Genomic DNA, 57,671 nt, shown 5'->3' on the forward strand with positions numbered 1-57,671 from the left:
GCCGCCGGCCGTGAGGGTGGCGGCGAGGTTGGCGACGGTGCGGTGCTGGAAGACGTCGCGTACGGCGGCTTCGAAGCCTTCGGCGCGCAGGGCGCCGACGAGGGCGATGGCCTTGATCGAGTGTCCGCCGAGGTCGAAGAAGTTGTCCTCGACACCGATCCGTTCCACGCCGAGCACCTTGCTCCAGATCGCGGCGATGCGTTCCTCGGCGGGGGTGCGGGGGGCGACGTAGGTGTCCGTGGCGGTCTGGTCCGGGTCGGGCAGGGCGCGGCGGTCGAGCTTGCCGTTGGCGGTGAGCGGGATCGCGTCCACCTGCATGAAGACGGACGGGATCATGTAGTCCGGCAGGGCGTCGGCCAGGTCGGGGACCTCGCCGACGACGTAGGCGATCAGGCGCTGGTCCTGCTCGGACACGATCACGGCCGCGTCGGTGATGCCGGGTCGGGCGACGAGTGCGGCGCGCACCTCGCCGAGTTCGATGCGGTAGCCGCGGATCTTGACCTGGTCGTCGATGCGGCCCAGGAACTCGACGGCTCCGTCGTGCCGCCGGCGAGCGAGGTCGCCGGTGCGGTACATGCGGCTGCCCGCCGGACCGTATACGTCCGGGACGAACTTGTCGGCGGTGCGGGCCGGGTCACCCACGTAGCCGCGGGCCACGCCGGTGCCGCCGACGAACAGTTCGCCCACGGCGCCGACGGGGACGGGCTGGAGGTGGGTGTCCAGGACGCGCATGGTCATGTTGGGCAGGGGCCGGCCGATGGGTACGACGCCGTCGAACTCGTCCACGAGCGGGAAGACGCAGGTGCCGACGGTGGCTTCGGTGGGCCCGTACTCGTTGAGGACCTTCCCGTCGCCGAGGATCTGTCGCCAGCGTTCGACGAGGGCACCCGGGAGTGCTTCGCCGGCGACGACGACCTTGCCGGCCAGCGTGGAGATCTCGTCGTCGCTGAGCTGACCCGAGAGCACTTCGAGGTGGCCGGGGGTGAGCTTCATGAAGGAGAACGGTCCGGCGTCCGTCAACGCGGTGCCCAGTTCCGTGAGTTCGCCGTCGTACAGCCAGGTGCGCTGTCCGGCTGCCAGAGGTGCCCACACGTTGGGGACGACCAGGTCGAAGGCCACCGAGGAGAACACGGGTGCGCCGCCGGTCCCGGCCGAGGCGAGTTCCCGTACGGCCCAGTCGATGTGGTTGACGAGGCTGCGGTGGGAGACCTGCACGCCCTTCGGGCGGCCCGTCGAACCCGAGGTGAACACGGTGTAGGCCACCGCGTCGAGGTCCACCGGCACCTCGGGAGACGACTGGGGCAGATGCGAGAAGTCGTCCTCGATCCGTACCACCGGTACCTCGAAGCGGTCGGCGTACGCGGTGGAGGTGACCGCCGTCCGCACCTGGGCGTCGGTGACCATGCCCGCGATGCGTCCGGCGGGCAGTACCGGGTCCATGGGCACGAACCCGGCCCCCGCGCGCCACACCGCCAGCAGTGCCACCACCAGGTCGACCGACCGGTCGAGCAGCACCGCCACCGACGACTCGGGCCCCACACCGGCCTCACGCAGGCGGTGTGCCAGACGGTTGGCGCGGGCGTCCAGTTCCGTGAACGACAGCGCCGTACCGTCCGATTCCACCGCCACCGCGTCCGGACGCCGCGCCACCTGCTCGGCGATCAATTCCGGTACGGAGACCGCGCGCACCGGCACTGCGGTGTCGTTCCAGGAGGTCAGCACCCGCTCGCGTTCACCGGCCGGCAGGAAGGTCTCGCGGGCGTCGCCGTCCACGTCGGCGGCCATGGACTCCAGCACCGCCCGGTACATCGCCGCGAGCCGGTCCACCGCCGCCCGGTCGAAGTGGTGCCGGTGGGCGGTGATCACCATGAAACCGGCGCGGGTGGAGACGCCGAGCGGGAACTCGGTGGGGCTGTCGTCGATCGTGGCCGGGTAGTCGACGAGGTCCTGGTCGACCTGGCGGAAGTTCTGGTAGCTGAACCGGACGTTGACGAGCCGTTCGCCGTCGGCGAGTTCGCGCTGCATGGCGCCGAGGGGGTAGCGGCGGTGCGGCCAGACGTCGATCTCCTGGTCGAAGACCTGGCGCACCAGTTCGCGCCAGGTGCGGGCGCCGCGCCGGTGGGCGAACGGCAGCGGGTTGAGGTACACGCCGTAGACGCGTTCCGCGCCGGCCGCCTCCGGGCGGGCGTTGGTGACGAGCCCGGTGAAGAACGCCTCTTCGGGGGTGAGCTGGCTCATCACCTTGAGGTGCGCGGCGTGCAGCACGCTCTTGATCGGCACCTTGGCCTGGCTGGCGAGGGTGCGCAGGCCGGTCTCCAGGTCGTGGTAGGGGACCCAGGAGCGGTTGAGGCCGCGGGGGGTGGTGGCCGGATCGTCGCCGAGGCCGGAGGGGATCTCGAACGGCGTGTGCTCGTCGAGGATGCCCTTCCAGTAGGCGCGGTCGTCGTCGGCGGAGAGGGACTCCAGTTCGGCGGCGACGAAGTCCGCGTACCGGATGGCGGGGGTGTCCGGGTCCGGCAGGGGTTCGCCGGCGCGCAGCGCGTGGTAGGTGGTGACGAGTTCCATCAGGAGGGAGTGGTGGCTCCATCCTTCGAGAACGGCGTGGCATTCGGTGAGGGTCAGCCACCAGGAGCCGTCGTCGCAGGCGTGCCCGGTGAAGCGGATCAGCGGGGCGCGGGTGAGGTCGAAGAGCCGGGTGCGCTCATCGGCCATGTAGGCGCGCAGCGACGCTTCGACCGCGTCGGCGTCCAGCCCGGTCAGGTCCCGCACGGCGACGGGGGAGGTCACGTCGGCGGCGGGGTGCACGAGCTGGAGCGGGACGGAGTATCCCTCGACGGCGAAACTGGAACGGAGGATCTCGTGGCGGGCCAGGACGGTGTCGACGGTCCGCTGGAGGACTTCCGGATCGAGGGGTCGTTCGTCGAGGATCCGGAAGCAGGTGGAATTGTGGTAGTGGTTGCGGTCGTCGTCGGCGAGCATCTCCACGACCATGCCGAGCTGCACCTGAGCCAGCGGGTAGGCGTCCACCAGTCCTTCGGGGAGACGACTGCGGTCGTCCTCGTCGAGCAGGGCGAAGGGGGCGACGGGCTGCCGGGGGGTGGCGGGTGCGGGGCGGCCGGTGACGAAGGCGACGAGTTCGGCGGGCGTACGGTGCTCGAAGACGTCGCGGACGGTGACGTCGTACTCGCTGCCCCGCAGGGCTCCGACCAGGGCGACGGCGCGCAGGGAGTCGCCGCCCAGGTCGAAGAAGTTGTCCTCGACGCCGACGGTCTCCACCCCGAGGACGTCACGCCAGACGGCGACCATCTCCTCCTCGGCGGGTGTGCGCGGTGCGACGTGCACGGCATCGACGCCGAGGGCGCTGCGGTCGGGGGCCGGCAGTGCGGCCTGGTCCAGCTTGCCGTTGACGGTGAGCGGGATGCGGCCGACGACGAGGAACGTGGCCGGGATCATGTAGTCGGGCAGGGTGCGGGCGAGCAGGGCGCGCAGTTCGCTGGGCGCGGCGACGGCGTCGCCGGTGGGCACGACGTAGGCGATGAGGCGGCGGTCGCCGGGGGTGTCCTCACGGGCGACGACCACGGCGTCGCGGACCCGCGGATGCGTGGTGAGCGCGGCCTTGATCTCGCCGAGTTCGATGCGGTGACCGCGGATCTTGACCTGGTGGTCGATGCGGCCCAGGTAGTCGAGGCTGCCGTCGGGACGCCGGGAGGCGAGGTCGCCGCTGCGGTAGAGGCGGGTGCCGGGTGTGCCGTAGGGGTCGGGCACGAAGCGTTCGGCGGTGAGGGCGGGGCGGCCCAGGTACATGAGGGCGACGCCGGGACCGCCGACGTGGATCTCGCCGGGCACGCCGATGGGCACGAGTTCGCCGTGCGGGCCGAGCAGGTGGACCTGGAGGTCGCGTAGCGGCACGCCGACCGGGTTGCCGGTCTCGGCGTCCAGGTCGGCCTCGGTGACGAGGTGGAACGTGGTGTGCACGCAGGTCTCGGTGATGCCGTACAGGTTGGCGATGGCGGTGACGTCGAGGCCGCGGCGCTCCACCCAGGGCCGCAGGGCCGGGATGTCGAGCCGTTCGCCGCCGAACGAGACGACGCGCACGGCGAGCTCGCCGATCAGGGGATGGTCCTCGGCGGCCAGGGAGACCAGGCCGCGGAAGGCGGACGGGGTCTGGTTGAGGACGGTGACCTTCTGGTCGGCGAGCAGGCGCAGGAAGTCCTCCGGGGAGCGGGAGACGTCCGGCGGTACGACGACGAGCCGGCCGCCGTATGCGAGGGCGCCCCAGATCTCCCACACCGACATGTCGAAGGCGTACGAGTGGAACAGCGTCCACACGTCGTGCTCGTCGAAGCCGAAGTGCTCCTCGGTGGCGGTGAACAGGCGCAGCACGTTGGTGTGGCTGAGGGCGACACCCTTGGGCCGGCCGGTGGAGCCGGAGGTGTAGATCGTGTAGATCAGGTCGCCGGGGGTCGCGCCGGAGTCCGGGTCGTGACCGGGGGCGGCGGCCACCGCGGCGGCCTCTTCGGGGTCGTCGAGGACGACGAGCCGGCCCTCGGCGGCGCCGCGCAGGTGGGCGGCGTGCCCGGTGGAGGTGACGACGAGGTCGGCGCCCGCGTCGCCGAGGGTGTAGGCGATGCGGTCGGCGGGGTGCTCGGGGTCGAGGGGCAGGTAGCCGGCGCCCGACTTGAGGACGCCGAGCAGTGCGGGCACCAGGAGCGGGCCGCGGTCGAGTGCGACGGCGACGAGGCGGCCGGGGGCGGCGCCGAGGGAGCGCAGGTGGTGGGCGAGGCGGTTGGCGCGGGTGTTCAGCTCGGCGTAGGTGAGGCTCTCGGTGCCGCAGACGACGGCGACGGCGTCGGGTGTGGCGGCGGCGCGTTCCTCGACGAGCTGGTGGACGCAGCGGGTGGGTGCGTCGAAGGTGCGGACCTCGGGCAGCAGGACGGCGCGGTCGGAATCGTCGAGCATGTCCAGGCGGGACAGGGGCCGGTCGGGGTCGGTCGCGGCGGACGCCAGGAGTCGTTCCAGGTGCCGGGCGATGCGCTCGACGGTCGCCCGTTCGTAGAGGGCGGTGCTGTACTCCAGGGTGCCGGTGACGGAGCCGTCGTCGGCCTCGCGGAGCTGGAGGGTGAGGTCGAAGCGGGAGACACGGGAGGTGGCGGTCAGGGCCTCGGTGTCGACGCCGGGCAGGGTGAAGCCGGTGGTGCGTTCGCGGTGCATGGTGAACGCGACCTGGCACAGCGGGGTGCGGGACATGTCCCGGGCCGGGGCCAGCTCGTCGACGAGGCGGGCGAAGGGGAACTCCTGGTTGTCGAATGCGTCCAGGACGGTCTCCCGGGCACCGGTGAGGAGCTGCCGGAAGGTCGGGTCGCCCCGCCACCGGCCGCGCAGGACCAGGGTGTTGATCCCGTAGCCGATGAGCCCCTCCAGCTCGGGCCGGTCGCGGCCGGAGACCACGGTGCCCACGGCGATGTCGTCACGGCCGGTGTAGCGGGAGAGCAGGCCCTGGTAGCCGGCGAGGAGGGTGTGGAAGAGGGTGGCTCCGTGCGCGGCTCCCAGGTCGCGCAGCGTGCCGGCCAGTGGGGCCGGCAGGTGGACGGGGACCGCGTCCCCGGCGTAGGACCGGGTGGAGGGGCGCCGGCGGTCGGTCGGCACCTCCAGCGGGGTGAGGCCGGCGAGCCGTTCCCGCCAGTGGTCGAGCTGCCGGTCGAGTTCCCCGGAGTCGAGGCGGCGGCGCTGCCAGGCCGCGTAGTCGGCGTACTGCACGGGGAGCGGGGCCAGCGGCGAGGGTTCGCCGCGGCCGAACGCCTCGTAGAGCACGGCCAGTTCGCCGAGGAACAGCCCGACGGACCACTCGTCGCACGCCACGTGGTGGAAGACGACGACCAGAAGGTGGTCGTCCTCCGCGACGCGGATCAGCCGCGCCCGCAGCGGGGCGCCGTCGGCCAGGTCGAACGGACGGCCCGGTTCGGCCTCGGCGAGCCGGCGGGCCCGCTCCTCGCGCTCGGCCGGGGTGCCGGTGCCGGTCAGGTCGTCGACGGGGAGGTCGAACGGGCCGGGCGGGTCGATCAGCTGGACCGGCTCGGTGCCGTCGAGGCGGTAGCGGGTGCGCAGGATCTCGTGGCGGGCCACCAGTTCCTCGAAGCCCCGGCGCAGCGGCTCCGCGGAGAGCCGTCCGCGCAGCCGCAGCGCCACGGGGACGCTGTACTCCCAGCTGTCCGGGTCGAGCCGGCTGAGGAACCACATCTGCTGCTGCCCGTGGGAAAGGGCGAGCCGGCCGTCGCGGTCGACGCGGGTGACGGCGGTCCGCCGGCCGCCGCGGCCCCCGGCGAGCCTGGCCCGCACCAGCTCCTCACGCCTGCTGTCGACCGATCCGCCGTCGCCGGCCGTTCCAGTGCCGTCGACCTGTCCGCCCGTGCGGACTTCGCCCGTGGTCATGCTGAGCGCCCCTCCCGACCTTCGTTCCGTACGACGTGTCTCGTGTGGTGCCCGCGTGGTGCCGGGTGCTGTGCGGTGTGATCCCATCGGCACCGCGGGCCGTGCGACGCGGTCAGGCGCCGGCCTGCTCCATGCGCCGGCGCAGACTGGCCGGCCGCAGGTCCGTCCAGACCTCCTCGATCCGCTGGAGGCAGTCCTGCCGCGAGCCCTCGGTGCCCTCGGCGTGCCAGCCGTCCGGCAGTTCCCGGCTTGCGTCCCAGATCGAGTACTGCTCCTCGTCGTTCAGGACGACTCGGTAGGTGCGGTGGTCGGTCTGCTCGTCAGCCATGACGGTGTCCCTTCGGTGGTCGGATGCTCGCCCAGCGTCCGACGCCGACCTATACCGGGGCTCTTATCGGCTCTCTTTTGGCCCGGCGGGCGGGACGGCCGAAGCCCCCGAAGACGGCACACGGCCCGGTCCCGACGGGGGAATCGGGGCCGGGCCGTGTGGCTCCGGGGTGGTGCGGCGTGTACCGGGGGGTACGGAGGTGTACCGGGGTACGGAGGCGTGCCGGGGCGTACCAGGTGTCCTACTCGCGGGCTCCGATCAGCTGCACGGCTCGGGCCCGAAGCGCCGCACCGACCGGCAGGACCGTGCCGAGGACCGCCAGCAGGGTGGAGACCACCACGACGCCCGTGACGACCGCGTACGGAACGACGATCGGGGTGGTGCCGAAGAGCTGGAACAGGGCTCCCCACAGCCCGGCCAGGTTGACGGCGGTGGCGGCCAGCGCCAGCACCACACCGATCGCGGACACGAGGAGCGACTCGGCGACGAAGAAGCGCAGCACCTGCCTGGGGGTGGCGCCCGCGGTCCGCAGGACCGCCAGGTCGCGCCGGCGGTCCGCGGTGGCCATCAGCAGCGTGTTGAGGATCGCGATGAAGCAGAACAACATGATGATCACCGCGGTGGAGCGCTGCCGGACCTCGTTCAGGTGCCGGGCGTAGGCGGACTCGGAGGCGACCAGTTCGTCCCGCGTCATGAAGGTGGCACCGCTGCCCTCGACCGCCTCGCGGATGGCGGCGGTCGCGGCCTGCCGGTCGGTGCCCTCGTCCAGGGTGATGTACGCGCGGCGGGACAGGCCGTCGCGCGCGAACAGCGCGGTGTCGGCGAACCGGGGCGGCAGGTAGGCCACGTCCTCGCCGCGCAGCGCCTCGTACACGGCGGCCACCTTCAGCTTCTGGGTGCTGCCGTCGGCCATCAGCACGGTCTGTGTGGAACCGACGTCCATGTGCCACAGGTCGGCGACGGCCATGCTGTTCTCGTCGAGGTCGTCGAGGGAGCCCTCGACCACCTTCAGGTCCATGGTCCGTTTCAGGGCCTCCGGGTCGACGACCAGGCCGTCGTTCTCGTCGTAGCGGTCCTCGTCCTTCCAGTAGACCGTGGTGAGCAGCGGCGCGGCGATCTTCACGCCGGGCACCTCGGCGACCCGGTCGACCACCTCGGTGCTGATGCCGGGGGTGTCGTCGGGGGCGAGGGCGTAGTCGGAGACGATCCGGTTCTGCAGGCCGCTGTCCCGGGCCGCGCCCAGCGAATCGGTCGCCGCGAGCAGGGAGAACGCGAGGCCGACGGTGAGCAGCACCGGCGCGGCCGTCGCCGCGGTCCGGCGGCGGGCGGTCAGCGCGCTCTGCCGGACCAGCATCGCGGTGGGGCCGTTCGCGCGGCGCCACGGCCACATCAGCAGCCGGGCCAGCGGACCCACGGCCAGCGGGGCGAGGACGGCCGCCGCCAGCACCGGCACCATCAGCGAGACCACGTACACCGTGGGCGAGAGCACCGTCACCGGGGAGCCGGTGGCGATCCACGCGGTCCAGCCGACGCCGCCGAGGAGGGCCACGGCACCGAGCAGGGCACGGCCGGGGGTGACGCCGGTGTCGTCCACGGCGGCCTCCCGCAACGCTTCGACGGGCTGGATGGAGCCGGCGCGGCGGGCCGCGGCGGCCGCACCGCCGACCGACACCAGCAGCCCGACCAGGAAGGCGGCGGCGAGAGGCGCGAGCACGGTCCAGTGCAGGGACGGGGTGACGGTGAACCAGTCCGGGGACACCCCCATGGAGATCAGCATGTCGGCGAGGAGCTGCGCCCCGAACAGTCCGAGGACCGTGCCCACCGCGGCGGCCGCACCGCCCACCAGGAGGGCCTCGTTGCGGACCATCTTCCGCACCTGCTTGGGGGTGGCGCCGACGGCGCGGAGCAGGGCGACCTCCCTGCGGCGCTGGACGACCGCGAAGGCGAAGGTGGACGCCACCACGAAAATGGCGGTGGTCCCGGCGACGCTCGCCATCACCGGCACCAGCGTGATCGTGTTGTCCAGGGTCTCGCGGTCCTCGGCCTCGCTGGCGTCGGCCTTGTGCCGGTCCTGGCCGGTGAGGACTTCGGCCCGCTCGCCGACGGCGTCCCGCACCGCCTCCGCGGGCCCGAGCGCGACCAGCGAGTCCATCCGCGGGGAGAGCCGCGCGGCCTCCGCCTCGGAGAAGAAGACGGCGTCCTCGTAGCCGACGGGGGCGACGGTGCCGCTGACGGTGTACTTCCGTACGGTGGACGCCGTCAGTACGGTCACCTCGTCGCCGGTGCGGGCCTGGTCGGAGGGGACGACGATCTGCCCGTCCGATGCCGGCGCGGCGCCATCGGTGAGACGGTAGCCGCCGAAGCGGGCCACCGGCCAGGGGTGCCCGACCTGGTCCTCGGGGCCGCCGCGCAGCTGGGCGTAGAAGGCACGGTCGACGACGGTCTCGCCGGTCGCGGCGACCCGGTCGCGCAGTTCGGGGCTCAGGCCGCGGGCGGCCTCGGGGGAGCGGACGCCCAGGTCGTGGTGGGCCGGGTTCCAGCCGTCCGACTTGGGACGCACGACCGTGCCGGCGCCGGCGAAGCGCTCCACCGGCCGGTCGGGGAGGTCGAACGCGGTCGTCACGAGCAGCCCCATGGCCGCGACCTGCGCCACGCCGAGGACCAGGGCGACCACCGTGCCGAGGAAGGAGACCCAGCGCGCCCGAAGGGTCTGGAAGGCCACCCGGATCACGACGTCACCGCCAGGTGGGTCATGCGGGCGGCGACGGCCTCGGCGGTCGGCTGGAGCAACTCGCCGACGAGGCCGCCGTCCGCGAGGAACAACACGCGGTCCGCGTAGGCGGCGACGTTCGGGTCGTGGGTCACCATCACGATGGTCGTGGTCACCCGGCCATCGGTACCGGGACCGCTGGGGGTGCCGCCGTCCGGCCCGGCCAACGCGCGCAGCGTGACCAGGAGTTCGCGTCCCGTGGACAGGTCGAGGGCGCCGGTCGGCTCGTCCGCGAAGAGCACGGCGGGGCGGGCCACCAGGGCACGGGCGATGGCGACCCGCTGCTGCTGTCCGCCGGACAGCTGGCTGGGCCGGCTGCCGGCCTTCTTCTCCAGGCCGACCTGGGCGAGCGCCTGCCGGACCGCGCCGCGCGGGGGCCTGCGCCCCGCCAGCCGCATCGGCAGCGCCACGTTCTGCTCGGCCGTCAGCGAGGGCAGCAGGTTGAACGACTGGAAGATGAACCCGGTGGACGCGCGGCGGAGTTCGGTCAGCCGGGTCTCGTTCAGACCGGAGGTGTCCTGACCGTCGATGAACACCCGGCCCGAGGTGGGCCGGTCGAGCCCGGCCGCGCACTGCAGCAGGGTGGACTTGCCGGATCCCGAGGGCCCCATGATCGCGGTGAAGCTGCCCCGGGGGAAGGACAGGCTGGTCTCGCGCAAGGCGCTCACCGCGCTGTCGCCGGACCCGTAGGTCTTGGTGAGCGACTCCAGCCGCACTGCGTCATCCATCGGTTCTCCGCGCTTCGTGGGTCAGGGGATCGGCCGGCGTCCCGTCCACGACGGAGGCCGGCGCGGGCACGTCCGGACCCGGCAGCGCCGCCGGCTCCGACGGGGTGTGCGCCGCGTCGAGTGGTTCCGTGCTGTCCGCGCGGTCCTCGCGGGCCGCGCCGGCCCTGCTGAAGACGACGGCCGCCAGCAGAGCCAGCACCGCCATCACCGCCGACAGCGCCACGAGGGTGTGACGGCTGCCGACTGCCTCCAGCAGGTATCCCGTACCGAGTGCGCCGAGCGAACTCGCCCCGGACACCAGGAGCATGACGACACTGCCGACCCGCCCCTGCATGTCGTTGGGGGTGATGCGCACCTGGTAAGACATGCCGGAGACCGTAACAGTGGCTCCTATAAACGACGTTATGTAGAACAACGCCCCAAGTGCCGGGGCCTGCCGGAAGAACACCGCTGTGGGCATGACCACGGCCCACGCGGTGTGGGCGAGGATCATGATCTGCCGCATGGCCAGCCGCCGGTTCAGCCAGCCGCCCGACAGCGCCCCGCACAGTCCGCCCATGCCGCCCGCCGCCATGATCAGTCCGATGGTGCCGGCTGCTCCACCGTCCTCCCTGATCACCACGGCCACGGTCAGGATCAGCCCCTGGAACACCAGGTTGCTCACCGAGATGACCAGCAGCGCCGTCCTGAAGTAGGCCCGGCCCCACACCCAGGTGAGACCGGCCGCGACCTCGGAACGCATCCGGCGTCCGGTGCGCGGCGGGCGGGGCGGCTGCCGCTCACCCCGCAGCTTCACCAGCGTGACCAGTGACGCCAGGTAGAGCGCCACGCTGGTCAGGAACGGCACCCACGCCGACAGACCGAACATCGCGCCGCTCGCGGGGTGCCCGACGAAGTTGACGCCGCGGGAGCGGGCCTCGTTGGTGGCCATCGCGGCGCCCAGCTGCGGCGAGGGCACCACGTTGCGCACCATGGCGCGTTCCGACAGCTGGTAGAAGACGGTCATGCTGCTCTGCACGAACGCCACCAGGGCGATGTGCCACACCCACACCGTGTCCCCCAGCAGGGACACGGCGACCGTCGCCACCGCGACCATCCGCACCACGACACATGTCATCATGACGCGCCGCCGGTTCAGCCGGTCCACCAGGACACCCGCCGGCAACTGCACGAGCAGCGCCGGCAGCAGCCCCGCGAACCCGACGATGCCCGCCGCGCTCTCCGACCGGGTGTGCCAGAGCACCAGCAGCGTGAAGGCCATCCCTGAGCAGCGCTCCGCCATCACCGACATCGCCGAGCCGGTCCACAGCAGCCGGAAGTCGCGGTAGCTGCGCAGCGACGGCAGCTTGTGCCTGCCCTCTGCGTGCGGGCGGGCTCTGCGCTTTCTGATCATGAATGGACGGCCCGGCACCATTCGAGGACCGCCATCGCGCTGTGCAGCTTGTGCGTGGCCTGGGTGAACGCCAGGCTGGCCGGGCCGTCCAGCACCTCCGCGGTGACCTCCTCGCCCCGGTGGGCCGGCAGGTCGTGGAGGAACACCGCGTCCGGGCTGGTCTCCCACAGGGCGCCGGACACCTGGAACGGGGCGAACACGGTGCGCCAGTCGGCGTCCGGCTTGCTGGTGCCGGTGGTCTGCCAGCGGGTGGTGTAGACGACGTCGAACCCGGTGGGCAGAGCCGTCATGTCGTGCTGTTCGGACAGCTTCGCCCCGCTGCGCGCCGCCTGCTCGCCGGCGGTCGCCAGGACGTCCGCCGCCAGTCCGTACCCGGGCGGGGTGCGCAGCTCCAGCTCGGTGCCCGGGAAGCGGGTCAGGGCCAGTGCGAGCGCGGCGGCACTGTTGTTGCCCTCGCCCACGTACAGCACCCGCAGGCCGTCGACGTGGCCGAAGTGACAGTGCAGGGTGGTGAGATCGGTGAGCCCCTGAGTCGGGTGCTCCTCCGCGGTCATGGCGTTCACCACCGACATCGGCCCGGCCGCCGCCCAGGACCGCAGCTCTGCCGTCGCGTCCGACGTCCTGGCCACCAGCATGTCCAGCATGCCGGACAGCACCCGGCCGGTGTCCTCGGTGGTTTCCCCGGTGTTCAGCTGGAGGTCGCCGGGCCCGAAGGTCACCGTCTGCGCGCCGAGCCGCAACGCCCCCGTGGTGAAGGCGGTACGGGTACGGGTCGAGGTTCGCCGGAAGTACACGCCGACCACCTCGTCCCGCAGCGGCTTGGCGACCGCCCCGGCGGCGAACTCCGCCCCGCGGGCGACCAGCGTGCGCAGATCGTCGTCGGTCAGATCGGTCAGTGAGATGAGGTGACGCATGCGGATGTCCTTCGCTCCTCGGTCAGCGGGATTCGGCGAGCTGCGCGTCGATCTCGGCCCGGACGCGGTCCTCGATCTCCACGGCGATCTGGGCGATGGTGGGGCGCTCGAAGACGACCCGTATCGGCAGGTCCAGGTCGAAGTCCTGCTGCAACCGCGAGACCAGGCGCACGGCGAGGATGGAGTGTCCGCCGATGTCGAAGAAGCCGTCGTGCACGCCGGCGGTCTTGCCGAGCAGATCCGTCCAGATCGCGGCGATGCGTTCTTCGGCGGGGGTGCGGGGAGCTACGTAGGTGTCCGTGGTGGTCTGGTCCGGGTCGGGCAGGGCGCGCCGGTCGAGTTTGCCGTTGGCGGTGAGGGGGATCGCGTCGACCTGGATGAAGAGGGACGGGATCATGTAGTCGGGCAGGAGGTCCGTGAGGTCGGGGGTTTCGCCGACGATGTAGGCGATCAGGCGCTGGTCCTCTTCGGGCACGATCACTGCGGCGTCGGTGATGCCGGGTTGGGCGACGAGTGCGGCGCGTATTTCGCCGAGTTCGATGCGGTAGCCGCGGATCTTGACCTGGTCGTCGATGCGGCCGAGGAACTCGACGGCTCCGTCGTGTCGCCAGCGCGCGAGGTCGCCGGTGCGGTACATGCGGCTGCCCCGCGGACCGTACACGTCCGGGACGAATTTGTCGGCGGTGCGGGCCGGGTCGCCGGCGTAGCCGCGGGCCACGCCGGTGCCGCCCACGAACAGCTCACCGACGGCGCCCACCGGCACCGGACGCAGGTGGGTGTCGAGGATGTGCATGGTCATGTTGGGCAGGGGGCGGCCGATGGGGACGATGCCGTCGAAGGCTTCTGTGAGTGGGTGGACGCAGGTGCCGACGGTGGCTTCGGTGGGTCCGTATTCGTTGAGGACCTGGCCGTCGCCGAGGATGTGCCGCCAGCGTTCGACGAGGGCGCCGGGGAGTGCTTCGCCGGCGACGACGACCTTGCCGGTCAGTGCGGCGATTTCGTCGTCCGTGAGCTGGCCGGAGAGGACTTCGAGGTGGCCGGGGGTGAGTTTGATGAAGGAGAAGGGCCCGGCCTTGGTCAGTGCGGTGCCGAGGCCGGTGAGTTCGCCGTTGTGGAGCCAGGTGCGCTGTCCGGCTGCCAGGGGTGCCCATACGTTGGGGACGACCAGGTCGAAGGCCACCGAGGAGAACACGGGTGCGCCGCCGGTCCCGGCGGACGCGAGTTCCCGTACGGCCCAGTCGATGTGGTTGGTGAGGCTGCGGTGGGAGACCTGCACGCCCTTCGGGCGGCCCGTCGATCCGGACGTGAACACGGTGTAGGCCACCGCGTCCAGGTCCACTTCGGTCTTGGGTGCGGTGTCGGGCAGGTGGGAGAGATCCTCCTCGACCCGTACCACCGGTACTTCGAAGCGGTCCGCGTGCGCCTGTGATGTCACGGCGATCCGTGCTCCGGCGTCGGTGACCATGCCCGCGATGCGTCCGGCGGGCAGTGCCGGGTCCATGGGCACGAACCCGGCGCCGGCGCGCCACACCGCCAGCAGGGCCACCACCAGGTCGGCCGACCGGTCCAGCAGCACCGCCACCGACGACTCGGGTCCGACGCCGGCCTCGCGCAGCCGGTGTGCGAGACGGTTGGCGCGGGTCTCCAGTTCGGCGAACGTGAGCGTGGTGCCGCCCGCTTCCACCGCCACCGCTCCCGGCTGCCGCGCTGCCTGTTCTGCGACCAACTCGGGTACGGAGACCTCACGCACCGGCAACGCCGTGTCGTTCCACAGGCGCAGCAGCCGGTGTTCGTGCACGGTGGTGAGGTCGATCGCGGAGAGCGGGGTGCCGGGGGCGTCGACGACCGCCTGGACGAGGCGGACGAAGTGGGCGGCCATGCGCTCCACCGTGGTGTGCTCGAAGAGCGAGGTCGCGTACTCGAAGGCCCCGGTGAGGGACCCGTCGGCGTGGCGCCACACGAACAGGGTGAGGTCGGTCTTGGCGACCCGCCAGGCCCCCTGGAAGGCGTCCATCAGGACGCCGTCACTGGCCACCGTGGTCGCGCCCTCGTCCTGGAGGTCGAAGGCCACCTGGTAGAGCGGGGTGCGGGACAGGTCGCGGACCGGCTGGAGTTCGTCCACCAGCCGTTCGAAGGGCAGTTCCTGGTGGGCGAAGCCGGAGAGCACGGTGTCCTTGGTGCGGGCGAGCAATTCGGCGAACGTCGGGTCGCCGGTCAGGTCGCAGCGCAGGACGAGGGAGTTCAGGAAGAAGCCCACGGTGTCCTGGGTCTCCGGGCGCAGCCGGCCGGTCACCGGGCTGCCGATGCCGAAGTCCTCCTGACCGCTGTAGCGGGCCAGCAACGCCGCGAAGGCGGCGAGGAGGGCGGCGTACGGCGTGGCCCCGTGCTGCCGGCCGATGCCGCTCAGGGCGTCCGCGAGACCGGCGGGCACGGAGAACCGTACGCCCTGGCCGTGTCCGTCGCGGTGGGCCGGTCGGGGCCGGTCCGTGTGCAGCTGGAGTTCGGGCATGCCGCGCAGCGCGGACTTCCAGTAGTCGAGTTCGCGATCCAGCACGGCGTCGTCGGATCGGGCCGCCTGCCAGGCGGCGTAGTCGCCGTACTGCACGGCGGGTGCGGGAAGCTCGTGCGGGCGGTTCTCCCCGGCCGCCGCGCACAGCTCGCGGATCTCCCGCTCCAGCACGACCGTCGACCAGCCGTCGCTGGCGATGTGGTGGACGGTGACCAGCAGGACGGGGCCGCCGAGCGGGACCCGTACCAGCATGGCACGCCACAGCGGGCCGTCGGTCAGGTCGAAGCCGCGCCGGAACTGTTCGTCGAAGAGCTGCTCCAGCCGGGCCTCGCCGGCGTCCTCCACGCGCAGTTCGACGGGCTGGGCGTCGACGACGACCTGGCGGGGCTCCTCGCCCTGGAGGACGTAGCGGGTGCGCAGGGCCTCGTGGCGCTGCTCCACGGTGTCGAGGGCGGTGCGGACGGCGGCCTCGGTGGTGCCGGCAGGCAGCCTCAGGAAGAGCGGGGCGACCCACTCGGGGCTGCCGGGGTGCATGCGGTCCAGGAACCACAGGCGGTGCTGGCCGAAGGAGAGCGGCAGCGGTACGCCGCGGTCCACCGGGACCACGTCGGGCACGGAGGGCCGGGACTCCTCGATGAGGCGGGCCTGCGCCTCCACGGTGGACGCGCCGAACAGGCCGCGCAGCTGGATGTCGTCGCCGGACGCCTTGGTGAGGGCGACGGCGAGGCGGGTCAGGACGAGGGAGGAGCCGCCGAGGGCGAAGAAGTCGTCGTGCACGCCGACGTTCTCCACCTGAAGGAGCTGCTCCCACACGTCGGCGACGAGCCGTTCCGCGGGAGTGCGGGGGGCCACCGACGCGCGCGTGTCGCCGGGCGCGTCGGTCTCGCGGGCCGCCGGGTCGGGCAGGGCGGACCGGTCGACCTTGCCGTTGGCCGTCAGCGGGAACGCGTCCATGGGCACGAACTGGGCGGGGATCATCGACTCGGGCAGCCGGCGCCGCAGGAAGCCGCGCAGTTCGTCGCGGGGGATGCGGCGGCCCGCCACAAGGTGGGCCACGAGCCTGGTTCCCGCGGCGGTGGTGTACGCCCCGACGACGGCTGCCCGCACATCGGGGTGGGCGTGCAGGGCGGCCTCGACCTCGGCCGGTTCGATGCGGACGCCGTTGACCTTCACCTGGTGGTCGACGCGGCCCAGGTAGGCGAGGCTGCCGTCGGAGCGCCAGCGGGCCAGGTCGCCGGTGCGGTACATACGGCCGCCGTCGCCGCTGTGCGGGTCGGGCAGGAAGCGCTCCGCGGTCTGTGCCGGGCGCCCGGCGTAGCCCCGGGCGAGGCCGGTGCCCGCGGCGTACACCTCGCCGACGACACCGATGGGCACGGGGTCGAACTCCTCGTCCAGCACGTAGACGCGCAGTCCGTCGAGCGGACGGCCGATGGGCACGGCCTCCGTGTGGAGCTCCGGGTCGAACTCCTGGGCGGTGACGTCGACGGAGCACTCGGTGGGCCCGTACGTGTTCCACACCGTGGCGCCGGTCGGCTCGCTCAGCCGGCGGCACAGCTCGGCGTCGAGGGCCTCGCCGGCGGAGAACACCATCCGCAGCCCGGTGCACTGGGCCCAGCCGGGTTCCTCGGTGAGCAGCCGCAGCACCGACGGGACGCCCTGCAGGACCGTGACGTGCCGCTCGGCGAGGGTGCGCACCAGCAGGGCCGGGTCGGACTCGGCGCCCGGCGGCGCCATCACCACGGTGCCGCCGGTGACGAGCGGCGCGAACAGTTCCAGGGCGGCGGCGTCGAAGGTCAGGACCGTCTTCATCACCATCCGGTCGTCCGCGCCGAGTTTCTGCCGCGTCACCGTCCAGGACACCCGGTTGGCGATGCCGGCGTGCTCCACCAGCACCCCCTTGGGCAGGCCGGTGGAGCCGGACGTGTAGGTGAGGTAGGCGGCGTTCGCGGGGTCGGCGGCGGGTGGCTCGGGGGCGGTGTCCGGCCGGCTGTCGAGGCCGGTCTCCGGGGCGTCCAGGAGCAGTACGGTGCTTTCGTCCAGCCCCGTCGGCGCCGTGCCGCGCACCGCCAGGACCAGCCGGGCGCCGCTGTCCTCGACCATCCACGCGGTCCGCTCCGCGGGGTGGGCGGCGTCCAGCGGGACGTAGGCGGCACCCGCCTTCCAGACGCCGAGGAGGACGGCGGGCAGGTCGCGCCGGCGGGGGAGACTGACCGCGACCCGCTCCTCCGGGGCGACGCCCCGGTCCCTGAGCAGCCGCGCGACGCGGTTCGCGTGCCGGTCCAGCTGCTCGTACGTCATCGTCCCCTGTGCGTCGTCGACCGCGATGGCGTGGGGGGTACGGGCGGCTTGACGGGAGATCAGTTCGTGCAGCGGGACAGACATCTCTTCTCCAGAGGTGTTGATCAGGTGCGGGTCTGCGGTGCGGGGACGGCCCTCGGGCAGGGCCGTTCCTACGGCGTACGACCGGGCAGGAAGCCCTCGACGGAGGTGCCGATGCCCCGCGCGCGTGCCTCGTCGCGGACGAACCGGGCCAGTGCCAGGTCGAGCACGCCCAGGCCGAACGGGGAGAACACCACCGGCCGGCCGTCCTGGGGCACGGGTGCGGCGGTGCCCTTCAGCAGCGCGCCGATGGACGCGTGGATGAAGCCCCGACCGCCGGTCTGCTCCTGCGCCAGGTGCACGGAGGTCTTCTCGCGGCACACGTGGTCCGGGTCGTCGACGATGTTGTGGGCGCCGAGGACCGCGGGCACGGTCAGGTCCCGCAGGGAGACGTGCAGGACGACGGTGCCGGGCGGGCAGGCGTCGATGCCGGTGTGCGGGGTGGCGGCGGTGGTCGCGAAGGACACCAGGTCGTGTGCGGCGAGGGCCTCGTCGAGACCGGCGCAGTGCCGTACCCGGGCGCCGGGCAGCAGCCGCGCGTGGTCGGCGGTGAAGCGGGCGGCGCGCTCCGGGTCCGTGTCGTACACGGCGAGCGAGTCGAGGTGGGGGTGGACGACCGCGAGGAAGCGGAGCACCTCGCGGTTGATGACGCCGGTGCCGACGAGGGTGACCCCGGAGGGCCGGCGCCCGTCGAGCAGGAGCCGGGAGGCGAGCGCTGCTGAGGCGGCGGTGCGCCGGGCGGAGATGAGGGAACCCTCGATCAGGGCCTCGGGGTGTCCGGTCTCCAGGGAGTTCAGCAGGATCGCGGCGCTGGCGCGCTCGTGCCCGCCCGCGACGTTGCCGGGGAAGGACGAGATCCACTTCATGCCGGCCACCTCACCGCCCGGTGTCCCGTCGCCGGGCGACGTACCGAGGTAGCCGGGGAGGCCGATGATGCGGTCGCGGGGGCGGCCGGGAAAACGCAGGAAGACGGAGTGCGGCAGTACGGTGCGCCCCTCTTCGTGGCGTTCGTAGGCATCGGCGACAAGGTCCACGATCTCCTTCTCGCGTCCGGTCAGGAGCCCGGCCACTTGCCCGTGCTTGATGATCAGCATGCGCCCACCGCCATGAAGAGATCGGGTTCCTGCCACAGATGGGAGACCTCTCCGAAGTGCGCGCGCACCCAGTCGTCGGAGTAGATCGAGTCGAGGTACCGGTCGCCCCGGTCGGGGAAGATCAGCACGACGTTGCGGCCGGCCGGGATGCGGGCCGCGAACTTGCCGAGCGCGGCGGTGACCGCGCCCGAGGAGCCGCCGGCGAGGATGGCCTCGCGGTCGGTGAGGGTGCGGCATCCGACCACGCACTCCAGGTCGGAGACGTGCACGACCTCGTCGGCCAGCGCCGGGTCGAAGAGGGCGGGCCGCACCGCCGCCCCGTGTCCGGGCAGCAGCCGCGGCCCGGACGCCCCACCGAACAGCACGCTGCCCAGTGCGTCCACGCCCACCAGGGTGGTGGGCAGCCGGTGTTCGCGGATGTAGCGGGCGCAGCCGGTGAGGGTGCCTCCGGTTCCGGTGGAGCAGAAGAGGTAGTCGACGCGGCCGTCGAGGGCCTCGGCTATCTCCCGCATGGTCCGCTCGTGTGCCAGCGGGTTGCGCGGATTGGCGTACTGGTTGGGCCAGTAGGCGCCGGGGATGGTCGCGACGAGTTCCCGTACCCGCTTGATGCGCGTCGGCAGGTAGGCCCGCGTCTCGGGGTCGACCTCGGTGACCAGGTCGACGGTGACGCCGTAGGCCCGCAGGATGGCGAGGTTCTGCTCGGTGGTCTTCGGGTCCACGACGCAGATGAAGTCGATGCCGAAGTACCGGCAGATCTGCGCCATGCCGATGGCCAGGTTCCCGGAACTGGACTCCACCACAGTGGAACGGCCCGGTACCAGGTCACCGCTGCGGATGCGGCCCAGCAGCATGGAGAGCGCGGACCGGTCCTTGACGCTGCCGCCCGGGTTGAACGCCTCCAGCTTGGCGAAGACGCGGGAGCCGAAGCGGGGCAGTAGGCCGGTGAGTTCCACCAGCGGTGTGCCGCCGATGCCGTCGAGGATGCCGTGGAGCACGGGAGCGCTCATGAGACGGCGCCGGGGTGACCGCCGAGGGCGAGCAGGGCCCGCTTGTCGTCAGCGTCGGTGAGCCGGATGCGGCCCAGGGGGCGGTCCGCGTCGTCGACGGCGGCCGTGAGGAACCGTACGTACTGGTCGAACAAGCGGTCCACAGTGGGCCGTTCGAACAGCGCCGTGTCGTAGCGCAGGGCGATGGTGAGACCCCGGGCGTCACGGGTGACCTCCAGCGACACGTCGCACTGGCCCTCCAGATGGGGGATCTCCAGGTAGGTGACGGTGAGGCCGCCCACACGCATCGGCACCCCGGCGGCGGCGACCTCCAGGCCGCCGTCGAAGCGTTCGGTGGAGACCATCGTCATGGCGATCCGGTACAGCGGCCCGCCGTCCCCGGCGTCCTGGGCCACCAGCGGGAACGGATAGGTGGCGCGTGCGGTGGCCTGCCGGATCCGCTCCGCGGCGCGGTCGACGACCTCCCCCAGGGTGGCGTCCCTGCTGATCTCGGCACGCACCAGCACCGGGTTGACGTAGTAGCCGACGACCTCGCGGGCCGCGGAGCGGCGCACGGACGCCGGGCAGGCGATGAGGAAGTCCCGCATGCCGGTCCAGCGGTTCACCAGGGCCTGGAGCGCGCCGAACGCCACCGCGAACTGGGAGACCTCGCGGTCGGCCGCGGTGCGCCGGATGCCCTCCGAGAGCGCGTCGGGCAGCCTGCGCACCAGACTCGTGCCCTTGCTCGCCGGCACGGCCGGACGGGGCCGGTCGGTGGGCAGCTCGGCGGCCTGCGAGCCGGCGCACTGCGCCCGCCAGAAGTCGGCCTGGCGGGCGCCGCGCGAGGAGTCCAGCAGGGTTCGCTCGGCCGCCACGAAGTGGTCGAAGTCGGTGGCCGGCGGCTCCAGCCCAGGGGCCCGGCCCTCGGCGAGTTCCGCGTAGGCGGCGAGCAGGTCCCGCCACAGCAGCCACTGGGACAGGGCGTCGGTGGCGATGTGGTGGGTGACCACGAGCGCCACGGCGTCCGCCCCGCGCCGCAGCAGCACGGCACGGAACGGGCCCTCGTCGGTCAGCCGGAACGGCGCGGCGACCTCCGCGTCCACCATCCGGCGCAGCTCCTCGTCGCCGGCGCCGGGCACCTCGCGGACCACGAGGCGCCCGGTCTCGCCGGGCGGCAGGACGCGGCGCCGCGGGCCGTCCACGGTGTCCGCGTACACCGAGCGGAGCATGGGGTGCCGCTCGGTGACCGCGTCCACGGCCCGCGCCAGGATCTCGGGGTCGGGCGCCGGCTCCATGCGGACACCGCCCGCGAGGTGGTAGGTGGAGCTGTCGGGGGCCAGGCTGTGCAGGAGCCACAGTCCTTCCTGCCCCACCGAGAGGGGCAGCGCCCCGTCCCCGGGGTCCGTGTGGGTCATGGCTCAGACTCCCGCCTTGTACGCCATGAGGAAGTCCGCGACGTCACTGACCCTCAGCAGGTCGCCGACCTTCTCGTCGGGCACCGTCAGACCGAAGTTCTTCTCCACGGCCGCCAGCAGGTCGATGCGGGTAAGGGAGTCCAGGCCGAGGTTCTCGAAGCTGGCGTCCGCGGTGACCTCGCCCTCCAGGTCGGGGGCGGTGCGCAGGGTGAGGTTGATGATCTCGACGATCATTTCGTCTCTGGTCATGGTCGTTCCGTCTCTGTGTGGAGTGGGCTTGCGGAGCGGGGAGTTCGAGGCGCCGGGCGGGACGCGTCGCGCGGGGCGGTGTCGCCCGGGACGGTGTCGCCCGGGACGGCGGGGCCGTCGTCAGGGCAGGTCCACGACCTGGCCGGCGTAGGTCAGGCCGGCGCCGAAGCCCAGCAGCAGGACCTTGTCGCCGGGGGTGGCCCGGCCGCTCTCCTTCAGGCGGCTGAGCGCCAGCGGCACGCTGGCCGCCGAGGTGTTGCCTGTGTCGACGACATCGTTGACGACGCGGTCCTGCGGCAGGCCCAGGTTGTCCGTCAAGGTCCGGATGATCCGGTTGTTGGCCTGGTGCGGCACGAACCAGGCGATGTCCTCCAGAGCGACGCCGGCGGCGGCGCACGCCCGGTGGGCCACGTCCGGCATGGTGGCCGTGGACCACTTGTAGACCAGCGGGCCGTTCATGGTGACGTACTCGCGGCCGTCGGCCTTCTCCGTGATGCCCAGCACCTCGTGCCGCGCCCCGTCGCTGCCCCACACCGCCGGACCGATGCCGGCCGTCTCGGAGCGGGACACCACGGCTGCGCCGGCGCCGTCACCGAAGATGACGAAGGTGTCCGGGTCGTTCGGGTCGATCCACTCGCTGGTCCGCTCGGCGCCGATGACCAGCGCGTGCCGCGCCTCGCCGAGCCGTACCGCGTTGGAGGCCATGGCCAGGGAGTAGGTGAAGCCGGCGCAGACCGCGTTCAGGTCGTAGGCGCCGGAGTTGGGCAGGCCGATGCGGCTGGCGACCTCGGGCGCCACACCGGGCATGCGGACGCGGCGGGTGGCGCTGGCCACGATCGTGAGGTCCACCTCGGCCGGGTCGATGTCGGCCTCGACCACCGCCTTCTCACCGGCCGCCGCGGCCATCGCGGCGATGGTCTCCTGCTCGTCCGCGTGGTGGCGGGTCTTGATGCCGGTACGGCTCTCGATCCACTCCGGGGAGACGGTGGTCCGCTGCGACAGTTCCTCGTTGGCCACGAGGCGGGCGGGCCGGTAGACCGCGAGAGCGGCTATGCGTGATCCGTGTGTGGTGAGCATCTCTCTTCCCAACTGCGGGTCGGCTGGATGGTCTTGTGCGGGCCGGACGGTGACCGGACCGCTTGGGCCGCTCAGGCGTCGGACGGCTCCGCCATGGCCACGGCGATCCGACGGGGCCCGGTGAACGGCTCCCGGGCGTGCGCGGCGAGCATGTTGTCGACGATCAGGACGTCGTCGCGCTGCCAGTCGAAGCGGACGGACGCCCCGCGGTAGCAGCCGCGCAGGTGATCCAGCACCTCGTCGGGGATGGTGCCGCCGTCGCCGTAGAACGTGTGCGTGGGCAGGTCCTCGTCGTCGAAGATCGCGCGCAGCCCCGCGCCGACCTCCTCGGGCAGCGTGCTGGTGTGGAAGAACGTGGCGTGGTTGAACCACACCTCCTCGCCGCTGACCGGGTGCCGGTGCACCGCGCGGCGGACCGCGGTGGTGCGCAGCCCTCCGTCGGGTCGCCACTCGGCCTCGATGCGCCGCTCCGCGCAGTACGCGACCACGGCGTCCCGGTCGGAGGTGTTGAACGCCTCCTGCCAGGGCACGCCGAAACCGGTGTGGAAGTTGCGCACCACCTGCCAGCCGCGCGCCTCGAACTCGGCCCGCACCTGCGGGTCGATCGCGGCGAGGACCCGCCGGATGTCGGCGAGCGGCGTCGCGCCCAGCGTGGTGGGCGGCTCCACGCAGTAGAAGTACAGCGTGCGCGGCCACACCGCCTGGTACGAGTTCTCGTTGTGCAGGAAGATCTCCTCGGCCGGCGGGTAGTCCGTCGACGTGTAGACCTGGCCCTTGATGGTGGAGCGGGGCGAGGAGCGTTCGGCGTAGGCCAGCGGGGGAGTGCCGGAGAAGGCACGCACGGTCTGGTCGAAGCCGTCGACACCGCCCACGTCGAAGCCGCGCAGCAGCAGCGCCCCGCGCTGTGCGAGCAGGGCGCGCAGTTCGGCGCGGTGCTCGGTGAGGTAGGCGTGGATGCCGGTGCCGGGGGCGTCCGGTCGGCACAGGCCGGGCACGGTTCCGGTGCCCAGCCAGCCGGGAGGGGTCTCTTCCGAGGTGATGGTCATGGTCAACTCGCTTGTTCGTCGCGGCGTCCGGGACCTGGAGGCCCGGTTCGGGACCGTGGACGGTCAGTCGGACATCGCAACCAGCACCCGCCGGTCGCCCGTGTAGGGGCGCCGGCCGTGCGCCAGCAGCAGGTTGTCGATGAGCAGCAGGTCGCCGGCGCGCCAGTCGACGTCGACCGCGTGCTCCAGGCCCCGGTCGCGGATCTGCAGCACGTACTCGGCGGGGATGGGGCTGCCGTCGGCGAAGGTCACCGACTGCGGCAGCTCGTCCTCGGAGAGGATCTGCGCGAGTTCCTTCGCGGTGTCGTCGCCGAGTCCGGCAGGGTGCCACTGGTCGGCCTGGTTGAACCACACCTCGGTGCCGGTCACCGGGTGGACGGTGGTGGCGGGGCGCAGCGACTCGACGCGCAGGCTGCCGTCGCGCCGCCAGGTCCACTCGGCACCCGCGCCCTTCAGGAACGTCTCCACCTCGCCCCGGTCGGACGTCTCGAAGGTGTCCTGCCAGCTCTTGCCGAGGCCGTAGCCGTCGTGCAGGTTCTGGACGTAGCGCACCCCGTCGGCGAAGGCGTCCCGCACCTGCGCGTCCAGCGACCGGAGCCACAGTGCCGCGTCGAGCACGGGGGTCGCGCCGCCCCCGCCGGGAGTGATCTGGCAGAAGAACGCCAGCCGGGCGGGCCAGGCGTGGGCGTAGCTCATCTCGTTGTGCATCGAGATGGTGTACTCCTGCGGGTACTCCGTCGAGGTGTAGACGTTGCCGCCGACCTTGGTGCGCGGCGAGTTGCCGTGCACGTAGGCCAGTCGGTTCGGCAGCAGCCGGTCCAGCACCGGGTCCAGGGTGTCGGGCGTGATGCCGAAGCCGCGGAACACCAGCGCCTTCTCCCGCGTCAGCGCATCTGTCAGGCCTCCCTCAAGGGCGTCCACCCGCCGCAGCAGCTCCTCCGGGCCGCCGCCCTCGGCCGCCTTGATCTCCCTCGGTGCCCAGGCCGCGGTACTCGCCATGTCACCTCTCCTTTCACTGTCGTGTCGGTGCGGTGTGTACGGGGGCGCCGGCTCAGGCCGGCCGGGCCACCGGCAGACGGGCCAGGCGCTCCGCGATGTCCGCGGTCAGCTCCGCCTCCCGTGGCGCGAGGTAGAAGTGGTCGCCGGGGAAGGAGCGCACGGTGAAGTCGCCGCCGGTCAGCTCCGACCAGGCCTCGACGCCCGGCCGGGTGACCCCCGGGTCGCGGTCGCCGAGGTACACCACCACCGGGGCCCGCAGCACCGGCGGCCGCCGCCTCTCGTACGTCTCGATGAGCCGGTAGTCGGCCCGCAACACCGGCAGCAGCAGCTCGCGCAGCTCCGGTACGGCGTAGGCGTCACCGCCGAGTGTGCCCAGCCGGGTCACCCCGGCCACCAGTACGTCGTCCGCCGCCCGGTGCAGCGCTGTGGGCCGGGTGACGTGCGGCGCGACACGGCCGGAGAGCATCAGCAGGGCCGGTCCCGGACCGTCGGCCGCGGGGCCTTCCAGGCGTACGGCGACCTCGTAGGCGACCGCCGCGCCCATGCTGTGGCCGAACAGGACCAACGGCCGGTCGCGTCGGGGGGCGAGTGCCTCGGAGATCCGGTCGGCCAGTTCGTCCATCGTCTCGACGCAGGGTTCGCCGATCCGTTCCTGGCGGCCCGGGTAGCGCACGGCGAGGAGTTCGACGTCGGCGGGCAGCCGGGGTGCCCAGCCGTGGAAGAGCTGGGCGTTGCCGCCGGCGTGCGGGAAGCACACCAGGCGCACGCGGGGCGCGACCGCTCCCGGATAGCGCCGGAACCAGATCCCCGGCCCGGTCACAGCGCCATGCCGCCGTCGATCCGCACCACCTGGCCGGTGATGTACGCGGCCTGCGGCGAGACCAGGTAGGAGACGAGGGAGGCGACCTCGTCGGGGGTGCCGAAGCGGGCCAGCGGGATGCGGCCCATGGCGTCCTTGGCGACCGACTCGGGGACCCCGGCGACCATCTCGGTGTCGATGAATCCCGGGGCGACCGCGTTGGCCCGGACCCCGTACCGGCCGAACTCCTTGGCCAGCGCCTGGGTGAGGCCGATGATGCCGGCCTTCGACGCCGAGTAGTTGGTCTGCCCGGCGTTGCCGACGACGCCGGCCACCGAGGACAGCGTCACCACGGTGCCCTCGCGGCGGCGGATCATCGACCTGACCACCGAGCGCAGCAGGTTGTAGGTCCCGTCGAGGTTGGTGCGCAGCACGGAGTCCCACTCGTCGTCCTGCATCAGCGCCAGCGGCCGGTCGCGGGTGATGCCGGCGGACGTCACGACCGCCGTCACCGGACCGAGGCCCGACTCGACGTCGGCGACGAAGGCCCGTACCCCGGCCCGGTCGGCCACGTCCACGCGGCGGGTCAGCACGCGGCGGCCCGCGGCCCGGATCTCCTTGGCGACCTGCTCGGCCGCGCTCTCGTCGGACCGGTAGCAGATCGCGACGTCGAAACCGTCGTTCGCGAGCCGGGTGGCGACCGCGCGCCCGATCCCCCGCGACCCTCCGGTCACCAGCGCCACCTGCCCGGACTGCTCCGGCGTCTGTTCCCCAAGCTCCGGCATCTTTCCCCCATCCGTTCGGATGGGTCGAGCGTGTGTTCGCGGGCTATATCTGGCCTATACGGCACCCTGCACCAGCCGCCCGCCCCACGCCCCGCGTGCGCCGGGCACCAACCGTCCGGCGCACGCGCCCTTCTCGCCGGGTACGCCGTGGACGCCCGCCTCCCCGCTGGCCGCCGGGGCCGTGCTGGGCGGACGGCGGGGGACGGGCGTTCCGCGCGAGGCGGGCTCGCGGTCCGTCGCCGCCGCCCCGGTGCCTCACGCGCGGTCTGGTGACCGTCAACGTGGCCAGCGAGGTGTGCACCGACCTTGAGCCGCAAGCCCGATGGCTACTGGACTGCCACCTGCGACCATGCCCACAGCCGTGTCAGCGGCGTGCTCGTCGTGAACAACCCAGCACCCTGGACCTGGACGAAAAACACTCCCGTTCAGGTCGAGCGCCAGCCCGCGATTCGCTCCGTCCACACCGCACTCGGTCTGCCGGAACGCTGGCCGACCGGCGACGCCTTCCCCCGGAGTGACCCGAGATGACGGCAGTGGCATCGTCAGTCTCGACAGCGGCACCTGGTGAGACCGCCTCATGCGCACGCAGCGTTCGGTGTGGGCCGCCTCTGCTGGACTGGGGAGGCCGCTCGACCGGGTTCGGGAAGCATCCGTCGTGCACCGTGTGGACGCCCTGATCGGCCAGCCGATGCTGTGCCGCATCGGAACGAAGTGGCCTGCGGCCGCGGGCCGAAGGCTGCGAGTCGGATGTGGCTTGCGGACGGGTTCTCGCCCGGTCCGCGCTTCAGGCTACGACCGCTCCGAAAACTGACGGTCTTTTGGAGGGTGCGCAGGATGAACCAAGCTCTCATGACCGCATTGGCGGCAGCAGCGTTGGTCGTGTCCGGGGGCAGCACCACCGCCTCCGCTTCGGTGACGGCGGAGCCGACTTCGCACATTCCGATCGCGCGTCCGGCGTCGTCGTGCAGCCGGAAGTAGTGACCATAAGCGCCGCCGGTGCGGGTCGACGGGGGTCGTGCTCTGGTAGCCCGTGTCTCTCACCAGCTCGCCGGTACGCAGAACGTCCCGGATGGGCCGTTCTTGCCTTCCACAGCCACCGGCGGGAGCGTGGCCGTCGGCTCCCCTGTTCGCCGCGGCGTGGCACCGGTGGCGGCTGGGCTGACGCCCGTCCTTTCCGGGCCGCCGACCCGGTTGCGGGGGCGGCCCTTGGAGGTGCCGACCGTTAGTGCCTCGCGGCCGAGCGTGCCCTGATGGTGAGGGCGGCCAGGGCCATCATCAGGGCGCCGAAGAGCGCGGCGCAGGCGTACATGGCGAAGCCGATGTCGGCGTTGCCCGCCTCGATGAGGGCGCCGCCGATCCACGGGCCGAAGATGGCGCCGAAGCGGCCCATGCCGGAGACCCAGCCGAGGGCGGTGGGGCGGTCCTCGTCGTTGTGGTGGGTGCCGACCGTCGCGTAGACCATGGTCTGGCCGGAGAAGAGCAGCAGTCCGGCGAAGAAGACCACCGCGTACAGGATGCCGACCGACATGTGGACGCCCATGAGGTAGACGAAGACGGCGGTCAGAAGGAACCAGGCGATGACGACCTTGCGCGGGCCGATGCGGTCGGCGGTGCGGCCGGCGATGAGCATGCCGCAGATGCCGCCGACGTTCAGGAACGTCGAGAAGAGCAGCGAGTCGCCGGTGTCGTAACCGAGCTCGACCATGATCTTCGGAAGCCACTGGCCGACGCCGTAGACCAGGAGCAGACCCGCGAAGGAGGTCAGCCAGAAGCACAGGGTGGTGGACCACTGGCCGTGCCGGAAGAGGTTCTTCAGCGCGTCCAGCTTGTCCCCGCCGCTCGCCTTGGGCTCGGCCAGTTCGGTGCCGTAGGCGGCGGCGAGCAGCTCGGCGTCGGCGCGGCGGCCACGGGTGAGCAGGTTGGTGGGCGACTCGGGCAGCAGCTTGAAGGCGGCCGGGAGCAGGATCAGGGCGGGCAGGGCGGAGGCGATGAAGGCCGTTCGCCAGCCGTGGTCGTCGACCAGCCAGAGGGCGATCAGCGGGGCCAGGGCGCCGCCGGTCTGGTGGGCGGTCATGATGACGCCGGTGGCGAGGGCGCGGCGGCCGCGCGAGGTGAACTCCATGCCGTACGAGATCGCGATCGGCAGCAGCGCCCCGAGGCCGAAGCCGCACACGAAGCGGAAGAAGCCGAACTGGCCCGAGGACTGGGACCAGCCGGTGCCCAGCGTGGCGAGGGTGAAGATCACGACGCTGACGAAGACGGTGACACGGCGGCCGATCCAGTTCGAGGCCATGCCGGACAGGATCGTGCCGAGCAGCATCCCGAAGTTGGCGTAACTGCCGATCGTGCCGGCGACGTCGGGGGTCAGACCGAGGCTGTGGCCGCCGAGCATCTTGGGAAGCACGGAGCCGTAGATGAACGTGTCGATGCCGTCGAGGAGGACGAGTCCCCAGCACAGGGCGATGACGGCGGTGCGGCTACGGCGGGTCGCTGTCCCGGTCGCCGGGGCGAGCGGGGAGGTGGCGGAGGAGGACATCGTTGTTTCCTCTCGTGCGGGACGTCAGGACGGGGCCCTGGTCCCTGGCTGCAAGGGCAGTGGGGCCGGTGCGGCTCGCGCGGCCGGTGGGGAGGACGGACGGAGCATGCCCCCGAGCTGCGGACTCCGCGTGGGGAGCCTCGAGCTCGCTGTGGCGTAGACGTTAAGAAGCCACAGCCATCACGTCAACACTTTTGTTAACAATCTAGGCAACGATTCGGCCCCGGGGTACGGACGGCCGTTCCCCGGGGCCGGACAGGACGAGATCACATCAGGGCTGCACGGGCGGCGTGCCGTGCGTGTGGAAGGACTCGATCGTCTTCAGGCCCCATGCCTGGCCCTTCTTGCGCTCCTCCTCGGTCCAGGTGATGAGCGGCCAGTCGGGGGCGAGGACGAGACGGGTGAGGGGGTTGCAGAGTTCGATGCGGTTGCCGCCGGGTTCGTAGACGTAGAGGAAGAACGTCTGCTGGATGGCGTGCTTGTGCGGCCCGGTCTCGATGAAGACGCCGGTGTCGATGGCAAGGTCGGCGGCGCGCAGGATGTCCTCGCGGGTGTCCGTGGCGAAGGCGATGTGGTGCAGACGGCCCTCACTGCCGGTCCAGTCGGACGTGTAGACGACGTCGTACGACTTGTCGGTATACGTCAACCAGCGTGCCGCGATCTTGCCTGAGTCGAGCCGGATCTGCTCGGTGGGGCGGGCGCCGAGGAGCTGTTCCTGCCATTCGGCGTTGGCGAGGACGTCGGCGGCCAGGAAGTTGATGTGGTCCAGGCGGCGGACGCCGACGCCGCGGTTGGGTTTCGCCTGCGGCTGGTTCTTGAGAGACGGCTTGAGCGCCTGGGGGGCCTGATAGTGCTCGCTCTCCCAGTACAGGGCGTGTTCGTGGCCGTCCGGGTCGGTGGTGACGTAGAGCCGGCCGAGGCCGGGCTCGTCCTCGGTCCACTTGCCCGTGCCGCCCGCCGCCTCGATGGCCTCCACCCGACGTCGGAGCGCCTCCTCGCTGGAGGTGCGCAGGGCGAGGCGGCCGAGGCCGGGCTGTTCGCGGGCGGTGAGGACGAGACTGTGGTGCTCGTAGTCGTCGAAGGTCCGCAGGTAGACGGTGTCGCCGTCCTGCCCGTTGACGGTCAGGCCCAGGAAGTCGGTGAAGAAGGCGACGGAGGCGTCCAGGTCCGGGGTGAACAGCTGGGCGTGGCCGATGTGGGCGATGTCGCCGAGAGGCGGGGTCATGAGCGACCTCCTGTGGGTGGTACGGGGAAGACGGTGCCGTCGAAGATCTTGCGGGCGGTGCGGACGACGGCGGTGCGACGGGCTCTCAGGCCGCCCTCGGGGGTGCGATCGATGCTGCTCTCGATGTCTGTGAAACCGCTGGGATGCTCGATGCGCAGCCGATCGTCCTCTTCGGGGAGGGCCGCGACGCCGTGCGCGACGCTTCCCTCGATTCGCAGCCCGGCCGCCACGCTCGCGGCGCCGAGGACGCCTATGGAGGTGTGGACGCGGGCCGGGATGAAGGTACGGGTGGTGACAGCGCCGCCGTGGCGGGGCGGCGAGAGGAGGGTGAGCTTGGGGACGGTGGTTTCGGTGACATCGCCGAGTCCCATCAGCTTCCCGGCTTCCAGCCGGATTTCGTGGAGCCGGGCGGTCAGTTCCCCGTTGGTCTCCAGGTCCTTGGGGTCCTCCTGACCGGTGACCTCGAGTGCCTCGGCCGGGATCAGAACGGTTGGCATGCCGTTGTCGACGCACGTGACCTGGATGCCGGCGACCGTGTCGCTCACGTTCCCCGTGGGCAGCAACTGCCCCTCCCGCGGGGGGAATTCGATGACCACGGCAGCTGCGCTTCCGGGAACACCGGAGATTTCCGTGTCGCCGCTGTAGTCGACGCGGCCGTCAGGGGTCGGGAACGTCGCCGTGGCGAAGTCACCGGAGTTCACCATGCGGATGCGCACGGATGTCTCGCTGCTGCCTGCTCGTACGAGTCCGCGCTCGACAGCGAACGGGCCGACCCCTGCGAGCAGGTTGCCGCAGTTCTGGCGGTCCGAGACCACTGCTTTGTCCACGGCGACCTGGAGGAAGAGGTAGTCGACATCGGCCTCGGGGTCGGTCGACGGGGACACCACGGCAACCTTGCTCGTGAGGGGGTGGGCGCCGCCGAGACCGTCGATCTGGCGCGGGTCCGGGCTGCCCATGACCCGCAGCAACAGCTCGTCGCGGACGGTCTCCTCGGTGGGCAGGTCGTCCGCCAGAAAGTAGGCGCCCTTGGAGGTGCCGCCGCGCATCAGCATGCAGCGGACCTCCGCGGGGCCGCTCACGACTCGACCTCCTCGTAGGTGCGGTACTCCACGCCGAGTTGCTTGAGCTTGTCCCGCAGCCCGTAGCGGTCCAGGCCCAGTTCGCCCTCCAGGAAGGCGGCGCGGGCGGCGGCCTCCTTCCGCTCGCGGGCCTCGGACGCCTCGGCGGTATCGCGGGCGCGCTCGCGCGGGACGACCACGACGCCGTCGTCGTCGGCGACAATCACGTCGCCGGGGTGGATCACCTGGCCGCCGATCACGATCGGTACGTTGACCCTGCCGCCGGTCGCCTTGACCGTGCCCTGCGGGCTGACGGCGGCGGACCAGGCGGGGAAGCCCATCGCGCGCAGTTCGGCGGTGTCGCGGATACCGGTGTTCAGGACGACGCCACGCACCCCGCGATGGGCGAGGGCTGTGGCGAACAGCTCGCCGAACAGGCCGTCGGTGCACGGCGAGGTGGTGGTGACGACCAGGATGTCGCCCTCGCCGCACTGCTCGACCGCCGCGTGGATCATGAGGTTGTCGCCGGGCCAGCACAGCACCGTGACGGCGGTGCCGGCGACGCGGACGCCTTGCTGGATCGGGCGCAGATGCGTGCCGAGGAAGCCGGTGCGGCCCATGGCCTCGCCGACGGTGGCCGTTCCGTAGCCGGCGAGCGCTTCGACGTCCTTCGGGGCGGCCTTGGGCGGGTTGGTGACGATCATGCCGGGCATCAGGCGAGCTCCTTCGCGATCTGCGGGTAGGGCCGCATGTACGCCTCGGCCATGGTCTTGTGGGCAAGACCCAGGTTGGGGCCGGCGTTGCGCTTGAGCTGCACCCCTCGGCGGACGGCGAGATCGGTGTAGTAGTCCCACAGGTGCTGCTGGGCGCTCAGGCACTCCATGGCCTTGCGCTTGGTGTCCCAGACCTCGGTGATGTCGAGGAGGACCTCGGGCTTGAAGCCGCTCATTTCGGGCTGGTGCGGTTCGAAGTAGAACACGGGTGGGGCGCCGATGATGCCGCCCTCGCCGGGGTAGCCGATGGCCTGGGCGAGGACCCGGGCCTCCAGGGCCATGCGGTTGGCGGCCGGGTGGTCGCCGTTGTACGGGTCCTCGACCGGGTGCGTGAGCACGACGTCCGGCTGCGTCTCCCGGTAGACGGCGACGAGCTGGTCGGTCAGCTCGGCCGTGGCGACCAGCGGGTAGTCTCCGGCGTCGAAGAAGCGGACCTCGGCGCCGAGCGTCGCGGCGGCCCTCTCCGCCTCCTCACGACGGATCGCCTTGATCTCGTCGAGCTTCTTCCCCTCCCGCCACGCCTTCGCCGACTCGCCGCGCTCGCCGAAGGTCAGGCACGCGATGGTGACCTGCTCGCCCCGGGAGGCGGCCAGGGCTATGGCTCCACCCGCCCGCCACACGAAGTCACCGGCGTGCGCGGTGACGACGAGGGTAGATCGGGGCGGAGTGGCGGCGGGTGCGCCGTTGCCGTGGGTCATGCTGCATCTCCTTGGTGACAGGTGCCGCACCCGCCCCAGGAGCGCGTCTCAGTCGGCGCGCAGGGCGTCGATCACGCTGCTGAGGTGGGCGCGAACGGCCGTCTCGGCCGCTTGCGGATCCCTGGCCCTGATCGCTTCGATCACGGCCAGGTGCTCACTCAGGGACTGCTGCGGACGGCCCGGCCGCAGCGCCAGCTGGAAGCGGTGGCGCACCAGCTGGGCGTTGAGCCGCTCCAGGAGACCGACGGCCGTGTGCTGGCCGGAGGCGTCCCGGATCAGGGCGTGGAGGTCATGGTTGAGCTCGGAGTAGGTGACCGGATCGCCGCCGGCGACCGCCTTGGACATGGCCTCGCCCAGGTCGGTCAGCTCGTCGAGCTGCGCGTCGGTGGCCTCGGTCGCCGCCTTGGCCGCGCACAGCCCTTCGAGCACCATCCGGCACTCCGTGATCTCCACGGCCTCCTCGACCGTCACCACCCGCACCCGCGAACCGCGGTTGCGGATCCGCTCCACCAGCCCCTCGGAGGTCAGATCGAGCAGCGCGGCACGCATGCTGGCGCGCGTGACGCCGTAGCTCTCGGCGAGCTCGTTCTCCACCAGCCGCTGGGCCGGCGCCATCTCGCCCTGCAGGATTGCCTTCCTGAGGCGCTCCAGCGCGTACTGCTTGGCCTGCTCTCCGGAGCCTGGACGGGCTTCCTTCGGCATCTGCCCTCCCTGAGTGAGTGCCTGTCGACGCTAAATCTAGAGCAACAGAATTGTCAACGATTCTGTTCTCATTCTTGAGGGTGGGGCGCGTCACGGCGGATGCGGCAGGCGGCGCCAATGGCTCTCGTCGAGGGTCAGGTCGTCGGCGAAGGAGGGCGGAGTGGCCGTTGTGACGGTGTCGGTGGCTAGCTCTTGTAGCCCGTCACCTTGGCGACCCACTTGATGAAGTCGCCCGGGTCCTCGTTGGTGGCGTGGCCCTTGTCCCAGTAGTACGCGTGGTCGACGTCGTCACCGAGGTTGTCCACGGCCATGGCGAGGTTCGCGGCGACTGTCAGCGCTGTGTCGGTGTCGGATGTGCCGAGCCGGACCCACCAGTGCTTGGAACGGTTCGGGTTGCGCTCTTCGAGAAGGTGGAACATCGGGTTCATCAGCTTGAGCTTCTCGGGGATGTCGCTGTCGACCCGCTTGCTGCTGAGCCCAGTGGTGTCGTTCTTCGCGCTGTAGGCGGTGAAGTGACGGGCCTTGGTGGTGCCCTTGCCGAACTCGTTGTTCTCACCGGCGGACAGGTCGAACGCGTCGAAGGCCGGCTGGGTCTTCTTCCGCTGTGCCACGTGCGCGAGGTAGCCCTCCCACGTGAAGGTCGCCCGGTTGTTCTTCCACGTGATGAACGTGTTCCTGGCCAGGTATGTCTCGCGCTCGGAAGCCGACAGGGCCGCGAGGTACTTCGTCGCCGACGGCCGGAGGTAGTGCTCCAGGAGGTAGTCGGTATAGTTGCGGGCGGTGATCTTGCCGAAGCCCGAGCCCTTGAGGCCGCGGAGTTTCAGGCCCGCCTGGTATTCGGCGAACTGCGACCGGAGCTCCTTCGACACGCTCTGGTCGACGGTCTTGCCGGTGGTCTGCGTGGGCAGGGTGCCCCAGTTCCACTCGTAGGCGCCGTCGGCGTGCTCCAGGTCCGTGATCGGGCACCAGGCGCCGGTCGCGAAGATCGCGTCGGAGGCATCGGCCGCGCCGGCCTCCCTGAGGTACGGCTCGTAGATCTCGCTGTCGCCGGAGGCGCCGAGCAGGGCCGAGGAGGCGCCGCCCGCGCTGGTGCCGGTGGACACGATCCGCTCCACGTTGCCCGGGATGCGGCCCTTGCTGGCGCGGATGTAGCGCACGGCGGCCTTCAGGTCGACGATCACTGCGGGGGCTGTGCCGTAGTAGCTGCCGGAGGAGTCCGTAAGGCTGCGGCCGCGGGTGCCGGGCTCCACCACGACGTAACCGGCGACCAGGGCCGGCTTCGCGAGGTTCACCATGCCGTTGATGGCACCCGTGCCACCCGCCATGCCGCCGCCCGTGCCGCCCGGAGGCATGCCGCTGGGCATGGCACCGCCCATGCCGGTCATCTCCAGCTTGGCCTGTCCCACGCCGGTGGCCTCGGCCACGCTGGTGGGCATGTAGGCTCCCACCGCGTTGGCGAGCACGATCGGGGCGTTTGAGGCATCGACCGCCGTGCCGTCGATCTTGACCGGGACGCTGACCACCAGGGTCTGGTGGTCGGAGTCGCTCGGGTTCGTGACGTAGTTGCGGGCCTTGTAAAAGCGGTACGTCACCGAGTGCTCGGTGCCGGAGGCGTCGGCGATCGACTCTGTCTTCTCTGTGAAGTCGTCCTGGTCGAAGACCAGCAAGTCGTTGACCGAGGCGCCCTTGCTGTCGGTGCCGCCCGTGTTGTCTGCCTGTGCGGTCAACGTGATGCCGCCGACGGCTGCGACCCCGGCGGTCGCACCGAGTCCTATGACGACGCTCCTGCGGTTCACTGCCCTGTGCTTCATGGTCATCTCCTCGTCGCGGCGAGTTGTCCGCCGTCCGTGGGGGGTGCTTCACGTTGAGTGTGCGGGCTCCGGTTCTTTATTTTCAAGGGTTGAAAAATTAGAAGGACGTCAAATCGAGGAGCGCTGTGGCGACGATGCACAATCGAGGCGTGAACACCCCCGCTCCCACCGACTCCGCGGCTGTGCGCCGGGCCAACCTCTCCCTGGTTCTGCGCTACGTCGCCGCGCACGGCCCGTGCGCACGCACCGAGGTCGCCGCGGGCACCGGCCTGGTGCACGCTTCGGTATCGGCGCTCGTCGCCGACCTGATCGATCGCGGCCTAGTGGCGGAGGTCGGCGCCGCCTCGTCGGGGGGGCGCGGCCGTCCGCGCCGGCTCGTGAGTCTTGTGCCCGCGCGAGTGCGGACCACAGCTGTTCATGTGGCCTGGGGATACAGCACGGTGATGACGTCCGACCTGGCCGGCGTACCCGGCCTGCCGCGCCAACTACCGAACTCGGGGGGGCCGTTCGGACCTGTGGAGAACCTGGCCGATGACATCGCCTCCGCCGTCGACGCCGTCGGTCCCCCGGAGCCAGGAGTCCATCATGGCCGTCTGGTGATCGCTCTCTCCGGACCGGTCACCGAAAGGGATCAGGACGCGCCGAGCCCTGCGCGCAGTGCCTCGCACCTCGCCCGCCTTGTGGCCGACCGGCTGCCCGGACTGCCGTGCCCCGTCGACGTGGTCAACGACGCCAAGGCCGCGGCCTTGGCCGAGTACCACGCCCTTGCCGTACGGGGTGGCACCGTCGCGTACGTGAAGTCCGACGCGGGAGTGGCCGGTGCGCTGATCGTCAACGGCCGCGTCTTTCACGGCAGTCACGGCCTGGCGGGGGAGCTCGGCCACATCCCGGTCTCTCTCGACGGGCCGGTCTGCCGGTGCGGCGCGACCGGCTGCCTGACCACGTACGTCAGCACCCGCGCGGTCCTGGAGGAGGCCGGCCTCGGCGGTTCGACTTCGCCTCACCACGCCAGTGCCGCCCTCACCGAACTCGACCACCGCCTGCGTGCAGGGGAGCCGGTCGCTCTGGCCGCACTGAACCGCGCCGGGCACGCCCTGGGCGCCGCCCTTCAGTCGCTCACCGGAGTGACCGACCCCGATCATGTCGTCCTCGGAGGCCGACTCGCCGACTGGCTGCCCTGGTTGAGGCCCGGCATCGACGCCCGCCTCGCCGCGCGCCGGGGCGCCTTCCCAGCCTTTTCCCTTGCCGTCACGCCGGGGACCCTCGGTGCCGACGCGGCCCTCCATGGTGCGCTCGCCGCCGGACGCGAACACGTCCTCGCCGACCCGGCCGCCGTTCCGAAGGGATCCTGACGTCGGCGTCGTACATGCCCTCGCCGAGGCCCTCGTCCGTCTTGTCGTAGGCGGACGTGAACGTGATGTCCGCGTACCTAAGGTGGGCTCCAGGGTGTCGAAGTTCGGCGCGGTACGGATCTGCACCGGCCCAGGCCATCAGCCCTGACCTCGGCGGGCCGATGACCCCCGGCCGGCACCGTGGACTTCGTCATCGCCACCGCACCAGACGCATCACTGGACCTCCGCGTAATGCCGACCGGGACCGAAGAAGGCTCAGCCGTGAGCCGCCCTGCCCGGTTGTCGGCATGGGCATGCCCGCGGAACCGCCGGGGGCGGTCACGGGGTTCGGAAGCCTCGGAAGGTCACCTTCTTGCGTGTCGTGAAGCCGAGGCGCTCGTACAGCGCGATGACGGCGGTGTTGGTCTCGGCGACATGCAGGAAAGGACGGTCGCCGCGCGCCAGGATGCGTGCGGCGAGCGCACGTACCAAGCGGGTGGCGTGGCCTTGGCCCCGTGCCTCGGGTGCGGTGCAGACGGCGCTGATCTCCGTCCATCCCGGGGGCCGCAGGCGTTCCCCGGCCATCGCCACGAGGGCGCCGTCGCCCCTGACACCCAGGTAGGTGCCGAGTTCGTGGGTGCGTGACCGGAAGGGCCCCGGCTCGGTCCGCGCGACGAGATCGAGCATCTCGGGCACGTCGTCCTTGCCCAGGACGACCATGTCGCTGTCGGGCTCGGCGCCGCGCCGGTCGGGAAGGGGGCCGCCGGACCGGATCAACTGACGGCCCGCCAGGCTGAAGACGGGCTCCCAGCTCGGCGGCGGGCCGGCCGGGCAGCTGAACATGTCGGCGAAGGCACCCGGACCGAGCAACGCGGCGAGGTCGGCCCAGTCCCGTGCCCCCGGCTGGACGGGCACGGCGGAGAAGGTCGCCACGTCGGCGCAATAGGTGGCGGCTCCACCCAGCCGTCGGGCGAGGTGCGCGTGCGGGCCGCCGAGCGACTGCCCTACAGGATCGTCGAGTACCGAGTCGTCGATCATCATTCCTGCAGTCTCACATCCGTGGCGGACGCAGTGCCCGATCGATGTCACCTGCCGCGGGCGCCCCCGGTTGTCCGCAGTCGAAAAGTTTCGCGTCCCTGTACCCGACCGGGTGGCGTTGCTTTCATGTGACCGCTGCCGCCCGAGCGGGCGCACGTACACGCGAGGAGTGTTCAAGTGCTTTCCACCGAGGCAGGGGTTCCGGAATCGCTCCAGTTCGGCACGGGGCGTGCGGTGCTCGACCCGGTGACGGGCGCGCCGGTGCAGTTCCTGGACGACCGGGCCCCGGTACGGCGGTTTCTGCTCGATCAGGACGCCGCGCCCTGGCACTCGGTGGAGCACCAGTGGGGGACCGGGCATCTGGTGACGGACAGGGGAGCGGCCCGGTGGCTCGCGCCCTCGGGCCTGCGGATGGCGGAGGACGTCGTGGAGGCGGTGCACACACCGCTGCCCGGGGTCCGGGTGGAGGTGCGGCGGTGCGTGGACGGGGCCGTGCTGCGTGAGCGCTACACGGTCGTGAACAGCGCCGACGAGTCCCTCGCCGTCACCGGCCTGGGCATCCAGACGCCCTTCGCCGACTGGTACCGGGACGCGCGGACCTCGCTGGAGGAGGCGGTGCACGCGCACGTCTTCACCGGAGGCACGTGGGCGTGGGTGCTGGCCCAGCCCATGTCCGGTGAGGGGCGCTGCCTGGGACTGATCGTGCGGGAGGGGGCGGTGCGCGCGTACTCGGTGGAGTCCCGCAACCAGGCGTCCCTGTCCGACGTCCGCGGTCACCTGGTCCTCCAGGTCACCGACCATGCCCGCAACCCCGACGCGTTCGGCGGGCAGCCGGTGCTCCGCCTGGCGCCGGGGGAGTCGGTCTCGCTCGCGTGGGAGCTGGGCTGGTACGAGTCGGTCGGCGCGTTCACCGCCGCCACCCGGCCGCCGGCCGCCTTCTCCGCGTACGCCGCCGAGACCGGCACCCCGATCGTCGTCGAGGCGGCGTCGGTGAGCAGCCCGGACCCGCAGGTGAAGGTGGAGCGGGAGGCGGAGGGCCGGTACCGGGTCGAGGCGTCCGCACACGGCACCCGCACCCTGGACATCGGCGCCGGCGCCCGTACCGAGGTGCTCTTCCATCTCCCGCTGGAGGAGGTCGTGCGCCGCCGCGTCGCCTACATCGCCTGCCACCAGCGGGCCGTGGAGCGGCCCGGTCTGCTCGCGCATGCCTTCGTCCCGGTGAACACCCGGACCGGGCTGACCGGCGCCACCAACGGCTGGCCGGACTGGTCCGACGGCTCGGAGCGGATCGCCATGCCGCTGCTGCTGCAGGCCGCCACCGCCCGCGGCCTTGCAGACCCTGAGGAGACCGGCCCCCTGCTGGATGGCTGGGCCCGCTTCGCCGTACGCCACCTCCTCGACGAGACCGACGCCCCGCGCCGCGGCTCGCAGACCTGGCACCTCGAACCGCGGCTGTACGACATGCCCTGGCTGGCCCGCTTCTTCCTCGACCGGCACCGGGCGCACGGCCGGGAAGAGGACCTGGAGCGCGCCGCCCGCGTCATCGAGCGCCGCTTCGACCTGGGCGGCGCCACCCATCTGTCCATCGACGACTCCCCGACGACGACGGCCGTCTGCGACGCCCTCGACACCGCCGGCCAGAGCGCCCGCGCCGCACGGCTGCGTGAGCAACTGGTCGACAGCGCCCGCCGGTTCGCGCGCCTGGGACGGCAGCTGCCCGCCCACGAGGTCAGCTACGAGCAGGCGATCGTCGCCCCCCTGCTCGACCTCCTCAGCGACGCCTACGCCCTCACCGGCGAGGCCGTCTTCCACGACGCGATCGAGGAGCGGCTGCCCTGGCTGCTGGCCTTCGGCGGCCCCCAGCCCCACGCACGCCTGCACGGCATCGCCATCCGCCACTGGGACGGCTACTGGTTCGGCGAGAACCGGCTCTGGGGCGACGTCTTCCCGCACTACTGGAGCACCCTGACCGCCACGACCCTGCTGCGCCTCCCGGCCACCCTGCGCACCCCCGACACCGACCGCCTCGCCGAGACGATTTTTCGCGCGAACCTGGCCAACTACCACGAGGACGGCTCGGCCACCTGCGCCTTCGTCATGCCTTCGGCCGTGGACGGACGCCCCGCGCACACCGCAGATCCCCTCGCCAACGACCAGGACTGGCACCTCGTCCTGTGGCTGCGCCACCACGACGACCGATAATGTCCGCGATAATGCTGGGCATATTGTTAACAATCTTGTAGCGTGCGTCACGCCTTGACCTCGAGGCATCCGCGAAGCACCTGGTGCTCGATGAGGGGAGACCCATGCAGAGGTTGACCACGTCCTGCGGACGAGACGCACTCGCCCACCCGCCGAGCGTGCGGGCGGAACGCCCAGTGATTCGCACACGCCTCCTGAGAGGTGTGGCGCTCGCGGGTTCCCTCGTCCTCACGTCCGTCGCCGTACCGGCCTCCGTCGCGGCGGCCGCCCCCGCGCAGAGCCGCAGCCACGCGGGCTCCCAGGACGCGGCGCTCGCCTTCGACCCCTCCCGCTACACGACGATCACCGTCACCGTCGACGGCCGTCCCCTGCAGGTGCGCTGGTACAAGGAGATCTGCTACGTCGCGAACCCGGTCGCCGCGGCGGCACAGCAGCCCGGCGGTCCGGGCGGGGGCACCACCACCACCATCTCCAACACCGCCTGCGGCTACCAGAGCATGAACGTGTTCGTCTCCGAGAGCGCCTTCGGCGACCAGCGGGCACCGATCTACTTCGCCGTGAACAACAGTGGCTGGATGGCCAGTTACATACGGGCGAGCGTGACCGCCGGCGCCGCCTACAACAGCGCGACGAGCAACGTCGGCGCCGCCCTGAAGGCGGGCTACGTCTTCGTCGACGTCGCCAGCCGCAGCCGCGGACTGATCGGCGCCGACGGCTCGTTCCCCGGCAAGGCACCCGCGGCCGTCACCGACGCCAAGGCCGCCGTGCGCTACCTGCGTCTCAACGACATCGCGATGCCCGGCAGCGCGGAGCGGATCGTCGTCAACGGCACCAGCGGCGGCGGAGCGCTGGCGTCGGCCCTGGGCGCTTCCGGCAACAGCGCCGAGTACACCCCGTACCTCGCCGCGGTCGGCGCCGCCGGCATCGACGCCAAGGGGCGCAGCACCCTGCGCGACGACGTCTTCGCCGTCAACGCCTACTGCCCGATCACCGACCTCGGCAACGCCGACATCGCCTACGAGTGGCTCTACAACGCCCTCGGAACCCGCGACATCACCGGGCAGAACCTCTCACCCGCGGCGGCCACGGAGACAGCGGCCCGGTTCGCGGCCTACGAGAAGAGCCTCGGCCTGCGCAACCCCGACGGCTCCCGGCTCACCGCCGCCACCATGCTCGACACCATCCAGCAGGAGGTCGTCCGCTCCGCCGAGACCTACCTGAAGGAGGATCCCGCCCACACCATCCCACCGCTGGGCGGCACCTTCCAGATCACGGCGGGCGGCACCACCAAGTCGTACGTCAACGACTGGATCGACGTCGACACCGCCACCCGCACCGTGCGCTCCGTCGACATGACGAAGTACCTCGCCTTCGTCGCCACCCAGGCCGCCCTCAAGACAACCCCCGCCTTCGACGCCGTGGGCGTCGCCGGGAACACCACCAGCCGCACCGAGACCAACCTCTTCGGCCCGCCGACCCAGATGTACCTCAACTACACCGAGTACAGCTGGAACCACAACGACGTGCCAGGCGACGGCAGTGGCCTGGACGACACCGGGCTGACCTGGAAGCAGTACACCGCGCTGCCGAGCACCACCGTCGACGACCAGATCCACCTCATCAACCCGATGGACTTCATCGGCACCAAGGCCGACACCGCGCCGAACTGGTACGTCCGCCATGGCACCCGTGACCGCGACACCGCCTTCACCGTCTCGGTCAACCTCGACCGCGCCCTCGCCGCCGACAAGCAGGTCGAGGAGCTGGACTACCGGCTCGCCTGGAACCAGCCGCACGCCGGGAACTACGACGTGCCCGAGGCCATGGCGTGGATCGCCAGGATCGTTCAGAAGGCCGGCGACCCGCTCGCATAACGGGCAGGACCGCCACCGGCCGCCCCGCCCGGGGACAGGGCGGCCGGGCGATCGAGCACGCTGACTGCAAGGTCCGGCCGCATCCTCCAGTCCCCCGGCCCCCGCTCAGGAGAACGGAGACCATCATGGCCGACATCGGCCAGCAGCTCATCGAGAAGGACCTCGCAGCCGTCGAGGCCGGCGTGCTGCAGTAGATAGCCCAAGCCCGGGCGCGCCGGGAGCGGGAACGCCGACAGCGCGCCGAGTTCGCCGCATCGCGGGCCGTCAGCGTCCGCTGCGTGACTTGTGGAAGGCCGTGTACCGGAAAGAGGGCTCGAAGCTGTTCGTGCGATGGTCGATGAAGGGGCGACCGCGCGGCGGGCCAGACGGCTGTCCGTCGTTGCCGGTCACGAGTGGGCGGGGATTCGACTCATTCTCAGCCTGCTCCAGCCAGGTTGGGTGCTGGTTCGGGCGAAGCCTTACGGCTGTGGTCGGGACGTGCCGATGCGCCGGGATCGATGGGACGGTTGCGCGATGCCGTCCCGTATGGGGGGGCTGACTCTTGAGATCTTCCGCAGGCCGCAGCGCGAGCCGTGCTCAGCGGCCGCGCCCGGGCCCAGGCCAAATCCGGCGACGGACCCGTGCACGCCGCCCGGATCTACAAGCTCGCCAAGGACTCTGCGGTCAAGGCCCGCACCCAGGCCATCAACCAGCTCAAGGCCGTCTTGGTCATCGCCGACCCCGCCCTGCGGGAACGGTTGTCGAGCTTGGGCAATGCCGAGTTGTTCCGCACTTGCGCGCGCCTGAGCCCACCCGGTGGTGGGGGAGACGAGGAAGCCGTGGCCCAGGCCACCCACATGACGCTGCGCATGCTCGCCGAGCGCATCGAACAGCTCACCGGACAGATCAATGAGCTGAACAAGCGACTGACCCAGCTCGTCGAACACCACGCCCCACAGCTACTCGAACCGGTGGGCATCGGTCCGGACAGCGCAGTCACTCTACTGATCACCATGGGAGACAACCCCGAGCGGCTGAACACTGAGGCGTCCTTTGCTGCCCTTTGCGGGGCCAGCCCCATCGAGTACTCCTCCGGCCGGCGGCGCACGCGTCGGCTGAACTACGGCGGCGACCGGCAGGCGAACGCGGCCCTGCATCGCATTGTCTTCACCCGGCTTCGCCACGACCCGCGTACCCAGGCGTATTACGAACGCCGCACCCAGGAGGGCAAGACCCGACGTGAGATCGTCCGATGCCTCAAGCGATACGCAGCCCGCGAGGTCTTCAACCTGGTCAGACCGGTTTCCCGCACCCCCGTGTTATAGGGGCGTCCGTGAGACGTGAGAGGGTCTGGGGCGTGAGTGAGACACCACCGAACACCCTGCAATACCGCTTTGACGGGCCAGAAGACGCCCCGGTCCTGATCCTGGGTCCCTCACTGGGTACCACATGGCACATGTGGGACCGGCAGGTCCCCGAGCTGGCGCAGCAGTGGCGGGTCTTCCGGTTCGACCTGCCCGGGCACGGGGGCGCACCGGCCCATCCGGGCGGCTCCGTCGCCGAACTCACCGCACGTCTGCTCGCCACGCTGGACGGGCTCGGCGTACAGCGCTTCGGCTACGCGGGCTGCGCGCTCGGCGGCGCCGTCGGCATCGAGCTGGCGCTGCGCCACCCCGAGCGCCTGGCCTCCCTCGCGCTGATCGCCGCCTCGCCCCGTTTCGGCACGGCCGACGAGTTCCGGCAGCGCGGTGTGATCGTCCGGACGAACGGGCTCGACCCCATCGCCCGCACCGCGCCCGACAGATGGTTCACGGGCGGGTTCGCCGCGGCCCAGCCCGCGATCACCGAATGGGCCGTGCAGATGGTCCGGACCACCGACCCCGGCTGCTACATCGCCGCCTGCGAAGCGCTCGCGGCCTTCGACGTGCGCAGCGAGCTCGGGCGCGTCGGCGTGCCGACCCTGGTCCTGGTCGGCTCCGAGGACCAGGTCACCGGCCCCGCCGAGGCCCGCACCCTGGTCGCCGGCATCCCCGACGCCCGCCTCGCCGTCGTCCCCGGCGCCTCCCACCTCGTCCCGGTCGAGCAGCCGGCGGCCGTCACCGACCTCCTGGTCCGGCACTTCGGCACCGCCTGGCAGCCCGCCCACGACTCCGCCACCGGCCAGACCGCCGTACCCGCCGTCGCCGCCGCCCCCGTCCAGCCCGCCCTGGCCGCCGTGCCGCCGCAGCAGGCCGCCCCCATCGCGGAGATCGCCCCGGCCGCCGTCCCCGCGCAGGCCGAGGGGCGTCCCGACCCGTACGACGCGGGCCTCAAGGTGCGGCGCGAGGTGCTCGGCGACGCGCACGTCGACCAGGCGCTGGCCGGGTCCGACGAGCTCTCCGGGGACTTCCAGGAGTTCCTCACCCGCTACGCCTGGGGCGAGATCTGGGACCGGCCCGGCCTGGACCGCCGCACCCGCAGCTGCGTCACCCTCACCGCCCTGGTCGCCGGCGGTCACCTGGAGGAGCTCGCCGTCCACACCCGGGCGGCCCTGCGCAACGGCCTCACCCCGGACGAGATCAAGGAGGTGCTGCTCCAGACGGCCGTCTACTGCGGAGTACCGGCGGCGAACAGCGCCTTCCGGGTGGCGCAGCGGGTGATCCGCGAGGAGACCACGCCGCAGGAGTGAGCCCGGGCCGGCTGCCGGGGCGCGGCCGTCCGCCGGGGTGCGGGCAGGGGGAGGATGGAGTCATGAAGCTCACCAAGAAGTCGCACTCCTGTGTCCGCCTCGAAAAGGACGGGCAGGTCCTCGTCCTCGACCCCGGCGCCTTCAGCGAGGAGGACGCCGCGGTCGGCGCGGACGCCATCCTCGTCACCCACGAGCACCCCGACCACTTCGACGAGCTGCGGCTGCGGGCCGGCATGGAGGCCAATCCGGCCGCGCAGATCTGGACGCTGCGGGCGGTCGCGGAGAAGCTCTCCGCGGCCTTCCCGGGGCGTGTGCACACCGTCGGCCACGGCGACACCTTCACCGCCGCGGGCTTCGACGTGCAGGTCCACGGCGAGCTGCACGCGGTGATCCACCCGGACATCCCGCGCATCACCAACGTGGGCTACCTCGTCGACGGCAAGGTCTTCCACCCGGGCGACGCCCTCACCGTCCCCGATCACCCGGTCGAGACGCTGATGCTGCCCGTCATGGCCCCCTGGAACAAGATCTCCGAGGTCATCGACTACGTCCGCGAGGTGAAGCCGCAGCGCGCCTACGACATCCACGACGCCCTCCTCACCGACCTCGCCCGCCCGGTCTACGACCGCCAGATCGGACAGCTCGGCGGCGCGGAGCACCTGCGCCTGGCCCCCGGGGACTCCGCGCAGATGTGAGGAGTCCGGCTCCCGGGCGGGACCGGGTTGTCAGTCCCGCCCGGTAGGTTGTGAGACATGCGCATCGCCACCTGGAACGTGAACTCGATCACCGCCCGCCTGCCGAGGCTGCTCGCCTGGCTGGAGAGCAGCGGCACCGACGTGCTGTGCCTCCAGGAGGCCAAGGTCGCCGAGGAGCAGTTCCCGTTCGACGAGCTGCGCGAGAAGGGCTACGAGGCGGCGGTCCACGCCACCGGCAGGTGGAACGGCGTCGCGGTGCTCTCCCGCGTCGGCATCCAGGACGTGGTCAAGGGCCTGCCCGGCGACCCCGGCTTCGAGGGCGTGCAGGAGCCCCGGGCCATCTCCGCGACCTGCGGCCCGGTCCGCGTCTGGTCGGTGTACGTGCCGAACGGCCGCGAGGTGGAGCACGCCCACTACGCCTACAAGCTCCAGTGGTTCGAGGCCCTGCGCGCGGCCGTCGCGGGCGACGCGTCCGGCAGCCGCCCGTTCGCGGTGATGGGCGACTACAACGTGGCGCCGACCGACGACGACGTCTACGACCCCGCCGCGTTCGAGGGCTCCACCCACGTCACCCCCGCCGAGCGTGCCGCGCTCACCTCCCTGCGCGAGGCCGGCCTGTCCGACGTGGTCCCGCGCCCGCTGAAGTACGACCGGCCGTTCACCTACTGGGACTACCGCCAGCTCTGCTTCCCCAAGAACCGCGGCATGCGCATCGACCTGGTGTACGGCAACGCGCCGTTCGCGAAGGCCGTCAGCGACGCCTACGTGGACCGCGAGGAGCGCAAGGGCAAGGGCGCATCCGACCATGCGCCGGTCGTGGTGGACCTGGACGTGTAGTCACCGGCCGTCCGCCGGGAAGTACGGCTCGCGCGCCTGTGGTGCGCGCGGTGGTACGAATGACAGGCTGGACGTATGAACATCCCCTTCCTGGGCAAGCGGCGCGAAACCCCCTCGGCCCCCGACCCCGAGGGCATCGCCGACCTGCTCGCCGAGTGCGAACTGCTCCGCTCGCAGGCCTCCCGGGAGGGCGTCCGGCTCGACGACTCCGCGGCCTCGCTGGAGGCGCTGGACCAGGTGCTGCCGCGCTGGCGGGACGACGCGGAGATCCTGCCCTGGCTCGGCAACGACGCCGGGCTGTACCTGGGCACGGTCATCGTCCGGACCGTGCCCGGTGCCGCCTGGCACCTGTGGCCGGACGGCCGGCTCGTCGTCCGGCTCGCCTCCGGCCGGGAGTTCGACGTCGTGGCCTTCGGCCACGAGTGGGCCACGGCCGGTGTGCCCGAGCTGTCGCAGCTGTACGCGGAGGTCGCGGAGCCGTGAGTCCGCTGCCCCGAACGCCCGCTGCTAGGAGGCCCGGTGGGAGTTCCGGGGAGCGGGCGCGGGCAGTGGGCTCGTCGCCGCGCGGGTGACGTCCGCGACGAGTTCGACCACGTCCGGTCCGTACGCCTGGGAGTTGACCACCTTCAGCAGCAGGACGAACGCGTTGTTGCCGTGCTTGCGGGCCAGCCGCTCGTGGTGGCGGGCGAGGTAACGGGTGGCGGCCTGGTTGGTGATCGCGCGCTGGCCGCAGAAGAGGAACACGGGCCGGACCTCGCGGCGCTCCCCGGCGGTCAGCCGGGCCAGCAGGACGTACTCCGAGACACCGGGGTCCATGCGGTAGCGCTCCGAGCCGATCTGGAACGCCCCGCGGTCCGGCCCGGGCTCCGGGTCGATGTTGACCCGCACCCCGGGCAGCATGGCCGCCATGTGGGCCGCCATCCGCCGGTTCGACCCGGGCCCGCCCACGCAGAACTCCGTCCGCTCGCCGAAACCCTGGTGCACCGCGTCCTGCGTGACCACCTGCACATGCGCCCCGCAGTCCTTGATCAGCGCGGACAGCTCCAGCAGCGCGAACACGTCGAAGCGGTGCACCGCCGGTTCGGTGGCGGCCGGATCGCGGTTGACGACGAGCAGGGACTCGGAGTTCTCCGGCAGCCCGAGGAACGCCTGCTTGCGGCGGAGTTTCCGCTTCCACAGGTAGGTACGGGCGAGCCAGCCCAGCGCGGCACTGATGCCGGCCGCTATCACACCCAGGGCGATGTTGCGGACGTCGTCATTCATGGGCGCGCATGCTAGCGGGCACGGGTGCACCGGCGTTCGACAGGTCCCTGACGCGGCCATGACGATGAATTAAGCTGCCTGGACGGCCCTTCCCTGGAGGTGCGGATGCGTCGCCCTGTCGCACGGAATCTGACGGTCCTGGCGGTCTCGGCCGCCGTGGTGTCGGTGGGCGCGGCGGCCCCACCCGGCCCCGGCCCCGGGACCGGGCCCGCCCCGAAATCCCCGGTCGCCGTCGGCTACGGCGGCGCGGTGGCCAGCGTCGACCCGGACGCCTCCGCCGCCGGCATCGAGATCCTGCGCAAGGGCGGCAATGCCGTCGACGCCGCCGTCGCCACCGCCGCCGCGCTCGGCGTCACCGAGCCCTACTCCGCCGGCATCGGCGGAGGCGGCTACTTCGTCCACTACGACGCCAAGACCCGCACGGTGCGCACCATCGACGGCCGCGAGACCGCGCCGCTGACCGCCGACGAGGACCTCTTCACGGAGAACGGCGAGCCGCTTCCCTTCGCCGAAGCAGTCAGCAGCGGCCTCGCCGTCGGCACCCCGGGCACGCCCGCCACCTGGCAGACCGCCCTCGACAAGTGGGGCAGCCGCAAGCTCTCCTCGGTCCTCGCGCCCGCCGAACGCCTGGCCCGCGACGGCTTCACCGTCGACGAGACCTTCCGCTCCCAGACCGCCGCCAACGAGGCGCGGTTCCGCCACTTCCCCGACACCGCCGAGCTGTTCCTGCCGAAGGGCGAGCTGCCGGTCGTCGGCTCCACCTTCAAGAACCCCGACCTCGCCCGCACCTACCGCGAGCTGGCCCGCAAGGGCGTCGGCGCGATCTACCACGGCGACCTCGGCGAGGACATCGTCGCCACCGTCAACAAGCCGCCCGTCGACCCGGACTCCGGCTGGAACGCCCGCCCCGGCGACCTGTCCGCCAAGGACCTCGCCGCCTACCGCGCCGAGCTCCAGCCGCCCACGAAGACCTCGTACCGGGGCCTGGACGTCTACTCCATCGCGCCCTCCTCCTCCGGCGGCACCACGGTCGGCGAGGCCCTCAACATCCTCGAACGGACCGACCTGTCGAAGGCGAGCCAGGCGGGCTACCTGCACCGTTTCATCGAGGCGAGCCGCATCGCCTTCGCCGACCGCGGGCGCTGGGTCGGCGACCCCGCCTTCGAGGACGTACCGGCGAAGGAACTGCTGTCGCAGCGGTACGCCGACTCCCGCGCCTGCCTGATCAAGGACGACGCGGTGCTCACCAGCCCCCTCGCCCCCGGCGACCCGCGGCACCCGGAGCCGTGCGCGGGCGGCGGCAAGGCGGCGCCGACGACGTACGAGGGCGAGAACACCACCCACCTCACGGTGGCCGACAAGTGGGGCAACGTCGTCGCCTACACGCTCACCATCGAGCAGACCGGCGGCAGCGGCATCACCGTGCCCGGCCGGGGCTTCCTGCTCAACAACGAGCTGACGGACTTCTCCTTCGCGCCGGCCAACCCGGCCGTGCACGACCCGAACCTGCCCGGTCCCGGCAAGCGCCCCCGGTCCTCGATCGCGCCCACCATCGTGCTGGACCGGCACGACAGGCCGGTTGTGGCGGTCGGCTCGCCCGGCGGCGCGACCATCATCACCACCGTGCTCCAGACCCTGACCGGGTTCCTCGACCGCGGTCTCCCGCTCGTCGAGGCGATCGCCGCGCCCCGGGCCAGCCAGCGCAACGCCGCACAGACCGAGCTGGAACCCGGGCTCTACGACAGCCAACTGCGCGGGCAGCTGGAGGCCATCGGGCACTCCTTCAGGCTCAACCCCGAGATCGGCGCGACGACCGGCGTACAGCGCCTGCCGGACGGCAGGTGGGTGGCCGCCGCCGAGAAGGTACGACGCGGCGGCGGCTCGGCGATGGTGGTGCGCCCGGCCCACTAGGGCCTGTCACAGTTCGGGGGACGGCCGTGCCTGCGTGCGGAACGCGAGCCGGCCGTCCTCGACGTCCACCGTCACGCGGCCGCCCTCCGTGACCCGGCCGTCCAGCAGCAGCCGGGACAGCTCGTTGTCCACCTCGCGCTGGATGGTGCGGCGCAGCGGCCGGGCACCGTACTCGGGCTGGTAGCCGCGCTCGGCGAGCCAGTCCACGGCCGCGTCGGTGAAGTCGACGGTGATGCCCTGCGCGCTGACCATGCGCCGGGTCTGCTCCAGCAGCAGGCTGGTGATCTGCCGCAGCTGGTCGCCGCTGAGCTGGCGGAAGACGACGATCTCGTCGATGCGGTTCAGGAACTCCGGCCGGAAGTGCTCGCGCAGCGGCCGCAGCACCTGCTCGCGCCGGGCCTCCTCGTCCGCCTCCGCGCCGCCCGCCCCGAAGCCGATGCCGGCACCGCGCCGGATGACCACGTCGGAGCCGAGGTTGCTGGTCATCACCACGACCGTGTTGGTGAAGTCCACCGTCCGGCCCTGGGAGTCGGTCAGGCGTCCGTCGTCGAGGACCTGGAGGAGGATGTTGAAGACGTCCGGGTGCGCCTTCTCCACCTCGTCGAGCAGGAGCAGCGAGTACGGGTGCCGCCGCACCACCTCGGTGAGCTGGCCGGCCTCCTCGTGCCCGACGTACCCGGGCGGGGCGCCGACCAGGCGGCTGACCGTGTGGCGCTCCTGGTACTCGCTCATGTCCAGCCGGACCATCCGGTCCTCGCTGCCGAACAGGGACTCGGCCAGCGCCCGGGCCAGCTCGGTCTTGCCGACGCCGGTCGGGCCGAGGAACAGGAAGCTGCCGATCGGCCGGTCGGGGCTCGCGAGCCCGGCGCGGGAGCGCAGCACGGCGTCGGAGACGACGCGTACGGCCTCGTCCTGGCCGACGACCCGCTCGTGCAGGTGCTCCTCCAGGCCCAGCAGGCGGTCCTTCTCCTCCTGGGTGAGGCTGCTGACGGGGATGCCGGTCTGCCGGGACACCACCTCGGCGACGGCCTCGGTGCCCACCACGAGGTTCTGCCCCTCGTCGGCCTCGTCCTCGCCGGCGGTCTCGGACAGCCGCTGCTTCAGCTCGGTGATGCGGTCCCGCAGCTGCATGGCCTGCTCGTACTGCTCGTCGGCGACGGCCTGGTCCTTGTCGCGGGTCAGCTGCTCGACCTCGCGCTCCATGGTCCGTACGTCCGTGCCCTTGGTGCGGGCCCGGAGCCGCACCCGGGCGCCGGCCTGGTCGATCAGGTCGATGGCCTTGTCCGGCAGCCGCCGGTCGGTGAGGTAGCGGTCGGACAGCTCCACGGCCGCCACCAGCGCCTCGTCGGTGTAGCGGACCTGGTGGTGGGCCTCGTAGCGGTCGCGCAGGCCGCGCAGGATCTCGATCGCGTCCGTGGCGGTCGGCTCGGGCACCAGGATCGGCTGGAAGCGGCGGGCGAGTGCCGCGTCCTTCTCGATCCGGCGGTACTCCTCCAGCGTCGTGGCGCCCACGATGTGCAGCTCGCCGCGGGCCAGGGCCGGCTTGAGGATGTTCCCGGCGTCCATCGACCCGCTCTCGCCGCCGCCGCCCGCGCCGACCACGGTGTGCAGCTCGTCGATGAAGATGATGAGCTGGTCGGAGTGGGCGCGGATCTCGCCCACGATGTTGTTCAGGCGCTCCTCGAAGTCGCCCCGGTAGCGGGTGCCCGCGACCACGCCCGTCAGGTCCAGGGCGACCACCCGCCGCCCGGCCAGCACGTCGGGCACGTCGCCGTCGGTGATGCGCTGGGCCAGCCCCTCCACGATGGCGGTCTTGCCGACGCCCGCGTCACCGATCAGCACCGGGTTGTTCTTGCCCCGGCGGGAGAGGACCTCGACGGTCTGCTCGATCTCGTCGTCGCGCCCGATCACCGGGTCGATCCGGCCCTGCCGCGCCAGGTCGGTCAGATCACGGCCGTACTTGTCCAGGGTCGGCGTGTTGGTGGTCCGCGGCTGCTCCGGGCGGGCCTTCGTCGCGTCCGGCGCCTCGGGCGGGAGGCCGGAGGGCGCGAACCGGGCCGCGTTCAGGATGTGCCCGGCGGCCGAGTCGGGGTTCGCCGCGAGGGCGCTGAGCACGTGCTCCGGGCTGATGTAACCGGTACCGGACGCCCGGGCCAGTTCGTGCGCGTCCAGCAGGGCGCGCTTGACGGCCGGGGTCAGCGAGAGCGAGGTCGGCGGCGGGACCTCGCCGGGCGGGTGCTGCACCGGGCCGGACCGCTCGTCGATCTGCGACGCCAGCGAGTCGGGGTCCGCGCCGGCCCGGCTGAGCAGGCTCCGGGTCGGCTCCGTGGCGAGTGCGGCCCGAAGCAGGTGCTCGGTGTCGAGGTCGCGGCTGCCGTGCTCGGCGGCGTACTGGGCGGCGCCGCGCACCAGCTCCCGGGCCGGCTGGCTCAGCAGCCGGCCGATGTCGATCTGCCTCGGGCGCGGGCCGCCGAAGAAGCGTGCGAGAAATTCCGCGAACGGGTCGCCCTCCGGGCCCATGTAGCCGCTTGTCATCGTCTCGGGTCCTCCGCTGCTCCGCTGCTCGACGTGCCGGGGCCGGGTAACCCGGCCGGGCGCCGGTCATGCCCAACATGACACGTTCTGTTCCGGCGGGCATTTCAGGAGTCGCTCAGGGTGTCGATTTCTATACCGGTATTAGAATGGCGGCATGGTGCGGAACCCTCTGACCCCCGAAGAGCACGAACGCGGCGAGCGGCTCGGGCGGCTGCTCCGCGCGGCCCGCGGCGACCGCAGCATGACGGAGGTCGCGGCGAGCGCCGGCATCTCCGCCGAGACGCTGCGCAAGATCGAGACGGGACGGGCGCCGACCCCGGCGTTCTTCACGGTGGCCGCGCTGGCCGGCGCCCTCGGGCTGTCCATGGACGAACTGGCGGGGCAGTGCGTGCTGACGCCGGTGTGACGCGTGTGTGACGTCCGCATCCGAAAACTCCCTGTAGCGGCGTCGTAACACGACTGGTGTTCCCTACGACCGGACCGGAGTGCTCCGATCGGGCGGGAGTTGAGCGATGGCCGTGGACGAGCTGCCGGGCCGGGTACGGGAGTTCGCGCACCACCTGACCGGACTGCTGGCGCGGCTCGACGAGGACACGGGCTGGTGCGGGGTGTTCTGGCGGCGCGACCCGGACGGGATGCGGGCCTGCCTGGAGGGGCGGGAGGTGCCGCCCCGGGACGTGCTGGAGGCGCTGCTCCAGGACCTCGCCGGACGGGACCCCGGTGCCGCGGCGGCGGAGGCGGACCGTGCCCGGGCCCTGCACGCCGCCGCGCTCACCGCGTACGACGCCCTGCCCGGCGGCGGGGACGCCCTGGCGGACCGGCTCGACGTCATGCTCCGCGAGCAGCGGTACGCCGCCGAGCGGCAGGCGGAACTGGGCCGGCTGCTCGCCGCGGCCACCACCGAGGAGGCGGCCGACGCCCTCCGCCTCGACCTGGCCTGGGCCCGCGACGACCACGCCCGGGCAACCGCCCGCTGCGCCGAACTCCAAGCCCGCATGGCAGCCCTCACCGCACCCCAGGCGCCACCCACCACCCCACCGCACGACGCGCCCCCCATCACACGGCAGCCCACGCCTCCGGCCCCACCCCATGCCGGCTCCTCTACCGCACCACAGCCGACGACCGCCGCGGTGCTGGACGACGCGGCCCCCGGGGCCTGGCAGCGTGCGACCGCCGGCCCGCCGCACGACCCGGCCTCTGCCGCGCCGCACGCGGCGACCGCCGTCCCGCCGCACGACCGGTCCTCTGCCGCGCCGCGGGCGGCGACCGCCGCGGTGCTGGACGACGCGGCCCCCGGGGCGTGGCAGCGTGCGACCGCCGTCCCGCCGCACGACCCGGCCTCTGCCGCGCCGCACGCGGCGACCGCCGGCCCGCCGCATGACCGGCCCTCTGCCGCGCCGCGGACGGCGACCGCCGCGGTGCTGGACAACGCGGCCCTTGGCGGGCCGCAGCACGCGACCGCCATGCCTCCGCACGATCCGACCCCCGTCGTGCCGCAGCGAGCGACTGTCGTCCCGCCGCATGACACGGCTGCCGCTTCGCGGGAGGCGACAGTCGCTCCGCGGCAGGGGGCGGCCCCCGCCCCGTGGCAGCGAGCGAGCACAGCCTCTCCACGCGACGTGGCCCCCGCCGTGCCGCAGCATGCGACCGCCGGCCCGCCGCACGGTACGGCTCCTGCCGTGCCGCAGGTGGCGACCGTCGGCCCGCCGCACGACATGGCTGCCGCCTCGCGGGAAGCGACCGACGCTCCGCCGCAGGGCGTGGCGCCCGCCTCGCCGCAGCCGGCGGCCGACACCCCGCCGCACGCTCCGCCCCCCACACTCAAGCCGCGCAGGCGGCGGCGTGGTGGGGCGCGTTTTGCCGGGGGTGGGGAGGAGGGGGTCGGGGCTGTTGTCGTGCCGCCTCAGGGCGGGGCGGTTCCCGGCGTGATGTCCGCCGGCGGCGGCCCTGCCCCGCGGGGGGCGCGGTTCGCCGGGGTCGTGGAGGGCGGGCGGCCGGGGGAGTCGCGGCCCGAGGCGCCGGACCCGGCGGACGGGCGCGAGGCCGACCGGCTCGTCGAGGTACTGGCGGCGCTGCGCGCCGAGGGGCGCGGCGGTGAGGCGCACGCCCTGCTGGCCGAGGCCGCGCACTGGCCCCCCGCCCGCTTGCCGCTGCTCGCCGCCCGGATGGAGCGGGCCGGGCTGGGTGCCGACTGGGCGACCCTGTTGTGGGAGGCGGCCTCCCTGCCCGCCGGCCGGCTGGTCGCGGCCGCCGACGCCCTGGCCGCCGCCGGCCGCACCGCCGACGGCGAGCAGGTCCTGCGGCAGGGCGTCGTACGGCCCGCCGCCGAGATCGGCCGGGCCGCGCTCGCACTCGTCGCCGAGGGCCGCCGCCGCGAGGCCCGCGCACTTCTCGGCGCCTGCGTCCGCAGCCGCACCCCCGAGGAGGCCGCCCGCAGCGCCGACCCCGGCCCGCAGGTGCTGGTGCCGTTGCTGCTGGAGGCGGCGCAGGACGTCTCCGGCCGGCATCACCGGGACCTCGTCCACGCCTTCCGCGTCGCCGGATTCACCACCTGAAGTCCGTCACACCAGCCCCACCAGCCCCTCCACTCACCCACAGGAGTGCGAAACGGCATCGACACCCCGGCTTGGTGACGATGGTCTTGGCAAGCCCGCCCAGGAGGCTTACGTTCGTCCCTCTACGGCCCGCTTCTACGGGCGTAGAGGCTCTGACGTCCCGTCGAAGGAGCAGCTCATGGCCAACGTCGTACGTGCCGCTCTGGTCCAGGCGACCTGGACCGGCGACACCGAGTCCATGGTGGCGAAACACGAGGAGCACGCCCGCGAGGCGGCCCGGCAGGGCGCGAGGATCATCGGGTTCCAGGAGGTCTTCAACGCCCCGTACTTCTGCCAGGTCCAGGAGCCGGAGCACTACCGCTGGGCCGAGCCCGTGCCCGACGGGCCCACCACCCGCCGCATGCAGGCGCTCGCGCGCGAGACCGGCATGGTGATCGTCGCCCCCGTGTTCGAGGTCGAGCAGTCGGGCTTCTACTACAACACCGCGGCGGTGATCGACGCCGACGGCACCGTCCTCGGCAAGTACCGCAAGCACCACATCCCGCAGGTCAAGGGCTTCTGGGAGAAGTACTACTTCCGGCCGGGCAACCTCGGCTGGCCGGTCTTCGACACGGCCGTCGGCAAGGTCGGCGTCTACATCTGCTACGACCGGCACTTCCCGGAGGGCTGGCGCCAACTCGGGCTCGCCGGCGCCCAGCTGGTGTACAACCCGTCCGCCACGCACCGCGGCCTCTCCGCCCACCTGTGGCGCCTGGAGCAGCCCGCGGCGGCCGTCGCCAACGAGTACTTCGTCGCCGCGATCAACCGCGTCGGGCAGGAGGAGTACGGCGACAACGACTTCTACGGGACGTCGTACTTCGTCGACCCACGCGGTCAGTTCGTCGGCGACGTCGCCGACGACGGCAAGGAGGAACTCGTCGTCCGCGACCTGGACTTCGGCCTCATCGAGGAAGTGCGGCAGCAGTGGGCCTTCTACCGCGACCGCCGCCCCGACGCCTACGAGGGGCTGGTGCGCCCGTGACCCGCGACCTGCTGGGCCGCCACCGGTCCGTCCTGCCCGACTGGCTCGCCCTCTACTACGAGGACCCGCTGGAGATCACGCACGGCGAGGGCCGCCACGTCTGGGACGCCGCCGGCAAGAGGTACCTGGACTTCTTCGGCGGCATCCTCACCACGATGACCGCGCACGCCCTGCCCGAGGTGACCAAGGCGGTGAGCGAGCAGGCCGGGCGGATCATCCACTCCTCGACCCTGTACCTCAACCGGCCGATGGTCGAACTCGCCGAGCGCATCACCCAGTTGTCCGGAATCCCGGACGCCCGCGTCTTCTTCACCACCTCCGGCACCGAGGCCAACGACACCGCGCTGCTGCTCGCCACCACCTACCGGCGCAGCAACACCGTCCTGGCCATGCGCAACAGCTACCACGGCCGCTCCTTCAGCGCGGTCGGCATCACCGGCAACCGCAGCTGGTCCCCGACCTCCCTGTCCCCGCTGCAGACGCTCTACGTGCACGGCGGCGTCCGCACCCGCGGCCCCTTCGCCCACCTGGACGACCGCGACTTCATCGCGGCCTGCGTCGACGACCTGAAGGACCTGCTCGGCCACACCCGCGCCCCGGCCGCGCTGATCGCCGAGCCGATCCAGGGCGTCGGCGGCTTCACCTCGCCGCCGGACGGCCTGTACGCCGCGTTCCGCGAGGTGCTGCACGAGCGGGGCGTGCTGTGGATCGCCGACGAGGTGCAGACCGGATGGGGACGCACCGGCGACCACTTCTGGGGCTGGCAGGCCCACGGGCGCAGCGGCCCGCCGGACATCGTCACCTTCGCCAAGGGCATCGGCAACGGCATGTCCATCGGTGGCGTCATCGCCCGCGCGGAGATCATGAACTGCCTGGACGCCAACAGCATCTCCACCTTCGGCGGCACCCAGATCACCATGGCGGCCGGCCTCGCCAACCTCAACCACCTGCTGGAGCACGACCTCCAGGGCAACGCCCGGCGGGTCGGCGGGCTGCTCATCGAACGGCTGCGGGCCGTCGCCGCACAGGTGCCGCACGTACGGGAGGTCCGCGGACGCGGGCTGATGATCGGCATCGAGCTGACCCGGCCCGGCACCGACGAGGCCGACCCGCAGGCCGCGTCCGCCGTGCTGGAGGAGGCCCGGTCCGGCGGGCTGCTCATCGGCAAGGGCGGCGGACACGACACCAGCGCCCTGCGGATCGCCCCGCCGCTGTCCCTCACCGTCGCGGAGGCCGAGGAGGGTGCGGCGATCCTGGAACGCGCGCTGAGGAGCCTCTGACCGGCGCTGAGGAGCCTCTGACCGCCGGCGGTTCCACCCCGAAGGGCGCCGGGCGCGAACCCGGCGCCCGCCCGCCCCCGACAGGAGGGAAGAGCATGAGCAGCCGTACCGTCATCCGCGGTGGACTCGTCATCACCGCGTCCGACGAGATCCACGCCGACGTCCTGGTCGAGGACGGCCGCATCGCCGCCCTCGCCGCCACCGGCACCCCCGCGGCCGGGGCCTTCACCGCCGAGCGGGTCATCGACGCGAGCGGCAAGTACGTCATCCCGGGCGGGGTCGACGGGCACACCCACATGGAGATGCCCTTCGGCGGCACCTACGCCTCGGACACCTTCGAGACCGGCACCAGGGCCGCCGCCTGGGGCGGCACCACCACGATCGTCGACTTCGCCGTCCAAAGCGTCGGGCACTCCCTGCGCGAGGGCCTGGACGCCTGGCACGCCAAGGCGGAGGGCAACTGCGCGATCGACTACGGCTTCCACATGATCGTCTCCGACGTGAACCAGGAGACGCTGAAGGAGATGGACCTCCTGGTCGAGGAGGGCGTCACGTCGTTCAAGCAGTTCATGGCGTATCCGGGCGTCTTCTACTCCGACGACGGCCAGATCCTGCGCGCCATGCAGCGTGCCGCCGGGAACGGCGGGCTGATCATGATGCACGCCGAGAACGGCATCGCGATCGACGTCCTCGTCGAGCAGGCCCTCGCCCGGGGCGAGACCGACCCCCGCTACCACGGCGAGGTCCGCAAGGCACTGCTGGAGGCCGAGGCCACCCACCGCGCCATCAGGCTGGCGCAGGTGGCGGGGGCCCCGCTCTACGTCGTGCACGTGTCCGCCGCCGAGGCGGTGGCCGAGCTGACCCGGGCCCGCGACGACGGGCTGAACGTCTTCGGCGAGACGTGTCCGCAGTACCTCTTCCTGTCGACCGACAACCTCGCGGAGCCGGACTTCGAGGGCGCGAAGTACGTGTGCTCCACCCCGCTGCGGCCACGCGAGCACCAGGCGGTGCTGTGGCGCGGGCTGCGCACCAACGACCTCCAGGTCGTCTCGACCGACCACTGCCCCTTCTGTTTCACGGGCCAGAAGGAACTGGGCCGCGGCGACTTCTCCAAGATCCCCAACGGCATGCCGGGCGTCGAGAACCGCATGGACCTGCTCCACCAGGCCGTCGTCGACGGACACATCACCCGCCGCCGCTGGATCGAGATCGCCTGCGCCACCCCGGCCCGCATGTTCGGCCTGTACCCGAAGAAGGGCACCATCGCACCGGGCGCCGACGCCGACGTCGTCGTCTACGACCCGGACGCCGAGCAGGTCATCTCCGCCGCGACCCACCACATGAACGTCGACTACTCGGCCTACGAGGGCAGGCGCGTCACCGGCCGCGTCGAGACCGTGCTGTCGCGCGGCGAGCCGGTCATCACCGAGCGGGAGTACACCGGACGCGCCGGTCACGGCGTCTACACCCCGCGCTCCACCTGTCAGTACCTCGCCTGACCCCACCTAGGAGCGGTGCAGATGGACTTCGGACTCGTCCTGCAGACCGACCCGCCGGCCTCCCGTGTCGTCAGCCTGATGCAACGGGCCGAACGGGTCGGCTTCCGGTACGGCTGGACCTTCGACTCCGCCGTGCTGTGGCAGGAGCCGTTCGTGATCTACAGCCGGATCCTGGCCGACACGACGGAGCTGATCGTCGGCCCGATGGTCACCAACCCGGGCACCCGCACCTGGGAGGTGACCGCCTCGACCTTCGCGACCCTCAACGACATGTACGGCA

General features: G+C 72.0%; 41 protein-coding genes and 1 pseudogene (1 of these 42 running past the window's edge). 16 read left to right on the top strand and 26 right to left on the bottom strand.

Going from position 1 to position 57,671, the window contains the following annotated elements; translation table 11 throughout:
- The 16 genes from H0H10_RS33520 to fabG all read right to left on the bottom strand — a co-directional run.
- The coding region (locus tag H0H10_RS33520; protein ID WP_188184950.1) for a non-ribosomal peptide synthetase at positions 1–6,429 on the bottom strand (6,429 nt) is incomplete at its 3' end.
- Between the two features lie 112 nt (positions 6,430–6,541).
- Positions 6,542–6,757 (bottom strand): MbtH family protein, encoded by a 216-nt coding sequence (locus tag H0H10_RS33525; RefSeq protein WP_188184951.1) that lies wholly within the window; start codon positions 6,755–6,757, stop codon positions 6,542–6,544.
- 241 nt (positions 6,758–6,998) lie between these two features.
- Positions 6,999–9,488 carry an ABC transporter permease gene (locus H0H10_RS33530; protein ID WP_188184952.1) on the bottom strand — a complete coding sequence of 830 codons (2,490 nt, stop codon included), beginning with the start codon at positions 9,486–9,488 and terminating at the stop codon, positions 6,999–7,001.
- The gene (locus H0H10_RS33535) at positions 9,485–10,255 is read right to left on the bottom strand and encodes an ABC transporter ATP-binding protein (protein ID WP_188184953.1); all 771 of its coding nucleotides are present in this window, start codon (positions 10,253–10,255) and stop codon (positions 9,485–9,487) included. Before H0H10_RS33535 ends, H0H10_RS33530 begins: the two co-directional genes overlap by 4 nt.
- The gene (locus tag H0H10_RS33540) at positions 10,248–11,648 is read right to left on the bottom strand and encodes an MFS transporter (protein ID WP_188184954.1); all 1,401 of its coding nucleotides are present in this window, start codon (positions 11,646–11,648) and stop codon (positions 10,248–10,250) included. Before H0H10_RS33540 ends, H0H10_RS33535 begins: the two co-directional genes overlap by 8 nt.
- Complete coding sequence (locus H0H10_RS33545) at positions 11,645–12,562, bottom strand: ornithine carbamoyltransferase (protein ID WP_188184955.1); 918 nt, start codon at positions 12,560–12,562, stop codon at positions 11,645–11,647. Before H0H10_RS33545 ends, H0H10_RS33540 begins: the two co-directional genes overlap by 4 nt.
- 22 nt (positions 12,563–12,584) lie before the next feature.
- On the bottom strand, positions 12,585–17,453 hold the full coding sequence (locus H0H10_RS33550; protein WP_188184956.1) for a non-ribosomal peptide synthetase: 4,869 nt from the start codon (positions 17,451–17,453) through the stop codon (positions 12,585–12,587).
- A 68-nt stretch (positions 17,454–17,521) separates the two neighbouring features.
- Positions 17,522–18,544 (bottom strand): 2,3-diaminopropionate biosynthesis protein SbnB, encoded by a 1,023-nt coding sequence (gene sbnB, locus H0H10_RS33555; RefSeq protein WP_188184957.1) that lies wholly within the window; start codon positions 18,542–18,544, stop codon positions 17,522–17,524.
- A complete protein-coding gene (gene sbnA, locus H0H10_RS33560) occupies positions 18,538–19,551 on the bottom strand; it encodes a 2,3-diaminopropionate biosynthesis protein SbnA (RefSeq protein WP_188184958.1) in 1,014 nt (337 codons plus the stop codon). The genes sbnB and sbnA overlap by 7 nt, the downstream gene beginning before the upstream one ends.
- Positions 19,548–20,945, bottom strand: a complete 1,398-nt coding sequence (locus H0H10_RS33565; RefSeq protein ID WP_188184959.1) for a condensation domain-containing protein — start codon at positions 20,943–20,945, stop codon at positions 19,548–19,550. The genes sbnA and H0H10_RS33565 overlap by 4 nt, the downstream gene beginning before the upstream one ends.
- A 3-nt stretch (positions 20,946–20,948) precedes the next feature.
- Positions 20,949–21,194, bottom strand: a complete 246-nt coding sequence (locus tag H0H10_RS33570) for an acyl carrier protein (RefSeq protein ID WP_223180839.1) — start codon at positions 21,192–21,194, stop codon at positions 20,949–20,951.
- Between the two features lie 120 nt (positions 21,195–21,314).
- On the bottom strand, positions 21,315–22,271 hold the full coding sequence (locus tag H0H10_RS33575; RefSeq protein WP_188184960.1) for a beta-ketoacyl-ACP synthase III: 957 nt from the start codon (positions 22,269–22,271) through the stop codon (positions 21,315–21,317).
- A gap of 71 nt (positions 22,272–22,342) precedes the next feature.
- A complete protein-coding gene (locus tag H0H10_RS33580; protein ID WP_188184961.1) occupies positions 22,343–23,317 on the bottom strand; it encodes a TauD/TfdA family dioxygenase in 975 nt (324 codons plus the stop codon).
- A gap of 63 nt (positions 23,318–23,380) precedes the next feature.
- Positions 23,381–24,316, bottom strand: coding sequence for a TauD/TfdA family dioxygenase (locus H0H10_RS33585; protein ID WP_188184962.1), 936 nt, complete (start codon positions 24,314–24,316; stop codon positions 23,381–23,383).
- A gap of 52 nt (positions 24,317–24,368) precedes the next feature.
- Complete coding sequence (locus H0H10_RS33590) at positions 24,369–25,136, bottom strand: thioesterase II family protein (protein WP_188184963.1); 768 nt, start codon at positions 25,134–25,136, stop codon at positions 24,369–24,371.
- The gene (gene fabG, locus H0H10_RS33595; RefSeq protein WP_188184964.1) at positions 25,133–25,900 is read right to left on the bottom strand and encodes a 3-oxoacyl-[acyl-carrier-protein] reductase; all 768 of its coding nucleotides are present in this window, start codon (positions 25,898–25,900) and stop codon (positions 25,133–25,135) included. The genes H0H10_RS33590 and fabG overlap by 4 nt, the downstream gene beginning before the upstream one ends.
- 306 nt (positions 25,901–26,206) lie before the next feature.
- On the opposite strand from fabG, the gene H0H10_RS33600 reads away from it, so the two are divergent.
- Positions 26,207–26,428, top strand: a complete 222-nt coding sequence (locus tag H0H10_RS33600; RefSeq protein ID WP_223180840.1) for a hypothetical protein — start codon at positions 26,207–26,209, stop codon at positions 26,426–26,428.
- A gap of 694 nt (positions 26,429–27,122) precedes the next feature.
- On the opposite strand, the gene H0H10_RS33605 is transcribed toward H0H10_RS33600, so the two are convergent.
- The 7 genes from H0H10_RS33605 to H0H10_RS33635 all read right to left on the bottom strand — a co-directional run bounded on the left by H0H10_RS33605 (position 27,123) and on the right by H0H10_RS33635 (position 34,703).
- Positions 27,123–28,436, bottom strand: coding sequence for an MFS transporter (locus tag H0H10_RS33605; RefSeq protein ID WP_188184965.1), 1,314 nt, complete (start codon positions 28,434–28,436; stop codon positions 27,123–27,125).
- Between the two features lie 271 nt (positions 28,437–28,707).
- Positions 28,708–29,661, bottom strand: coding sequence for a catechol 2,3-dioxygenase (locus H0H10_RS33610; protein ID WP_188184966.1), 954 nt, complete (start codon positions 29,659–29,661; stop codon positions 28,708–28,710).
- Positions 29,658–30,740 carry a 4-oxalomesaconate tautomerase gene (locus tag H0H10_RS33615; RefSeq protein WP_188184967.1) on the bottom strand — a complete coding sequence of 361 codons (1,083 nt, stop codon included), beginning with the start codon at positions 30,738–30,740 and terminating at the stop codon, positions 29,658–29,660. Before H0H10_RS33615 ends, H0H10_RS33610 begins: the two co-directional genes overlap by 4 nt.
- The gene (locus tag H0H10_RS33620; protein ID WP_188184968.1) at positions 30,737–31,432 is read right to left on the bottom strand and encodes a 4-carboxy-4-hydroxy-2-oxoadipate aldolase/oxaloacetate decarboxylase; all 696 of its coding nucleotides are present in this window, start codon (positions 31,430–31,432) and stop codon (positions 30,737–30,739) included. Before H0H10_RS33620 ends, H0H10_RS33615 begins: the two co-directional genes overlap by 4 nt.
- Positions 31,432–32,190, bottom strand: a complete 759-nt coding sequence (locus H0H10_RS33625) for a PIG-L deacetylase family protein (protein WP_188184969.1) — start codon at positions 32,188–32,190, stop codon at positions 31,432–31,434. Before H0H10_RS33625 ends, H0H10_RS33620 begins: the two co-directional genes overlap by 1 nt.
- Positions 32,191–32,238: 48 nt before the next feature.
- Positions 32,239–32,892: a GntR family transcriptional regulator gene (locus tag H0H10_RS33630; protein WP_188184970.1), complete on the bottom strand. Its 654-nt coding sequence runs from the start codon at positions 32,890–32,892 to the stop codon at positions 32,239–32,241.
- Between the two features lie 185 nt (positions 32,893–33,077).
- Positions 33,078–34,703 (bottom strand): subtype B tannase, encoded by a 1,626-nt coding sequence (locus H0H10_RS33635; RefSeq protein ID WP_188184971.1) that lies wholly within the window; start codon positions 34,701–34,703, stop codon positions 33,078–33,080.
- A gap of 149 nt (positions 34,704–34,852) precedes the next feature.
- On the opposite strand from H0H10_RS33635, the gene H0H10_RS33640 reads away from it, so the two are divergent.
- Positions 34,853–36,055 (top strand): ROK family transcriptional regulator, encoded by a 1,203-nt coding sequence (locus H0H10_RS33640; RefSeq protein WP_309141950.1) that lies wholly within the window; start codon positions 34,853–34,855, stop codon positions 36,053–36,055.
- Positions 36,056–36,373: 318 nt separating this feature from the next.
- On the opposite strand, the gene H0H10_RS33645 is transcribed toward H0H10_RS33640, so the two are convergent.
- Entirely contained in the window at positions 36,374–37,075 is a 702-nt protein-coding gene (locus H0H10_RS33645; protein ID WP_188184973.1) for a GNAT family N-acetyltransferase, read from the bottom strand.
- Positions 37,076–37,249: 174 nt separating this feature from the next.
- On the opposite strand from H0H10_RS33645, the gene H0H10_RS33650 reads away from it, so the two are divergent.
- The 7 genes and pseudogenes from H0H10_RS33650 (at position 37,250) to H0H10_RS33680 (ending at position 45,810) form a co-directional block, all read left to right on the top strand.
- Positions 37,250–39,274 (top strand): hypothetical protein, encoded by a 2,025-nt coding sequence (locus H0H10_RS33650; protein ID WP_223180841.1) that lies wholly within the window; start codon positions 37,250–37,252, stop codon positions 39,272–39,274.
- A gap of 203 nt (positions 39,275–39,477) precedes the next feature.
- Positions 39,478–41,148, top strand: coding sequence for a subtype B tannase (locus H0H10_RS33655; protein ID WP_188184974.1), 1,671 nt, complete (start codon positions 39,478–39,480; stop codon positions 41,146–41,148).
- A gap of 554 nt (positions 41,149–41,702) precedes the next feature.
- A pseudogene (locus H0H10_RS41010) lies at positions 41,703–42,452 on the top strand (transposase); the annotation flags it as partial.
- 32 nt (positions 42,453–42,484) lie between these two features.
- Entirely contained in the window at positions 42,485–43,795 is a 1,311-nt protein-coding gene (pcaDC, locus tag H0H10_RS33665; protein ID WP_188184975.1) for a bifunctional 3-oxoadipate enol-lactonase/4-carboxymuconolactone decarboxylase PcaDC, read from the top strand.
- A gap of 62 nt (positions 43,796–43,857) precedes the next feature.
- Positions 43,858–44,490: an MBL fold metallo-hydrolase gene (locus tag H0H10_RS33670; protein WP_188184976.1), complete on the top strand. Its 633-nt coding sequence runs from the start codon at positions 43,858–43,860 to the stop codon at positions 44,488–44,490.
- Positions 44,491–44,547: 57 nt separating this feature from the next.
- Complete coding sequence (locus tag H0H10_RS33675; RefSeq protein ID WP_188184977.1) at positions 44,548–45,327, top strand: exodeoxyribonuclease III; 780 nt, start codon at positions 44,548–44,550, stop codon at positions 45,325–45,327.
- Positions 45,328–45,402: 75 nt separating this feature from the next.
- Entirely contained in the window at positions 45,403–45,810 is a 408-nt protein-coding gene (locus H0H10_RS33680) for a DUF6278 family protein (RefSeq protein WP_188184978.1), read from the top strand.
- Positions 45,811–45,834: 24 nt separating this feature from the next.
- Here the strand turns inward: H0H10_RS33680 and H0H10_RS33685 are convergent, their stop codons facing one another.
- Positions 45,835–46,590 carry a hypothetical protein gene (locus tag H0H10_RS33685; protein WP_188184979.1) on the bottom strand — a complete coding sequence of 252 codons (756 nt, stop codon included), beginning with the start codon at positions 46,588–46,590 and terminating at the stop codon, positions 45,835–45,837.
- Positions 46,591–46,695: 105 nt separating this feature from the next.
- Here H0H10_RS33685 and ggt point away from each other — a divergent pair, with 105 nt between their 5' ends.
- Positions 46,696–48,501: a gamma-glutamyltransferase gene (gene ggt, locus H0H10_RS33690; protein WP_188184980.1), complete on the top strand. Its 1,806-nt coding sequence runs from the start codon at positions 46,696–46,698 to the stop codon at positions 48,499–48,501.
- Between the two features lie 6 nt (positions 48,502–48,507).
- Here ggt and H0H10_RS33695 read toward each other — a convergent pair whose 3' ends face one another.
- Positions 48,508–51,036: an ATP-dependent Clp protease ATP-binding subunit gene (locus tag H0H10_RS33695; protein ID WP_188184981.1), complete on the bottom strand. Its 2,529-nt coding sequence runs from the start codon at positions 51,034–51,036 to the stop codon at positions 48,508–48,510.
- A gap of 154 nt (positions 51,037–51,190) precedes the next feature.
- On the opposite strand from H0H10_RS33695, the gene H0H10_RS33700 reads away from it, so the two are divergent.
- The 6 genes from H0H10_RS33700 to H0H10_RS33725 form a co-directional block, all read left to right on the top strand.
- Positions 51,191–51,442 carry a helix-turn-helix domain-containing protein gene (locus tag H0H10_RS33700; protein ID WP_188184982.1) on the top strand — a complete coding sequence of 84 codons (252 nt, stop codon included), beginning with the start codon at positions 51,191–51,193 and terminating at the stop codon, positions 51,440–51,442.
- Positions 51,443–51,548: 106 nt separating this feature from the next.
- Positions 51,549–53,591, top strand: coding sequence for a hypothetical protein (locus H0H10_RS33705; protein ID WP_188184983.1), 2,043 nt, complete (start codon positions 51,549–51,551; stop codon positions 53,589–53,591).
- Between the two features lie 178 nt (positions 53,592–53,769).
- Entirely contained in the window at positions 53,770–54,612 is an 843-nt protein-coding gene (locus H0H10_RS33710; protein ID WP_188184984.1) for a nitrilase-related carbon-nitrogen hydrolase, read from the top strand.
- Positions 54,609–55,892, top strand: a complete 1,284-nt coding sequence (locus tag H0H10_RS33715) for an aspartate aminotransferase family protein (RefSeq protein ID WP_188184985.1) — start codon at positions 54,609–54,611, stop codon at positions 55,890–55,892. The genes H0H10_RS33710 and H0H10_RS33715 overlap by 4 nt, the downstream gene beginning before the upstream one ends.
- 95 nt (positions 55,893–55,987) lie before the next feature.
- Entirely contained in the window at positions 55,988–57,391 is a 1,404-nt protein-coding gene (gene hydA, locus H0H10_RS33720; RefSeq protein WP_188184986.1) for a dihydropyrimidinase, read from the top strand.
- A 21-nt stretch (positions 57,392–57,412) separates the two neighbouring features.
- Positions 57,413–57,671, top strand: partial view of a TIGR03842 family LLM class F420-dependent oxidoreductase gene (locus H0H10_RS33725; protein WP_188184987.1) — the start only. It continues 743 nt past the right edge of the window; only the first 259 of its 1,002 coding nucleotides appear in the window; it begins with the start codon at positions 57,413–57,415; its stop codon lies beyond the right edge, outside the window.

The sequence above is a fragment of the Streptomyces griseicoloratus genome, from assembly GCF_014534645.1.
Lineage (GTDB): Bacteria > Actinomycetota > Actinomycetes > Streptomycetales > Streptomycetaceae > Streptomyces > Streptomyces griseicoloratus.

Bases quoted from the DNA above. Each gene is read 5' to 3' on its own strand.
- H0H10_RS33525 (WP_188184951.1), bottom strand. From the start codon at position 6,757: ATGGCTGACGAGCAGACCGACCACCGCACCTACCGAGTCGTCCTGAAC.
- H0H10_RS33535 (WP_188184953.1), bottom strand. From the start codon at position 10,255: ATGGATGACGCAGTGCGGCTGGAGTCGCTCACCAAGACCTACGGGTCC.
- H0H10_RS33540 (WP_188184954.1), bottom strand. From the start codon at position 11,648: ATGATCAGAAAGCGCAGAGCCCGCCCGCACGCAGAGGGCAGGCACAAG.
- H0H10_RS33545 (WP_188184955.1), bottom strand. From the start codon at position 12,562: ATGCGTCACCTCATCTCACTGACCGATCTGACCGACGACGATCTGCGC.
- H0H10_RS33550 (WP_188184956.1), bottom strand. From the start codon at position 17,453: ATGTCTGTCCCGCTGCACGAACTGATCTCCCGTCAAGCCGCCCGTACC.
- sbnB (WP_188184957.1), bottom strand. From the start codon at position 18,544: ATGCTGATCATCAAGCACGGGCAAGTGGCCGGGCTCCTGACCGGACGC.
- sbnA (WP_188184958.1), bottom strand. From the start codon at position 19,551: ATGAGCGCTCCCGTGCTCCACGGCATCCTCGACGGCATCGGCGGCACA.
- H0H10_RS33565 (WP_188184959.1), bottom strand. From the start codon at position 20,945: ATGACCCACACGGACCCCGGGGACGGGGCGCTGCCCCTCTCGGTGGGG.
- H0H10_RS33570 (WP_223180839.1), bottom strand. From the start codon at position 21,194: ATGACCAGAGACGAAATGATCGTCGAGATCATCAACCTCACCCTGCGC.
- H0H10_RS33575 (WP_188184960.1), bottom strand. From the start codon at position 22,271: ATGCTCACCACACACGGATCACGCATAGCCGCTCTCGCGGTCTACCGG.
- H0H10_RS33580 (WP_188184961.1), bottom strand. From the start codon at position 23,317: ATGACCATCACCTCGGAAGAGACCCCTCCCGGCTGGCTGGGCACCGGA.
- H0H10_RS33585 (WP_188184962.1), bottom strand. From the start codon at position 24,316: ATGGCGAGTACCGCGGCCTGGGCACCGAGGGAGATCAAGGCGGCCGAG.
- fabG (WP_188184964.1), bottom strand. From the start codon at position 25,900: ATGCCGGAGCTTGGGGAACAGACGCCGGAGCAGTCCGGGCAGGTGGCG.
- H0H10_RS33605 (WP_188184965.1), bottom strand. From the start codon at position 28,436: ATGTCCTCCTCCGCCACCTCCCCGCTCGCCCCGGCGACCGGGACAGCG.
- H0H10_RS33610 (WP_188184966.1), bottom strand. From the start codon at position 29,661: ATGACCCCGCCTCTCGGCGACATCGCCCACATCGGCCACGCCCAGCTG.
- H0H10_RS33620 (WP_188184968.1), bottom strand. From the start codon at position 31,432: ATGCCCGGCATGATCGTCACCAACCCGCCCAAGGCCGCCCCGAAGGAC.
- H0H10_RS33625 (WP_188184969.1), bottom strand. From the start codon at position 32,190: ATGACCCACGGCAACGGCGCACCCGCCGCCACTCCGCCCCGATCTACC.
- H0H10_RS33630 (WP_188184970.1), bottom strand. From the start codon at position 32,892: ATGCCGAAGGAAGCCCGTCCAGGCTCCGGAGAGCAGGCCAAGCAGTAC.
- H0H10_RS33635 (WP_188184971.1), bottom strand. From the start codon at position 34,703: ATGAAGCACAGGGCAGTGAACCGCAGGAGCGTCGTCATAGGACTCGGT.
- H0H10_RS33645 (WP_188184973.1), bottom strand. From the start codon at position 37,075: ATGATGATCGACGACTCGGTACTCGACGATCCTGTAGGGCAGTCGCTC.
- H0H10_RS33670 (WP_188184976.1), top strand. From the start codon at position 43,858: ATGAAGCTCACCAAGAAGTCGCACTCCTGTGTCCGCCTCGAAAAGGAC.
- H0H10_RS33675 (WP_188184977.1), top strand. From the start codon at position 44,548: ATGCGCATCGCCACCTGGAACGTGAACTCGATCACCGCCCGCCTGCCG.
- H0H10_RS33680 (WP_188184978.1), top strand. From the start codon at position 45,403: ATGAACATCCCCTTCCTGGGCAAGCGGCGCGAAACCCCCTCGGCCCCC.
- H0H10_RS33685 (WP_188184979.1), bottom strand. From the start codon at position 46,590: ATGAATGACGACGTCCGCAACATCGCCCTGGGTGTGATAGCGGCCGGC.
- ggt (WP_188184980.1), top strand. From the start codon at position 46,696: ATGCGTCGCCCTGTCGCACGGAATCTGACGGTCCTGGCGGTCTCGGCC.
- H0H10_RS33695 (WP_188184981.1), bottom strand. From the start codon at position 51,036: ATGACAAGCGGCTACATGGGCCCGGAGGGCGACCCGTTCGCGGAATTT.
- H0H10_RS33700 (WP_188184982.1), top strand. From the start codon at position 51,191: ATGGTGCGGAACCCTCTGACCCCCGAAGAGCACGAACGCGGCGAGCGG.
- H0H10_RS33705 (WP_188184983.1), top strand. From the start codon at position 51,549: ATGGCCGTGGACGAGCTGCCGGGCCGGGTACGGGAGTTCGCGCACCAC.
- H0H10_RS33710 (WP_188184984.1), top strand. From the start codon at position 53,770: ATGGCCAACGTCGTACGTGCCGCTCTGGTCCAGGCGACCTGGACCGGC.
- hydA (WP_188184986.1), top strand. From the start codon at position 55,988: ATGAGCAGCCGTACCGTCATCCGCGGTGGACTCGTCATCACCGCGTCC.